Source organism: Enterococcus saigonensis, assembly GCF_011397115.1.
GTDB classification, from domain to species: Bacteria; Bacillota; Bacilli; order Lactobacillales; family Enterococcaceae; genus Enterococcus_C; species Enterococcus_C saigonensis.
This window is the reverse complement of sequence record NZ_AP022822.1, coordinates 1,653,530-1,711,200: the sequence shown is the minus strand read 5'-3', so window position 1 is coordinate 1,711,200 and position 57,671 is coordinate 1,653,530. Positions and strand designations below refer to the sequence as shown.

52 protein-coding genes and 1 tRNA gene (2 of these 53 running past the window's edge) are annotated in these 57,671 nt (G+C 35.6%); 41 read left to right on the top strand and 12 right to left on the bottom strand.

Translation table 11 applies throughout. From position 1 onward, the window contains the following. The 3 genes from EsVE80_RS08030 to EsVE80_RS08020 all read right to left on the bottom strand — a co-directional run. Positions 1-484, bottom strand: the 5' portion of a protein-coding gene (locus EsVE80_RS08030) for a hypothetical protein (RefSeq protein ID WP_173103261.1). The gene continues 215 nt to the left of window position 1, outside the view; only the first 484 of its 699 coding nucleotides appear in the window; its start codon is at positions 482-484; its stop codon lies off the left edge, out of view. Positions 485-622: 138 nt separating this feature from the next. Next, positions 623-880: a hypothetical protein gene (locus EsVE80_RS08025; RefSeq protein ID WP_232061155.1), complete on the bottom strand. Its 258-nt coding sequence runs from the start codon at positions 878-880 to the stop codon at positions 623-625. A gap of 1 nt (position 881) precedes the next feature. Further along, complete coding sequence (locus EsVE80_RS08020; protein WP_173103260.1) at positions 882-1,733, bottom strand: aldo/keto reductase; 852 nt, start codon at positions 1,731-1,733, stop codon at positions 882-884. A gap of 128 nt (positions 1,734-1,861) precedes the next feature. Here EsVE80_RS08020 and EsVE80_RS08015 point away from each other — a divergent pair, with 128 nt between their 5' ends. The 3 genes from EsVE80_RS08015 (at position 1,862) to tuf (ending at position 5,507) form a co-directional block, all read left to right on the top strand. Continuing rightward, complete coding sequence (locus EsVE80_RS08015; protein ID WP_173103259.1) at positions 1,862-2,968, top strand: serine hydrolase domain-containing protein; 1,107 nt, start codon at positions 1,862-1,864, stop codon at positions 2,966-2,968. 86 nt (positions 2,969-3,054) lie between these two features. Beyond that, entirely contained in the window at positions 3,055-4,059 is a 1,005-nt protein-coding gene (locus tag EsVE80_RS08010) for a nucleoid-associated protein (RefSeq protein ID WP_173103258.1), read from the top strand. Positions 4,060-4,319: 260 nt separating this feature from the next. Then, a complete protein-coding gene (gene tuf / locus EsVE80_RS08005) occupies positions 4,320-5,507 on the top strand; it encodes an elongation factor Tu (protein WP_173103257.1) in 1,188 nt (395 codons plus the stop codon). A gap of 89 nt (positions 5,508-5,596) precedes the next feature. Here tuf and EsVE80_RS08000 read toward each other — a convergent pair whose 3' ends face one another. Further along, positions 5,597-5,884: a DUF1905 domain-containing protein gene (locus EsVE80_RS08000; protein ID WP_173103256.1), complete on the bottom strand. Its 288-nt coding sequence runs from the start codon at positions 5,882-5,884 to the stop codon at positions 5,597-5,599. Positions 5,885-6,031: 147 nt separating this feature from the next. Between EsVE80_RS08000 and ylqF the strand changes: the two genes are divergently transcribed. The 10 genes from ylqF (at position 6,032) to EsVE80_RS07950 (ending at position 17,343) form a co-directional block, all read left to right on the top strand. Beyond that, on the top strand, positions 6,032-6,901 hold the full coding sequence (gene ylqF, locus EsVE80_RS07995; protein WP_173103255.1) for a ribosome biogenesis GTPase YlqF: 870 nt from the start codon (positions 6,032-6,034) through the stop codon (positions 6,899-6,901). Continuing rightward, on the top strand, positions 6,882-7,649 hold the full coding sequence (locus tag EsVE80_RS07990; protein WP_173103254.1) for a ribonuclease HII: 768 nt from the start codon (positions 6,882-6,884) through the stop codon (positions 7,647-7,649). Before ylqF ends, EsVE80_RS07990 begins: the two co-directional genes overlap by 20 nt. 60 nt (positions 7,650-7,709) lie before the next feature. Next, entirely contained in the window at positions 7,710-8,576 is an 867-nt protein-coding gene (gene dprA, locus EsVE80_RS07985; RefSeq protein WP_173103253.1) for a DNA-processing protein DprA, read from the top strand. Between the two features lie 117 nt (positions 8,577-8,693). Then, positions 8,694-10,772 carry a type I DNA topoisomerase gene (topA, locus tag EsVE80_RS07980; protein ID WP_173103252.1) on the top strand — a complete coding sequence of 693 codons (2,079 nt, stop codon included), beginning with the start codon at positions 8,694-8,696 and terminating at the stop codon, positions 10,770-10,772. Between the two features lie 126 nt (positions 10,773-10,898). Then, entirely contained in the window at positions 10,899-12,206 is a 1,308-nt protein-coding gene (trmFO, locus tag EsVE80_RS07975) for an FADH(2)-oxidizing methylenetetrahydrofolate--tRNA-(uracil(54)-C(5))-methyltransferase TrmFO (protein WP_173103251.1), read from the top strand. 511 nt (positions 12,207-12,717) lie between these two features. Beyond that, positions 12,718-13,617 carry a tyrosine recombinase XerC gene (xerC, locus tag EsVE80_RS07970; RefSeq protein WP_173103250.1) on the top strand — a complete coding sequence of 300 codons (900 nt, stop codon included), beginning with the start codon at positions 12,718-12,720 and terminating at the stop codon, positions 13,615-13,617. A gap of 27 nt (positions 13,618-13,644) precedes the next feature. Continuing rightward, positions 13,645-14,190: an ATP-dependent protease subunit HslV gene (gene hslV / locus EsVE80_RS07965; protein WP_173103249.1), complete on the top strand. Its 546-nt coding sequence runs from the start codon at positions 13,645-13,647 to the stop codon at positions 14,188-14,190. A gap of 12 nt (positions 14,191-14,202) precedes the next feature. Further along, entirely contained in the window at positions 14,203-15,594 is a 1,392-nt protein-coding gene (hslU, locus tag EsVE80_RS07960; protein WP_173103248.1) for an ATP-dependent protease ATPase subunit HslU, read from the top strand. A 23-nt stretch (positions 15,595-15,617) separates the two neighbouring features. Next, positions 15,618-16,409, top strand: coding sequence for a GTP-sensing pleiotropic transcriptional regulator CodY (gene codY, locus EsVE80_RS07955; protein WP_173104161.1), 792 nt, complete (start codon positions 15,618-15,620; stop codon positions 16,407-16,409). 58 nt (positions 16,410-16,467) lie between these two features. Next, the gene (locus tag EsVE80_RS07950) at positions 16,468-17,343 is read left to right on the top strand and encodes an aldose 1-epimerase family protein (RefSeq protein ID WP_173103247.1); all 876 of its coding nucleotides are present in this window, start codon (positions 16,468-16,470) and stop codon (positions 17,341-17,343) included. 76 nt (positions 17,344-17,419) lie between these two features. On the opposite strand, the gene plsY is transcribed toward EsVE80_RS07950, so the two are convergent. After that, positions 17,420-18,052 (bottom strand): glycerol-3-phosphate 1-O-acyltransferase PlsY, encoded by a 633-nt coding sequence (gene plsY, locus EsVE80_RS07945; RefSeq protein WP_173103246.1) that lies wholly within the window; start codon positions 18,050-18,052, stop codon positions 17,420-17,422. Between the two features lie 135 nt (positions 18,053-18,187). Here plsY and EsVE80_RS07940 point away from each other — a divergent pair, with 135 nt between their 5' ends. The 8 genes from EsVE80_RS07940 (at position 18,188) to EsVE80_RS07905 (ending at position 29,458) form a co-directional block, all read left to right on the top strand. Further along, on the top strand, positions 18,188-18,613 hold the full coding sequence (locus EsVE80_RS07940) for a CoA-binding protein (protein WP_173103245.1): 426 nt from the start codon (positions 18,188-18,190) through the stop codon (positions 18,611-18,613). Positions 18,614-18,975: 362 nt separating this feature from the next. After that, entirely contained in the window at positions 18,976-21,033 is a 2,058-nt protein-coding gene (parE, locus tag EsVE80_RS07935; RefSeq protein ID WP_173103244.1) for a DNA topoisomerase IV subunit B, read from the top strand. 11 nt (positions 21,034-21,044) lie between these two features. Next, on the top strand, positions 21,045-23,498 hold the full coding sequence (parC, locus tag EsVE80_RS07930; protein WP_173103243.1) for a DNA topoisomerase IV subunit A: 2,454 nt from the start codon (positions 21,045-21,047) through the stop codon (positions 23,496-23,498). A 281-nt stretch (positions 23,499-23,779) separates the two neighbouring features. Then, positions 23,780-26,008, top strand: coding sequence for a formate C-acetyltransferase (gene pflB, locus EsVE80_RS07925; RefSeq protein WP_173103242.1), 2,229 nt, complete (start codon positions 23,780-23,782; stop codon positions 26,006-26,008). Positions 26,009-26,125: 117 nt separating this feature from the next. Then, positions 26,126-26,881, top strand: a complete 756-nt coding sequence (gene pflA / locus EsVE80_RS07920) for a pyruvate formate-lyase-activating protein (protein WP_173104160.1) — start codon at positions 26,126-26,128, stop codon at positions 26,879-26,881. Positions 26,882-26,979: 98 nt separating this feature from the next. Continuing rightward, positions 26,980-27,909, top strand: a complete 930-nt coding sequence (locus EsVE80_RS07915) for a manganese-dependent inorganic pyrophosphatase (protein WP_173103241.1) — start codon at positions 26,980-26,982, stop codon at positions 27,907-27,909. A gap of 132 nt (positions 27,910-28,041) precedes the next feature. After that, a complete protein-coding gene (locus EsVE80_RS07910) occupies positions 28,042-28,863 on the top strand; it encodes a DUF1803 domain-containing protein (RefSeq protein WP_232061327.1) in 822 nt (273 codons plus the stop codon). Between the two features lie 151 nt (positions 28,864-29,014). Next, positions 29,015-29,458, top strand: coding sequence for a hypothetical protein (locus EsVE80_RS07905; protein WP_173103239.1), 444 nt, complete (start codon positions 29,015-29,017; stop codon positions 29,456-29,458). Positions 29,459-29,622: 164 nt separating this feature from the next. Here EsVE80_RS07905 and EsVE80_RS07900 read toward each other — a convergent pair whose 3' ends face one another. Both EsVE80_RS07900 and EsVE80_RS07895 read right to left on the bottom strand, forming a co-directional pair. Beyond that, a complete protein-coding gene (locus EsVE80_RS07900) occupies positions 29,623-30,216 on the bottom strand; it encodes a hypothetical protein (protein WP_173103238.1) in 594 nt (197 codons plus the stop codon). Between the two features lie 144 nt (positions 30,217-30,360). After that, entirely contained in the window at positions 30,361-30,903 is a 543-nt protein-coding gene (locus EsVE80_RS07895) for a DUF2179 domain-containing protein (RefSeq protein ID WP_269474233.1), read from the bottom strand. A 159-nt stretch (positions 30,904-31,062) separates the two neighbouring features. Here EsVE80_RS07895 and EsVE80_RS07890 point away from each other — a divergent pair, with 159 nt between their 5' ends. The 9 genes from EsVE80_RS07890 (at position 31,063) to EsVE80_RS07850 (ending at position 43,172) form a co-directional block, all read left to right on the top strand. Then, the gene (locus EsVE80_RS07890; RefSeq protein WP_173103237.1) at positions 31,063-31,452 is read left to right on the top strand and encodes a hypothetical protein; all 390 of its coding nucleotides are present in this window, start codon (positions 31,063-31,065) and stop codon (positions 31,450-31,452) included. Between the two features lie 454 nt (positions 31,453-31,906). Then, positions 31,907-33,841, top strand: a complete 1,935-nt coding sequence (gene glgB, locus EsVE80_RS07885; protein WP_173103236.1) for a 1,4-alpha-glucan branching protein GlgB — start codon at positions 31,907-31,909, stop codon at positions 33,839-33,841. A 31-nt stretch (positions 33,842-33,872) separates the two neighbouring features. After that, positions 33,873-35,015: a glucose-1-phosphate adenylyltransferase gene (locus tag EsVE80_RS07880; RefSeq protein ID WP_173103235.1), complete on the top strand. Its 1,143-nt coding sequence runs from the start codon at positions 33,873-33,875 to the stop codon at positions 35,013-35,015. Then, positions 35,005-36,150 carry a glucose-1-phosphate adenylyltransferase subunit GlgD gene (glgD, locus tag EsVE80_RS07875; RefSeq protein ID WP_173103234.1) on the top strand — a complete coding sequence of 382 codons (1,146 nt, stop codon included), beginning with the start codon at positions 35,005-35,007 and terminating at the stop codon, positions 36,148-36,150. The genes EsVE80_RS07880 and glgD overlap by 11 nt, the downstream gene beginning before the upstream one ends. A 1-nt stretch (position 36,151) precedes the next feature. Next, positions 36,152-37,588 (top strand): glycogen synthase GlgA, encoded by a 1,437-nt coding sequence (gene glgA, locus EsVE80_RS07870; RefSeq protein WP_173103233.1) that lies wholly within the window; start codon positions 36,152-36,154, stop codon positions 37,586-37,588. Between the two features lie 144 nt (positions 37,589-37,732). After that, the gene (locus tag EsVE80_RS07865) at positions 37,733-40,144 is read left to right on the top strand and encodes a glycogen/starch/alpha-glucan phosphorylase (RefSeq protein ID WP_408639876.1); all 2,412 of its coding nucleotides are present in this window, start codon (positions 37,733-37,735) and stop codon (positions 40,142-40,144) included. A 6-nt stretch (positions 40,145-40,150) separates the two neighbouring features. Beyond that, positions 40,151-41,980 carry a glycoside hydrolase family 13 protein gene (locus tag EsVE80_RS07860; RefSeq protein ID WP_173103231.1) on the top strand — a complete coding sequence of 610 codons (1,830 nt, stop codon included), beginning with the start codon at positions 40,151-40,153 and terminating at the stop codon, positions 41,978-41,980. Between the two features lie 207 nt (positions 41,981-42,187). Beyond that, positions 42,188-42,973 (top strand): hypothetical protein, encoded by a 786-nt coding sequence (locus tag EsVE80_RS07855; RefSeq protein ID WP_173103230.1) that lies wholly within the window; start codon positions 42,188-42,190, stop codon positions 42,971-42,973. 13 nt (positions 42,974-42,986) lie between these two features. After that, positions 42,987-43,172 (top strand): hypothetical protein, encoded by a 186-nt coding sequence (locus tag EsVE80_RS07850; protein WP_173103229.1) that lies wholly within the window; start codon positions 42,987-42,989, stop codon positions 43,170-43,172. 111 nt (positions 43,173-43,283) lie between these two features. Here EsVE80_RS07850 and EsVE80_RS07845 read toward each other — a convergent pair whose 3' ends face one another. Further along, positions 43,284-44,015: an SDR family oxidoreductase gene (locus tag EsVE80_RS07845; protein WP_173103228.1), complete on the bottom strand. Its 732-nt coding sequence runs from the start codon at positions 44,013-44,015 to the stop codon at positions 43,284-43,286. A 95-nt stretch (positions 44,016-44,110) separates the two neighbouring features. On the opposite strand from EsVE80_RS07845, the gene EsVE80_RS07840 reads away from it, so the two are divergent. Then, a complete protein-coding gene (locus tag EsVE80_RS07840) occupies positions 44,111-44,572 on the top strand; it encodes a MerR family transcriptional regulator (RefSeq protein WP_173103227.1) in 462 nt (153 codons plus the stop codon). 85 nt (positions 44,573-44,657) lie between these two features. Here EsVE80_RS07840 and EsVE80_RS07835 read toward each other — a convergent pair. Next, positions 44,658-44,741, bottom strand: a tRNA-Leu gene (locus EsVE80_RS07835). Positions 44,742-44,810: 69 nt separating this feature from the next. Here EsVE80_RS07835 and EsVE80_RS07830 point away from each other — a divergent pair. Both EsVE80_RS07830 and EsVE80_RS07825 read left to right on the top strand, forming a co-directional pair. After that, positions 44,811-44,966 carry a hypothetical protein gene (locus EsVE80_RS07830; protein ID WP_173103226.1) on the top strand — a complete coding sequence of 52 codons (156 nt, stop codon included), beginning with the start codon at positions 44,811-44,813 and terminating at the stop codon, positions 44,964-44,966. A 90-nt stretch (positions 44,967-45,056) separates the two neighbouring features. Then, the gene (locus EsVE80_RS07825) at positions 45,057-46,274 is read left to right on the top strand and encodes a pyridoxal phosphate-dependent aminotransferase (RefSeq protein ID WP_173104158.1); all 1,218 of its coding nucleotides are present in this window, start codon (positions 45,057-45,059) and stop codon (positions 46,272-46,274) included. 141 nt (positions 46,275-46,415) lie between these two features. On the opposite strand, the gene EsVE80_RS07820 is transcribed toward EsVE80_RS07825, so the two are convergent. Next, on the bottom strand, positions 46,416-46,592 hold the full coding sequence (locus tag EsVE80_RS07820) for a DUF2187 domain-containing protein (protein ID WP_173103225.1): 177 nt from the start codon (positions 46,590-46,592) through the stop codon (positions 46,416-46,418). A gap of 133 nt (positions 46,593-46,725) precedes the next feature. Between EsVE80_RS07820 and EsVE80_RS07815 the strand changes: the two genes are divergently transcribed. The 6 genes from EsVE80_RS07815 to EsVE80_RS07790 all read left to right on the top strand — a co-directional run bounded on the left by EsVE80_RS07815 (position 46,726) and on the right by EsVE80_RS07790 (position 54,433). Then, entirely contained in the window at positions 46,726-47,559 is an 834-nt protein-coding gene (locus tag EsVE80_RS07815; protein ID WP_173103224.1) for a helix-turn-helix domain-containing protein, read from the top strand. Between the two features lie 75 nt (positions 47,560-47,634). Then, complete coding sequence (gene nagA / locus EsVE80_RS07810) at positions 47,635-48,783, top strand: N-acetylglucosamine-6-phosphate deacetylase (RefSeq protein ID WP_173103223.1); 1,149 nt, start codon at positions 47,635-47,637, stop codon at positions 48,781-48,783. Positions 48,784-48,969: 186 nt separating this feature from the next. Then, the gene (locus tag EsVE80_RS07805; protein WP_173103222.1) at positions 48,970-49,671 is read left to right on the top strand and encodes an ABC transporter ATP-binding protein; all 702 of its coding nucleotides are present in this window, start codon (positions 48,970-48,972) and stop codon (positions 49,669-49,671) included. Positions 49,672-49,678: 7 nt separating this feature from the next. Then, a complete protein-coding gene (locus EsVE80_RS07800) occupies positions 49,679-53,044 on the top strand; it encodes an FtsX-like permease family protein (protein WP_232061153.1) in 3,366 nt (1,121 codons plus the stop codon). Positions 53,045-53,184: 140 nt separating this feature from the next. After that, the gene (locus EsVE80_RS07795) at positions 53,185-53,310 is read left to right on the top strand and encodes an OadG family transporter subunit (protein ID WP_173103220.1); all 126 of its coding nucleotides are present in this window, start codon (positions 53,185-53,187) and stop codon (positions 53,308-53,310) included. Then, positions 53,303-54,433, top strand: coding sequence for a sodium ion-translocating decarboxylase subunit beta (locus EsVE80_RS07790; protein WP_173103219.1), 1,131 nt, complete (start codon positions 53,303-53,305; stop codon positions 54,431-54,433). The genes EsVE80_RS07795 and EsVE80_RS07790 overlap by 8 nt, the downstream gene beginning before the upstream one ends. 15 nt (positions 54,434-54,448) lie before the next feature. Here EsVE80_RS07790 and EsVE80_RS07785 read toward each other — a convergent pair whose 3' ends face one another. Further along, positions 54,449-55,054, bottom strand: a complete 606-nt coding sequence (locus EsVE80_RS07785) for an FUSC family protein (protein WP_173103218.1) — start codon at positions 55,052-55,054, stop codon at positions 54,449-54,451. Positions 55,055-55,201: 147 nt separating this feature from the next. Here EsVE80_RS07785 and EsVE80_RS07780 point away from each other — a divergent pair, with 147 nt between their 5' ends. Next, positions 55,202-56,158 (top strand): aromatic acid exporter family protein, encoded by a 957-nt coding sequence (locus EsVE80_RS07780; protein WP_173103217.1) that lies wholly within the window; start codon positions 55,202-55,204, stop codon positions 56,156-56,158. A gap of 64 nt (positions 56,159-56,222) precedes the next feature. Here EsVE80_RS07780 and EsVE80_RS07775 read toward each other — a convergent pair whose 3' ends face one another. Next, positions 56,223-57,170 carry a Gfo/Idh/MocA family protein gene (locus EsVE80_RS07775; RefSeq protein ID WP_173103216.1) on the bottom strand — a complete coding sequence of 316 codons (948 nt, stop codon included), beginning with the start codon at positions 57,168-57,170 and terminating at the stop codon, positions 56,223-56,225. 114 nt (positions 57,171-57,284) lie between these two features. Between EsVE80_RS07775 and EsVE80_RS07770 the strand changes: the two genes are divergently transcribed. Further along, positions 57,285-57,671: the 5' portion of a hypothetical protein gene (locus tag EsVE80_RS07770; protein ID WP_173103215.1), read on the top strand. The gene runs 126 nt beyond the window's last position; the window shows 387 of its 513 coding nt (coding positions 1-387); the start codon lies at positions 57,285-57,287; its stop codon lies beyond the right edge, outside the window.

Sequence of the window (57,671 nt, the reverse complement as noted above, 5' to 3'; positions counted from 1 at the left end):
CTTCAGTAAAGTTGTCGAAAGTCATTGACTTAGCACTAGTTTTATTCGAGTCATTTTCCGTAGTCTTTGTTTCAAGTTCTTCTAAAGCTGCGGTTTCTTTTTTTACTTCTTTTTCTTCTGCTGCCTTATCTTCTTTAGCAGTAGTGCTTGATAGGCCTTGTGGTAAGTTTGGTTGTAAATAAGAGGCGATACTGTCAGCTAAGTTTGTACTAAAACGTTCCAATAAGCCTTTTTCTTGTTTTTGGATTCGTTTAACAACGGTATTAAAATTTTCATCCATTGGAACGGTAAATTGTTGTACTTGTGCACCATTGTTAAAAGCAACAGTCATATCTTCTTTTTTCTTAGGATCAATAAAAATATCCAACATCAAGTTATAGTCTTTTTTGGCTTTCAAAACGATCTCGTTAAACAGTTCTAAACGCACTTGTTCAAAGTTGGGACGAAATTGTTTTAATAATTTTTGTTTTTGTTTCTTCTTCATAAATATCTCCTTTTCTGAGTTGAGTCCTTTATGATTATAAAAAAAGTTCGGGTAAATGAAAAGCACTATTGTAAAAAAAATGAAAATAAAGGCATCAATCGTCGTTTTTTACTAAATACGACAATCAATGCCTCATTTTTATTGCTTCATACCAGGTAAAATCAAAATCAATTCATGATTTTGTTCATAGACGACGGAATAATTGTTAAAAATCGTATACTGTGGAGTTGAAAAATATTTTGAAATAGTTTTCTGATAGTGTTTCATTTCCCAATTTCTGGCAGGAAAGTGCTGGACTTTGTCGGGCCACACCAAGAAAATAAAATCGCTGTTAATGGCAGTGAGTATGTCTTGGGGTAGATCACCTAAACGTTTTTGAATTATTTTTTCTATCATCTTAAAAGTTCGTCGTATCAGGATTTTTTGCTTTTCCAACTACGCCATCTAATTTGTCAATTGTGGCCATATCTTCTTTTGATAACTCAAAATCAAAAATTTCGCTGTTTTCTTTGATTCGATTATCGTGAACAGATTTTGGTAATGGTAAGAAACCGTGTTGCAGCGACCAGCGTAAAGCAACCTGAGCAATAGATTTATTATGTTTTGCAGCAATTTCTTGCATTTCTGGTACACTAAAAATTTTGCCTGTTCCTAATGGGCTGTATGCTTCTAATAAAATATTGTTTTCTTGTGCATATTTCACAACTTCAGGCTGTAATTCACCAGGTGCCAAGAAAATTTGATTTACTTGTGGCATAATTTTTGCCGTTTTTTTAAGTTCATCTAGGTGATGAGGTAAAAAGTTGCTGACACCAATTGCTTTAATTTTACCAGCCTCATATAATTCTTCCATAGCTTTCCACGTTTGTGCGTTAGCTTCTTGCCAATTTTCGCGGAAAGTTACTGGATTTGGCCAGTGAATTAAAAACAAATCAACGTAATCTGTACCTAATTCCTGTAAAGATTGAGCAAAACTTTCCATCACTAAGTCATAGCTGTGATTTTCATTCCATAATTTTGTGGTTAAAAAAATATCAGAACGAGGAATTCCGCTTTCTTTAATGCCCTTACCGACACTTTTTTCGTTATGATAACCTTGAGCAGTATCAATATGACGGTAACCTGCCTTCAAAGCAGCTTTAACTGATGCAACGGCTACGTCGCCATCTGGCGTTTGCCAAGTGCCAAAGCCCACCTTAGGAATTTTTACGCCATTTGCCAATGTGTATGTTGATGTAAGATTTTCCATCTGAAATACCTCCAATTCTTTTTACTAGTTCTAGTTTAGCGTACTTAGCATTTTTTTTCTTTCATTTTGTTTTGGTAAACAAATCTCAAACTTTGCAGTATAATCAGCAACAGGAAAGAGGCATTCAAATGAAAAAAAAATATTGGTTTTTAGGCGGTCTAGCTACACTTTTTTTAATTATTTTTGGCTTTAGTTGGCAGCTGTCACAAAAATCTGCTACAAAAGTACCCATAAAAAAAACATCTGTCTCCCGGATTTTAGCTCAGAGTAATCCACTTTTTAAAGCAGATATTACTCAAATGGTGCGGAAAGAACATTTTAAAGGCGTGATACTTGTTGTAAAAAATGGAGAAATCATTAATCGTAGTGCTTATGGATATGCAGATTTTGGTCGTTTGAAAAAAAATAGTGTTCGGATTGCTTATCCAATTGCATCTTTACAAAAGTTTATAACCGGAAGCTTGATTGCCCAACTAGTAGCTGCTGGAAAGATTTCTTATGAAAGTAGTTTAGCCGCTTTTTATCCTGCTCATCCAGAATTAGCAAATATTAAAATTCGGCAACTTTTAGATCACACTTCAGGGATTCAGATGGCAGAAAGTAATCCTGGCAAGCTTTTGGGTTTGGAAGAAGACCAGCTTAATTATGTTTTATCAGAAATGACAGTTACCCCAGATAAAAATTTTTCGTACACTAATGCTAACTATACCTTATTATCCGGCATAATTAGCCAAGTTACCGGGGAAAAATATGAAACAGTATTGGAAAATAATATTATTAAACCGTTACATCTGAAACGCACTTTTTCTTGGGAGAAACGGCCACCTAAGATGACATTACCAATTGCATATCGTTATGAAAATGAATCAGATTATCAAGATGATGAGTTTCATGCTGATAAAGAATTATTCTCAAGTTTACTGGGAGCTGGTAATTTATTTATGAGCATTGACGATATGCTAAAAGTTCAAAGAGGTTTAACAAACGGACAAATCTTAACGGCAAAAGAATATAAGGAACTAGCACAAATTGAAGATGCTGGCTATGCTGGCGGAATTTGGCATGAAGAAGGAATGAAAAGTATTCACGGTTCTTTGGGAGGTTATGATACGTTTGTTTATGGTGACGAAAGTAACGAAAATTTAGTATTGCTTTTTGCTAATCAGCCAGCTATTCATGGTGATGATGCGTTAGCAACGGCTATTTATAATTTTACAACTTCTTTGCTAGATTGAAATAAAGCAGTGAAAAGACTTGTCTTTTCACTGCTTTTTTCTGTACACTAAATCAGAACTTTAAAATAAGAAAAGAGCGAAATAAAATGGACATTTATTTAAAAAAAGCAATTTTACACATTATTGATCGTCAAAGCGGCGATCCTGTCTATTCACAAATGGAATTGGATTTAACAACAGCATATATCCGTGATTATTTGACTAAAAAAATTCAAAAGTTAGCTAGTGCGCAAACCAAAACAGGTAGTCTAGTAGCAGGTTCTGCTTTTGAAGCATTAGCCGGTCAAGCACAAAATGATTTTATTCAAGTTTCAGAACAATTAGTTGCACGTTGGTATGACGTGTATAGTCAAAGTGAAGATGCGCCCAGTGCCGATGTATTTGTAGTGTTATACGAATTAGATACAAAAATGCAACTAGCTTTTTTAAAGGTTAATTACAACGATGGTTTTACCCATTTTGTAGATTCATCAGAAGCAGGGCTTAACAATCAATTGATTATTAATCGGGCTATTTTGGCAGGGAAAACGCAAAAAGCCGATGAAGGTATTACGATTGATTTAACTGATATGGTTTATGAACTGATTGAAAAAAAGTATACATTTTCTGGCGAAAAGGGCTTTTATTTTTCAACTCGTGTGATCGAAAGTCAACCCATTCCTTCATTAGAAGAAAATGTTAAAGTCATCAAAAAAGTAGCGGAAAAAATTGGTAAAAAATTTGAAGCTGCTAGTCATGATGTGGTAGCAGATGTGAAAGACGCCGTTTATGAAGCTATTGAAGAAAATGGTCAACTTGAAGTAAAAGAAGTCGCCCAAAAAGTTTTTAAAGATAATATTACTGCCCAAATGGCTTTTGAAGAAGAAGTAGTAGAAAAAGGTTTTATAAATCAAGCACCACTATTAAGGGAAGTAAAAGAAATTACGGAAAAAAAATACAGTAAGCAAAAACTAAAACTTTCCAATGGCATCGAACTAATCGTTCCTTTGGATGTCTATCGAGATCCCAATTTAATTGAATTTACTAATAATCCAGATGGGACAATTTCGGTAATGATTAAAAATGTAGAAGATGTGATTAATCGCTTGTAGGGTGTATTTGTAAAGTTATTGTGATAGACGCTAGCTTTTTTGCTTACTACTTTTTAGTTGTATTTTGAATATATTGGTGAATAAGACAAATTCTTTGACTTTGACTAAAATTGACCTATAATAAGTGACAGATAGAAACTTATAAAAAGTAAGTGATTTGCAAGCGTAAATTTTTTACAATTGTAAGGAAAAGTCTATAATAGGTGTCAGAGAGTCAGCAATGTATGGCCCGCTGATAATAATTATTGGAGGTTTTATTAATGGCAAAAGAACATTACGACAGAAGTAAACCACACGTTAATATTGGTACCATCGGACACGTCGACCATGGTAAAACGACATTGACTGCCGCTATCACAACAGTTTTAGGTAAAAAAGGATTAGCAAATCCACAAGACTATGCAAGTATCGACGCCGCACCCGAAGAACGTGAACGTGGTATTACGATTAATACTGCTCACGTAGAATATGAAACTGAAAAACGGCATTATGCCCATATTGATGCTCCAGGACACGCGGATTATGTTAAAAACATGATTACTGGTGCTGCGCAAATGGATGGTGCGATTTTAGTTGTATCTGCAACAGATGGCCCAATGCCTCAAACTCGTGAACATATTTTGTTAGCTCGTCAAGTTGGGGTTAAACATTTAATCGTATTCTTAAACAAAACAGACTTGGTTGATGATGAAGAATTATTAGAACTAGTTGAAATGGAAGTTCGCGAATTATTAAACGAATACAATTTCCCTGGTGATGATATTCCCGTTATCCGAGGTTCTGCTCTAAAAGCTTTAGAAGGCGATCCAGAACAAGAAGAAGTTATCATGCATTTGATGGATACAGTAGATGAATACATTCCAACACCAGAACGTGACAACGACAAGCCATTCTTGTTACCAGTTGAAGATGTCTTCACAATCACAGGTCGTGGTACTGTTGCTTCCGGTCGTATTGACCGTGGTAAAGTCAACGTTGGTGATGAAATTGAAATTATCGGGATTAAACCAGAAACACAAAAAGCTGTTGTAACTGGTTTGGAAATGTTCCGTAAAACGTTAGATTATGGTGAAGCCGGCGATAACGTTGGAGTATTGTTGCGTGGGATTACGCGTGATGAAGTGGAACGTGGTCAAGTATTAGCAAAACCAGGTTCAATTACACCACATACTAAATTCAAAGGTGAAGTTTATATCTTAACCAAAGAAGAAGGTGGACGTCATACACCATTCTTTAACAACTACCGTCCACAATTTTACTTCCGTACAACTGACGTAACAGGAAACATTGCATTACCTGAGGGTACTGAAATGGTAATGCCTGGTGATAACGTTACGATTGAAGTTGAATTGATTCATCCAATCGCCGTTGAAAAAGGAACTACTTTTTCAATTCGTGAAGGCGGACGAACTGTCGGTTCAGGTATGGTTACTGAAATCGAAAACTAATTTTAAAATAAGCAAAAGACACGTTGCAAATTTAGCAGCGTGTCTTTTTTATTAAAGTTACAGTTACTAATAAGCTTTACTGAAATATGCTAATCGCGTAGTCGAATCGTAACTGTTACATAATCACCAATTGATTTGTTAATTTTTTGGCGAATATCTTTTCTAATTCCAAGAATGTAACAAATATTTCCAACGGAATCTTTCAATCCCATGTTGACGATACTACCGGCATAAAAAATACCATCAAAAGTAGCATTTACTTTAACACGTCCCATGCCAAATTCTTTGCGTATATCATAGGGGAAAATGACATATGCGCCTCCTTTGCCAACTTCTGATGACATAATTTCTGCGGTAAAGGTATATTTTTGACTCATTATTTCACCTGCTTTGTTTTATTATCTTTTACTATATTACACAATAGAGAGATTATCGCTAATCGAAAAGAAAAAAACACATTTAAAATTACTACTATTCATGTTAAAATGCGGAGATGTAGTTTAAATGAGAGGAGTTGTCTAAAGATGACAATTCAATGGTTCCCTGGACATATGGCAAAAGCCAAACGGGAAGTTAGCGAAAAGTTAAAGTTTGTCGATATTGTTTTTGAATTAGTAGATGCCAGACTCCCACTTTCTTCACGTAATCCTTTATTAGACCAAATTTTACAGCAAAAACCACGATTAGTGATATTAAATAAAGCTGACTTGGCTGATCCAGAACAAACTCAAAAATGGCAGAGTTATTTTGAAGGAAAAGGATTTGCTGCTTTAGCAATGAATGCATTGGAAAATCAAGGTACTAAAAAAATTGTGAATAAAGCTAAAACCGTCTTGTCAGATAAATTTGCTAGAGATCAAGCGCGGGGAATTAAGCCACGAGCAATTCGTGCAATGGTCATTGGTATACCAAATGTAGGAAAATCGACTTTAATGAATCGTTTAGTTGGTAAAAAAATTGCTCAAACTGGTAACAAACCGGGCGTAACAAAGGGACAACAATGGTTACGTTCTGGCAGCGAGTTGGAACTTTTAGATACCCCAGGAATCTTATGGCCAAAATTTGAAGATCCTGAGATTGGTAAAAAATTAGCATTAACGGGTGCAATCAAGGACAAACTTTTACACTTGGATGATATTGCGTTATTTGGTTTGGATTTTTTCACACGTTTTTATCCAGGTCGCATAGCCAAGCGTTATCACTTGAACTTGGCTGACGAGCAATTACCTTTACCAGAATTATTAATGTTAATTACTGAAAAAAGAGGATTTCGTGATGACTATGATCGTGGTAGTGAATTGATTGTAGTTGAGATTCGACAAAGTAAGTTAGGGCCTTTTACACTAGATCGTTACGAAGAAGCAGGAGTTTTTAATGAAATCAGAAGCAATTAAAGACATTAAAATAAAACTAGCTACACTAACAAATCCCAATGATCCTTGTCTGATAGCTTTAAGAGCGGACCAACGAATAGGCGTCCAAAAATTATTGCAACAATTTTATCGTCGCTTAGAAAAAGAACAAGCATTAAAAGATCAATATTTTGAGATGACCGGTTTTGAACGAGCTTTATACCAAAAAGGTCATCGTTTTGTCGCTGGGATTGACGAAGTAGGTAGAGGGCCGCTAGCAGGCCCAGTAGTGGCTGCAGCAGTTATTTTACCAGCAGATGTTGAAATTTTAGGATTAAATGATTCCAAACAATTATCAGCTAAAAAAAGAGCACAATTGTATTGTGAAATTCAAGAAAAAGCTGTGGCGGTAGGAATTGGAGTAGTCGACCATGAAGAAATTGACCGCATTAACATTTTACAAGCTAGCAAAAAAGCAATGCTATTAGCTTTAGCTGATTTATCTGTCGTACCGACGCATTTGTTAGTAGATGCAGTCAAATTGGATTGCGATATTCCTCAAGATAATCTCATTAAAGGAGATGCACGTTGTGTTTCGATTGCTGCTGCTAGCATTATTGCAAAAGAAATGCGGGATAATCTAATGAAAGAATACCATCAAATTTTTCCTTTTTATGGTTTTGATAAAAATGCTGGCTACGGAACAAAAGATCATTTGCAAGGTATAGCAAATCATGGTATTTGCGCGATTCACCGGAAAACTTTTGCACCAATTAAAAATTATTTATAAATATTTTTCCTTCTTTTTTGCGTATCTTTGTTTAAAGATAAATAGAAAGAAGGTTTTTTTATGGAACGAGAATTTTTTTTACTAAAGTTAGCTTTAATCAAAGGTGCTGGGATTATTACCAAATGGCGTATTTTTGAGTATGCGCAAACGCATCAGTGCTTTAACTTTACAGCAAGTGAGTTACGACCACTTTTATCGAAAAGATGTGATCCTTTTGTTTTTTGCAATGACTGGAATTTTTTAACAAAAGAAGTATTACAGCAAAAACTAGATGGTCAAAAGTACATTACATTAGATTCACCATTGTATCCTAAAAGGTTAAAGGAAATTCCACAGCCTCCATTTGTATTATTTTATGAAGGGAATATTCGCTTACTACAAGAAGAAAAAATCATTGCCTTTGTGGGCTCTCGAAATGTTTCGTCATATGGTCGAGAAGTTGTAAAAAAATTTGTACCACCGTTAGCAGCTCGAGGTTTCACGATTGTAAGTGGTCTTGCAAAAGGGGTTGATAGTTGCAGCCACTTAACTGCAATGCAAGCTTTTGGACAGACAATTGGTGTAGTGGGCTGTGGATTAGATATTTGTTATCCCAAAGAGGTTTTTACGATTTATTGGGAAATGCTAAAAAAACAATTGGTCATTAGTGAATATCCTTATGGGACACCAGTACGAAAGTATCATTTTCCTATGCGTAATCGGATTATTGCCGGTCTATCCCAAGCGGTATGTGTAGTGGAAGCCCGTGCGAGAAGTGGTTCTTTGACTACAGCACAATTAACGTTAGATTCTGGAAAAGAAGTTTTTGCTTTTCCAGGTGATATTTTAAATGGACGTTCGACAGGTTGCTTGCAGTTAATTCAAGATGGCGCTAAATGTGTCATTTCCATAAAAGATATTTTAGAAGAGTTACCAAATTTTGAGTAAGATTAATTGCCTTCCTTGACAAACATTTTTTTAATGGATATGATTACCTACGATTTAATTACCAAAATTCAGGTATACTATAGTAGTAAATTGTTAGGAAGGAGCCATCAATTATATATGGCATATAAATATTTAGTAATTGTTGAGTCACCGGCAAAAGCCAAGACAATCGAAAAGTACTTAGGTCGCAACTATAAAGTTGTTGCCAGTGTTGGCCATATTCGTGATTTACCAAAGAGTAAAATGGGAATTGATGTTGAAAATAACTATGAGCCACATTATATTTCGATTCGTGGTAAGGGCGATGTTATCAAAAGTTTAAGAAGTGCAGCGAAAAAAGCACAAAAAGTTTATCTTGCAAGTGACCCGGACCGCGAAGGTGAAGCTATTGCGTGGCATTTAGCTCATTTGTTAAATCTTAATTTAGAAGATGAGAATCGCGTAGTCTTTAATGAAATTACAAAAGATGCGGTTAAAGCCGCTTTTAAAGAACCTAGAACAATTGATTTAGACTTGGTCGATGCTCAACAAGCTCGTCGCGTCTTAGATAGACTAGTTGGTTATTCTATCAGTCCAATTTTATGGCGTAAAGTAAAAAAAGGGTTGAGTGCAGGTCGTGTACAATCGATTGCGTTAAAAATGATTATCGACCGGGAAAAAGAAATTCGGCAATTTATTCCAGAAGAATACTGGTCCATTGATGGGAATTTCCAAAAAGAACGAAAAAAATTCAAAGCCAACTTTTGGGGCATTGATGGTAAAAAGAAAAAATTACCGAATGCAGAAAGCATTAAAGAAGTTACTAGTCGGTTAGATGGTAAAGATTACGACGTAACAAAGGTTGAGAAGAAAGAACGGAAGCGTAATCCAGCAGCACCCTTTACAACAAGTAGTATGCAACAAGAAGCTGCGCGCAAATTGAATTTTAGAACACGTAAAACAATGATGGTTGCCCAACAGCTTTATGAAGGAATTGCTTTAGGTAAGCAAGGAACTGTTGGTTTAATTACGTATATGCGTACTGACTCAAAACGAATTGCAGACTCCGCAAAAGCAGAAGCAGCTGAATTTATCGAAACAACTTATGGCAAAGAATATTCTTCTCATAGCCACAAAAAAGTAAAAAATGCGCAAGGTGCCCAAGATGCGCATGAAGCAGTTCGTCCAACCAGTGTGACGCGGACCCCTGAGGAAATGAAGAAATATTTGGATAAAGATCAATTAAAACTTTACACTTTGATTTGGTCACGTTTTGTTGCAAGTCAAATGACGCCTGCTATTTTAGATACGATGAAAGTAACTTTAGCGCAAAACGGTGTTATTTTTATTGCTAACGGTTCAAAGATTAAATTTAAAGGCTTTATGCAGGTTTATGTCGAAGGTACCGACGATGGTAAAGAAGAAAAAGAAAATATCTTGCCAGAATTAGTAGTAGGCGATATTGTGAAAGCAATTAATATTGAACCCAAACAACACTTTACGCAACCACCTGCACGTTTTAGTGAAGCAACCTTAATTAGAACTTTGGAAGAAAAAGGTGTGGGGCGTCCTTCAACCTATGCACCAACGATTGAGACGATTCAACGTCGTTATTATGTTAAATTACAGCAAAAACGTTTTGAACCAACAGAATTAGGTGAGATTGTTAATTCTTTAATTGAGGATTTCTTCCCCCAAATAGTTGATGTTAACTTTACAGCAGAAATGGAAACGGATTTGGATAAAGTAGAAGAGGGCAAAGAAAACTGGGTTAAGGTTGTTGATCGTTTTTACAAGCCATTTGAAACTGAGTTAACTAATGCAGAAGAAAAAATTGAGAAAATTCAAATCAAAGATGAGCCTGCTGGCTTTGATTGTGACGTTTGTGGACATCCAATGGTAATTAAATTAGGGCGATATGGTAAGTTTTATGCGTGTAGCAATTTCCCTGATTGTCGCAACACCAAACCAATAGTTAAAGAAATTGGTGTCATTTGCCCAGTCTGTCATAAAGGGCAAGTTATCGAAAGAAAGTCTAAGAAAAATCGTTTATTTTACGGATGTTCCCGTTACCCAGATTGTGACTTTACTTCTTGGGATAAACCAGTCGGGCGAGATTGTCCAAAATGTGGACAATACTTGGTTGAGAAAAAGGTTAAAGGTGGTAAACAAGTCGTTTGTATCAATGGCGACTACGAAGAAGATATTCAAAAATAATAACTATAAATAAGTAGTACAAAAAGGTGTGAAACAGTTTTTCTAACTATTATTCAATCTGCTGAGAAAAAGCTAGGATAAATGTTGCACACTTTTTTGTTAAAAATATAGGAATGGAAGAAGAAAATGACTGAATTTGTAAATGTAATTGGTGCCGGATTAGCCGGTAGTGAGGCTGCTTGGCAAATCGCTGAGGCAGGCGTTTTAGTACGTCTTTATGAAATGCGTCCAAAAAAATCAACAGAAGCACATCATACTTCGGATTTTGCAGAATTAGTATGTTCTAACTCATTAAGAGGAAATAGTCTAGCTAACGCAGTGGGAGTTTTAAAAGAAGAGATGCGTCGGTTGAATTCAGTAATTATTCAATCTGCTGACGAAACTGCAGTTCCAGCCGGTGGTGCCTTGGCAGTGGATCGCGATTCTTTTTCTGCGACGGTTACTAAAAAAGTTAGAACCCATCCGAATGTGACGGTTGTTTCAGAAGAAATAACCGAGATTCCAAGTGGGATTACCGTGATTGCAACAGGACCTCTGACATCTTCTAAATTAGCAGAAGCAATTAAAGAATTTAATGGTTCGGATGGTTTTTATTTTTATGACGCAGCAGCACCGATTATTGATAAAAGTACAATTAATATGGATAAAGTGTATCTAAAATCGCGTTATGATAAAGGAGAAGCAGCTTACTTAAATTGTCCGATGACAAAAGAAGAATTTAATGCTTTTCGAGAAGCGCTAATTACAGCAGAAGTTGCCCCTTTAAAAACATTTGAAAAGGAAAAATATTTTGAAGGTTGTATGCCAATTGAAGTGATGGCGGCGCGCGGTGAGAAAACTATGCTTTTTGGCCCGATGAAACCAGTAGGATTGGAAGATCCAAATACTGGTAAACGACCATATGCGGTGATCCAATTACGTCAAGATAATGCGGCAGCTTCGTTATACAATATTGTTGGTTTTCAAACCCATCTAAAATGGGGGGAGCAAAAACGGGTTTTCCAAATGATTCCAGGTTTAGAAAACGCTGAATTTGTTCGCTATGGTGTTATGCACCGCAATAGCTTTATGAACTCACCAGAATTATTACGTCCAACTTATCAGTCTGTTAAACGTGACGACTTGTTTTTTGCAGGTCAAATGACTGGAGTGGAAGGTTATGTAGAAAGTGCTGCTAGTGGATTATTGGCTGGGCGTAACGCTGCTCGTTTAGCTTTAGGGCAAAAGGTGCAGACTATGCCAAAAGAGACGGTTATCGGTTCAATGGCCTATTATATTACCCACGCAGAAGGCAAACACTTTCAACCTATGAATGCTAATTTTGGCCTACTACCAGAATTACCTGAACGTATTCGCGACAAGAAATTACGGTACCAAACATTGGCAGAGCGTGCACTAAGCCAATTAACATCAGAATTTGTAGTTTCAAATTAAATAGTTATAATTTTAATTCCTTAAAGAAGACCGCCAGTGACCGCTGAGCGGTTTTTTGGTGGGATTTCATGATATTTTAGGCGACTTGCATATCCAGATGAAAAGTCATAATTTTTATAGGCTAATACATGAATACAACAGTAAGTTTAGCTTCCAAAAAACAAATAGAAAGTTATTAACTTTGATGATGACGGCTGCAAAAATATTGTAAATACTCTTGTAACGTGATGATGTAGCCAGATTAGAATTAAAATAAGATTGAAAAGACAGAGAAATTTTGATAATTTGTACTGTGTCAATCTGACATCAAATTGTTAAATGAATAAATTTTGATAGTATATAAAACTTTTGATAGATAGCCAATTTAACTTGATTGTATCTTGAAAAAAGTATGACAATATTGTGTAAATTGTGACGAAAGAAGGAAATATTGTTTAAATTCTGACAATTTGTTTGTTTTTTAATTCGTTGTATGCTACATTAATTGCGGACAGAAACGAGGTGCAAAACGATGGCATTGGACTGGACACAAGAATTTTTACGCTACTTGCAGTTTGAACGGGGGTATTCGCAATTAACGACGGCGGCCTACCAGGAAGATTTGCAAGATTTTAGTGAGTTCTTAAAAGAAAGTGGCGATAGTGATTTCATTAAGATTGACCATCGCGATGTACGGGTTTATCTGAGTTTTTTGAATGAACAAAAATACAGTCGCAATTCTATCAGCCGCAAAATTGCTAGCCTGCGTTCTTTTTATCAGTATCTACTAAAACAAGAAGTTATAGAAGAAAACCCTTTTTCATATATTCATTTGAAAAAACAAAATAGTAAATTGCCTCGTTTTTTTTATGAAAAGGAAATGGCAGCGCTCTTTCAAGCAGCTAAAGGGGATAAACCGTTAGAACTTCGTAATCGTGCTCTATTGGAAACCATCTATGGATCAGGGTTGCGAGTTAGCGAGTGTGCTGGTTTAACGTTGGATGCTATTGATTGGCAAGGGGAAGTTTTACTAATTCATGGGAAAGGTGGTAAAGATCGCTATGTTCCTTTTGGTTCTTATGCGCAAATTGCATTACAGGAATATTTGACTCTTGCTAGACCACTTTTAGTAAAAAAAGTGCCAGAACATCCTTTTGTCTTTGTAAATCAAAGAGGCAGTGCTATAACAAGCCGAGGCATTGAGTATGTTTTTACTCAACTCATCAAAAAAAGTAGTTTAGACAGTAAAATTCATCCTCATATGTTGCGCCATACATTTGCTACTCATCTGTTAAATAATGGAGCGGATATGCGAACTGTCCAAGAATTACTCGGACACGCTAATTTATCGTCAACACAAATATATGCTCATGTTACAAAGGAGAGTTTACAAAATAATTATCGTAAATTTCATCCGCGGGCGCATGAATAGGTTAATTCAGAGTTTAGGAGGAAGACAATGGAATCACAATTTCATTCCACCACAATTTGTGCAGTGGAAAAAGATGGCAAGTTTGCTATGGCTGGAGACGGTCAAGTTACAATGGGAGAACAAGTGGTTATGAAAGGTACAGCCCGCAAAGTTCGACGTATTTATAATGGTGAAGTAGTGGTTGGCTTTGCTGGGAGTGTAGCAGATGCATTTACTTTGGAAGAAAAATTTGAAGCAAAACTAAATGAATATAATGGTAATTTACAACGTGCTGCCGTTGAACTGGCCCAAGAATGGCGAACACAACAATCTATGCAAAAATTAGAAGCAATGTTAATTGTGATGAACAAAGAAGAGATGTTATTAGTTTCTGGAACAGGTGAAGTTATTACGCCTGATGATGGTATTTTGGCAATTGGTTCAGGTGGAAATTATGCTTTGGCTGCAGCGCGGGCAATGAAAAAGTACAATACAACTGAAATGACAGCAAAAGAAATCGCAGAAAATGCATTGAACATTGCAGCAGATATTTGCATATTTACCAATCACAATATTATTGTGGAAGAAATGTAGTGAGGGATTTTTATGAATGAAATGACAAAATCACCACGTCAAATCGTGGCAGAATTAGATCAATATATCGTAGGACAACAAGAAGCAAAAAAATCAGTTGCAGTTGCATTGCGTAATCGCTATCGTAGATTGCAATTAGATGAAGACATGCAACAAGATGTGACACCCAAGAATATTTTATTAATAGGTCCAACTGGTGTTGGGAAAACAGAAATTGCGCGGCGTTTGGCCAAAATTGTTCAGGCACCTTTTGTTAAAGTAGAGGCAACCAAGTTTACGGAAGTTGGCTATGTGGGTCGTGACGTGGAATCGATGGTTCGTGACTTGGTAGAAAATGCGATTCAGATTGTCAAAAAAGAGCAATACAGCCGCGTGTATACGCGTGCAGTCAAAAAAGCTAATCGTCGTTTGGTTAAGGTTTTGGTCCCTGGTATAAAAAAAGAACAGAAAAAATCAACTAATCCTTACGAACAAATGATGAATATTTTTAATACACAACAAGAAGAGCCAAAAGAAGAATTAACCGAAGAAATTAAGACCAATCGACAAGCAATTTTCGATCAATTGGAACGTGGCGTTTTAGATAATCGTGAAGTTACAATTGAAATTGATGAACCTAAAACAAAAGGTCCAATGATGAATAACGGGTTAGAGCAGATGGGAATTGATTTGAACGAAACTTTAGATGCTTTGAAGCCGCAAAAAAAAGTTGAACGGACCGTCACCGTTAAAGAAGCACGCGAACTTTTGGTACAAGAAGAATCGGCTAAATTAGTTAATGATGCGGATATTCACAGCGAAGCTATCAGACTGGCACAAGCAAACGGAATCATTTTTATTGATGAATTTGATAAGATTACTTCTCGCTCACAGCAATCGGGGGAAGTTTCAAGAGAAGGTGTCCAACGGGATATTTTACCGATTGTAGAAGGTTCTCAAGTAAATACTAAATATGGAACTATTCAGACTGATCATATTTTATTTATCGCTTCTGGGGCTTTTCATGTTGCAAAACCAAGCGATCTTATTCCAGAACTACAAGGACGCTTTCCTATTCGAGTAGAGTTGGATGATTTAACTGCAGCTGACTTTATCAAAATTTTAACAGAACCAAATAATTCTTTGATCAAGCAATATATCGCATTGCTAGGTACGGAAAATATTAAAGTAATCTTTACTAAAGAGGCAATTGAAAAAATTGCGCAAATTGCTTTTGATGTGAACCGTGACACTGATAATATCGGAGCTAGACGCTTGCACACGATTTTGGAAAAGTTGTTGGAAGATTTGTTGTTTGAAGCTCCTGATATGCAAATGGGCGAGATAACAATTACTGCCGCTTATGTGGAAGAAAAACTGGATGCAATTGTTGAAAATCAAGATTTAAGTCGCTACATTTTGTAAACATAGGAAGGAAAATGAAAAAGATGACAACTTTATTAGACAAAACTCGCCGTATCAATCAATTATTACAGCAAAAGAATACTTTTGATATGACTTTGGATCTGCCTTATAACAATATGGCGTTGATTTTAGGGGATATTTTAGACAGTAACGCCTATATTATTAGTAGTGAAGGTGTCTTGTTGGGTTTCAATGAAAAACATGATGTTAATAATGATCGTGTGAAAAATATGTTTGAAGAAAAACAATTTCCGCAAATTTATACTGAAATGGTGGATCATCTGACTAAAACAGAAGCCAACATTCCAATTTCTTCTGATATGACAGCATTTCCTGTGGAACAACGAGGAAAATATCCGAATGGTTTAACGACGGTAGTCCCAATTTTTGGTGCTGGTGAACGTTTGGGCACTATTATTTTAGCTCGGATGGATGCGGCTTTTAATGAGGATGATTTAGTTTTAGCCGAATATGGTGCAACGGTAGTTGGGATGCAGTTCTTGTATCAAAAATCTCGTGACATTGAAGCAGATGTTAGAAGTGCAACTGCTGTTCAAATGGCAATTAGTACCCTTTCTTACAGTGAGTTAAAAGCAGTACAAGCTATTTTTGCTGCTTTAGAAGGAGACGAAGGGCGATTAACTGCCTCGAGTATTGCTGATGAAATTGGAATCACACGTTCAGTGATTGTAAATGCGCTACGAAAGCTAGAATCAGCTGGAATTATTGAATCCCGTTCTTTAGGGATGAAGGGCACGTATTTACGTGTTTTAAATAAACGTTTCAAAGAAGAGTTGGATAAACATAATCACTAAGCAATTATGGAGTATGGTGTGCAGCAAAAAGGAAATGATAAACTAGGAGGTGCCGTAAATGACGGTTACAATTGAAAATGATCAGCTAAAAGCTCAGATTTCCTTACATGGAGCCGAGCTACAAAGTTTAGTTAGTAAAGCCAATAGTTTGGAATATATTTGGCAAGCAGATCCTAAGTACTGGGGAAAACATGCACCTGTTTTATTTCCTATTGTAGGTGCTTTAAAAGAAGATAGCTACCGCTATAAAGGCCAAACGTATCACTTACCTAAACATGGTTTTGCTCGCAATATGGATTTTGAACTTTTAGAAGAATCCGGTGATACTGCTAGTTTTATTTTGTCCGCAACGCCTGAAACTAAAGCAGTTTTTCCTTTTAACTTTGAACTAATTATTCGCTATGAACTAGGCGGTGATGGTTTGACGGTGAAATATGAAGTGGAAAATTTGGATGAAGAAGAAATGTTCTTTTCAATTGGAGGGCACCCAGCCTTCAATGTTCCTTTAGCAGAAGGATTGAGTTTTGAAGACTATTATTTAGCTTTTTCTCCACGTAAATCGCGGTTAAATTTGCCTCTTGATGGGAACTATATCAATTTAGAACAGCGTACACTTGGACAGACCAATACAAATTTAGCGTTAACACATGATATGTTTAAAAATGATGCGGTTATCTTTGAAACAAAAGGGTTAAATGCAATTTCTATTTGTAGTGAAAAATCCCCGCATAGTGTCACGTTAAGTTATAAAGATATGCCGTATGTTGGGATTTGGTCACCTTATCCAACGGAGTCGCCTTTTGTTTGTATTGAACCATGGTGCGGTATCGCGGATACAACGGAGTCTACCGGAGAACTTATTGAGAAATTAGGAATTCAACAACTTGCTGGTCGAGAAAAATTTAGTACAAAATATGCAATTACTGTAAAATAAAATTAAAAGACCACTAAAAGACTTTAGTCTTTTAGTGGTCTTTTTGAAATTGACAATAAGATTAATGAGGTTGGACTTATTTTTTTTGGCGATTTAAGCCAAATGGAATTCGACTTTCTGTGCCATTTTTTATGCGTTTGATGTTGTCACGGTGACGATAAAAAATAAATAGTGTAAGACCAGTTGCAATGATTGTTAAAAGCCAGTTGTGCTCAGGTAAAACTGATGGCCAAACTGTTGGTAAAATAACTGTAGACAACGTAATTAAAACTGCCGCAATCATACTTGTTAAACTCACCATACTGGTGATAAAAAGACAAATAACAAAAATTGTTGCAGAGTAAATAAAGAAGATAGGACTATAGCCTAGTAACATTCCGGCACTTGTCGCCACGGCTTTTCCACCTTTAAAACCGGCAAAAATCGGGAAAGTATGACCTAAAATGGCACAAACGCCAAACCATAGCGGGTTAATATTTGTAATATGAAATATGGCTGGCAACAATGTGGCGAATGTTCCTTTCAAAATATCCATTAATAAAACAATAGTTCCAGCCGGTTTTCCTAAAACACGAAATGTATTGGTAGTACCAGTATTGCCACTTCCAAATTGTCGGATATCTTTGTGGTAGAAAATTTTTCCAATCCAGACACCAGAAGGAATAGATCCTAATAAGTAGGCGATTATCATTAAAATAATTACTTTCATAAATAACCTCAATTCTTCAAACTAGCGTAATTTTAGCATGAAAAAAAAACAGGAACAACTCTTTGCTAATATTTCTTTAATAGGATATAGTCTAGATGGTCAATAATCAAACTTGATAAGTTAAGGAGTGGTAGTATGTTTCAAAATCCTAGCCAAGAAAAAATATTTCAATTTTTAAAAGAAGCAAAAACGATTGCGGTAGTTGGATTGAGTCCAAAGGAAGATCGTACAAGTTTTCAAATCGCACGACTATTACAAAACCATGGCTATCGGATTATTCCAGTAAATCCACAATATGCAGGAAGTGAAATTCTAGGCGAGACAGTTTATTCAGACTTAGTGAGTGTTCCAGAAAAAATTGACATCGTGGATATCTTCCGTCGCAGCGAGTTTTTACCGGAAGTAGCAGCAGACTTTTTAAAAACTGATGCTAAAGTTTACTGGGCCCAATTGGGTTTAGAAAGTGAACAAGCTTTTGAAATGTTACAGGCAGCAAATCGGGGTAATGTGATTATGAATCGTTGTATCAAAATTGAGTTAAACAAAATGGAAGCATACTAAATTTAATAAAAGTTCACTAAGCAAACTTGAAAGCTACTTGAGCAACATAAGAGTTTGCTTATTTTTTTGTCTTAAGGGTAGATTTAATCTACGTAAATAACTAGTGTTTATGAAAATAATCCTTAGGTAAAAGTGTTTTTATTATTAGTTGGGATTGCATTTACAAGTTTTTTTCTTTAAAATAATCAAGAACGTATGTTTGTTTTTTCTTTTCAGTTTGAAGGGTGTCTTTGTTCTTACTTATTTAATACTTTTTTTCACAGGTTTTTTAGAGTAAGATAGAAGGAGCGCTTTTGAATTGCGTTAAAATAGTGTAGTATAACAGGGCTTGTCCCATTACTTTTATCAAAGGAGCGTTTGCTTTGGCAAAAAAAACAACTGAGTATAATGACGCCTCCATTCAAGTCTTGGAAGGACTTGAGGCTGTCAGAAAACGACCAGGAATGTATATCGGCTCGACGGATAGTCGTGGATTACATCATTTAGTTTACGAAATTGTCGATAATTCTGTCGATGAGGCTTTATCTGGTTTTGGTAATGAAATAGATGTCACAATTAGTCAAGATAACAGTATTACAGTTAGTGATAACGGTCGCGGTATGCCTGTTGGGATGCATGCTTCTGGCATTCCAACTGTGGAAGTTATTTTTACTGTCCTTCACGCGGGTGGGAAATTTGGACAAGGAGGGTATAAAACTTCTGGAGGCCTTCATGGTGTAGGAGCAAGTGTGGTAAATGCTTTATCAAAATGGCTTACTGTAACGATTGTCCGTGATGGAATTGCTTATGAAGAAAAATTTAAAGACGGCGGCAAACCGCAAGGAACATTGAAAAAAATTGGAAAAACGAAAAAGAAGAACGGTACTACTGTCACTTTTTTACCGGATGATACCATTTTTTCAACAATTAAGTTTTCTTATGAAACATTAGCTGAGCGCCTGCGGGAATCTGCCTTTTTATTACGTGGCGTCAAAATTACATTGACGGACTTACGTGGTGAAGAGCCAGTATCAGAAGTTTTTCATTTTGAAGAAGGTATCAAAGAATTTGTTGCTTACCTTAACGAGGAAAAAGACACCCTAACACCAGTGATTTACTTTAATGGGGAAAAAGATGGCATTGAAGTAGAAATTGCGATGCAATATAACGATGGCTATTCAGAAAATATTTTATCTTTTGTTAATAATGTCCGCACAAAAGATGGCGGCACACATGAAGCTGGTATGAAAGCTTCCTTAACAAAAGCTTTTAATGAATATGCGCGTAAAGTAAATCTATTAAAAGAAAAAGATCGTAATCTGGAAGGAAGCGATTTTCGTGAGGGATTAGCTGCCGTACTTTCAATTCGAGTTCCAGAAAACTTATTACAGTTTGAAGGACAAACAAAAGAAAAACTAGGGACTCCAAGTGCAAGAAATGCAGTTGATGGTGTTTTAGGCGAGCAGCTTGGTTTTTATTTGCAAGAAAATAGCGAAATGAGCCAAATGTTAGTTCGTAAAGCTATTAAAGCTCGTGAGGCTCGCGAAGCAGCCCGTAAAGCTCGCGAAGAGAGTCGTACCGGTAAAAAACGTAAAAAAGGTGAATCATTACTTTCAGGGAAATTAACACCAGCTCAATCACGAAACCCTCAGAAAAATGAATTATATTTGGTCGAAGGGGATTCTGCCGGTGGTTCTGCCAAGCAAGGACGCGATCGCAAGTTCCAAGCAATCTTGCCACTGCGAGGAAAAGTAATTAATACCGAAAAAGCCAAACTACAAGATATTTTGAAAAATGAAGAAATTAACACCATGATTTACACGATTGGTGCGGGTGTGGGGCCAGAATTTGCTATTGAAGATTGTAATTACGACAAAGTGATTATTATGACAGATGCGGATACGGATGGTGCCCATATCCAAGTGTTGCTTTTAACTTTCTTTTATCGTTATATGAAACCATTAATTGAAGCTGGAAAAGTCTATATTGCGTTACCTCCTCTTTATAAAGTTTCAAAAGGTATCGGTAAAAAAGCGGTGACTGAATACGCTTGGACCGATGAAGAATTACAACAAGTTATTCAAAAAGTTGGAAAAGGTTATATGTTGCAACGTTACAAAGGGTTAGGAGAAATGAATGCCGAACAATTGTGGGAAACCACCATGGATCCTGAAACTCGTACGTTAATTCGCGTGCGAATTGACGATGCGGCCCAAGCAGAACGACGTGTTACGACATTAATGGGCGATAAAGTTGAACCAAGGCGTAAGTGGATTGAAAGTCACGTTCAATTTTCATTAGAAGAAGATGGCAGCATTTTAGAAAAAAAAGCGGATGAAGAAGTATCTAGCAGTGAAATTTTTGAGGAAGAAAAAGCACACGCAAAAAATGCCGATGGTAGCAAAGATAACTTTGCAGAAATCAGCTTATTTGAAGAATAGGAGGTGGCAAAGTGGAACACAATCATAATATTCAAGAATTAACACTTGAGGAAGTCATGGGCGACCGCTTTGGCCGCTATTCAAAATATATTATTCAAGAACGCGCTTTGCCAGATATAAGAGACGGTTTAAAACCGGTACAACGTCGAATCTTATATGCGATGAATAAAGATGGTAATACTTATGAAAAAGCATTTCGTAAGTCAGCAAAGTCTGTGGGGAATATTATGGGAAATTACCATCCTCACGGAGACAGCAGTATTTATGAAGCTATGGTTCGGATGAGTCAAGATTGGAAATTACGAGCTATTTTAATTGAGATGCATGGAAATAACGGAAGTATGGATGGAGATCCTCCTGCAGCAATGCGTTATACAGAAGCTCGTTTATCACAGTTGAGCGGTGAGTTGCTAAAAGATATTGAAAAAGAAACAGTGGATATGGTTTGGAATTTTGATGACACGGAAAAGGAACCGACTGTTTTACCAGCAAAATTCCCCAATCTTTTAGTAAATGGCTCAACTGGAATTTCTGCTGGTTATGCAACAGAAATTCCAACTCATAATCTAGCTGAAGTAATTAATGGTACGATTTATTTAATTGATCATCCTCATGCAAGCTTAGACAAATTAATGGAATTTATTCCAGGTCCGGATTTCCCAACTGGCGGAATTTTACAAGGAAAAGCCGAGCTAAAGAAGGCCTATGAAACTGGTAAGGGAAAAGTAATCCTCCGTTCCCAAACTGAGATTGAAAAAATCAAAGGCAATAAAGAGCAGATTGTGGTAACTGAAATTCCTTATGAAGTAAATAAAGCTACTTTAGTAAAGAAAATCGACGAAATTCGTTTGGCAAAAAAAATCGACGGGATTGCTGAAGTTCGAGATGAAACAGATAGAACTGGGCTGCGAATCGTAGTAGAGTTGAAAAAAGATGCCAATGCTGAGGGTATTTTGAATTATTTATTTAAGAATACGGAATTGCAGATTAATTACAATTTTAATATGGTAGCCATTGATGAAATGCGGCCCAAGCAGGTTGGGTTAGTCACAATTTTACAAAGTTATGTCAAACATCGGAGAGATGTTGTAATAAAACGTAGTCGCTTTGAATTGGATAAAGCACAAAAACGCCAGCATATCGTTGATGGCTTAATGAAGGCATTATCAATTTTAGATGAAGTTATTGCTACAATTCGTGGTAGTAAAGATAAAAAAGATGCCAAAAATAATTTAATTGTGGTGCATGGTTTTACTGAAGCGCAGGCAGAAGCAATTGTCAATTTACAATTGTATCGTTTAACCAATACAGATATTACGCAATTACAACAAGAAGCGAAAGAATTAGCTGCTTATATTGCTGAATTAGAAAGAATTTTGAATGATGAAGCAGAGCTTTTGAAGGTGATAAAAAATGAGTTGAAAGAAGTTAAAAAGCAATACGGACAGTCCCGGTTGACGCAAATCGAAGCTGAAATTGAAGAGTTGAAAATTGAAACAGAAGTTTTAGTTGCACAAGAAGATGTTATCGTTTCTGTTACCCATGATGGGTATATTAAACGTAGTAGTTTGCGTTCTTATGCTGCCTCTAAGCCAGAGGAGATAGGAATGAAAGATGGTGATTTTGTATTATACACAGGTGAAGTCAATACACTAGATCACCTACTCTTAATTACCAATAAAGGAAATGTCATTTATCGTCCTGTTCACGAATTACCAGATTTACGTTGGAAAGAAATCGGTGAACATATTTCACAAACTATGTTGAATATGGCCGTAGATGAAGCGATTATCGCTGTTTACTCCTATAAACAACTTGATCCTGCTAAAAACTTTGTAGTGATAACGAAAAATGGTTTCATTAAGCAAACAAAAATGACAGAATTTGAACCGTGGCGAACTTATAAGAGCCGTCCATTAGCTATTGTTAAATTTAAAGATCCTGATGATGTTGTAACAGATATCTTTTTAGTAGATGAAGCAGACATGTTAGATGTTTTTCTAGTAAGTCACCGAGGTTTTGGTTTGCGTTATCCACTAAGTGAGGTCCCTGTGGTTGGACCAAAAGCAGCCGGAGTAAAATCAATTAACTTAAAAGCTGATGACTATGTGGTTAATGGGCTATTAGTGTATCCAAATGGCGATAATCCGGTTGTTATTGTTACTCAAAGAGGAGCTGTCAAACGAATGTTGGCTCAAGAATTAAATCAATTAGGACGAGCAAAGCGAGGATTAATGGTCTTAAGAGAACTAAAAAATAATCCGCATCGAATTGTTTATATGGGAGATGGACTAGACCAGACGTTATTATTAACCAATCAAAAGGGTCAACAAACTGAAGTAAATGTTAATACTTTTAATATTTCTGATCGGACCTCAAATGGATCTTTTGTTATAGACGAAAAAAATGGGGGTCAAGTGATTGATGTACAGGTAATTAAACAGCCGATTATTGTCAAAAACTAAACTGTTATAATAGTTGTGTTTTAAAAGCATTTCTGTATTAATACAGAAATGCTTTTTTGTGAGCATGAAGTATAATGAAAGGGCTTGTTTATCAAAAAAATAAGATAATTTTGAAAGAGCAAAATGCTAATATAGTAAGCTTTTTAAGCGGTTTTATAAGATAACAGTGTAAATAGTTCACCTACACACAAGAAAATGCTTGCAAAGTCAAAGTGATGTGTTATACTGTGTTCGTAAAGCTGTTACATAAGCATAGCTAATTTTTAAGGAGGGTCCATTCAATGGAACAATGGAACGGATTTAAAGGCAAAGCTTGGCAAAATGAAGTAAACGTACGTGATTTTATCCAAGCAAACTACACACAATTTGACGGCACTGATGAATTTCTAGCAGGTCCTACAGAAGCTACCACTAAACTTTGGGATCAAGTAATGGAATTAAACAAACAAGAACGCGACAACGGTGGCGTTTTAGACATGGACACAAAAGTGGTTTCTACAATCACTTCTCATGGCCCAGGTTATTTAAATAAAGACTTAGAAACAGTAGTTGGTTTCCAAACAGATAAACCATTCAAGCGGGGTTTACAACCTTTTGGTGGAATCCGGATGTCAGAACAAGCCGCTGAAGAATACGGTTTTGAAATTGATCCTGAAATTTCACATATCTTCCGTGACTATCGTAAAACCCATAACCAAGGTGTATTTGACGCTTATACGCCTGAAATGCGTGCTGCCCGTCGTTCTGGTGTCATCACAGGTTTACCAGATGCATACGGTCGTGGACGTATCATCGGTGACTACCGTCGTGTAGCATTATACGGGGTAGACTTCTTAATTAAAGAAAAACAAAAAGATTTAGCGAATTGTGGCAACGGTACAATGTCAGAAGACATTATCCGTCAACGAGAAGAATTAAGTGAACAAATTCGTGCTTTAGCAGAATTAAAAGAACTAGGCAACATTTACGGTTTTGATATTTCACAACCTGCGACAAACGCAAAAGAAGCTTTCCAATGGTTATACCTTGGTTACTTAGCAGCTATTAAAGAACAAAATGGTGCGGCAATGTCACTTGGCCGGACATCTACTTTCTTAGATATTTATGTGGAACGCGATTTACAAAACGGCGTTTTGACAGAAGAAGAAGCACAAGAAATTGTCGATCATTTCGTAATGAAATTGCGTCTTGTAAAATTTGCTCGAACACCTGAATACAACGCGCTATTTTCTGGTGACCCAACTTGGGTAACCGAATCAATTGGTGGTGTAGGAGAAGATGGTCGCCATATGGTAACTAAAAACAGCTTCCGTTTCTTACACACATTATCAAACTTAGGGCCTGCGCCAGAACCAAACTTGACTGTTTTATGGTCTACTCGTTTACCACACAATTTTAAAACTTTCTGTGCGAAAATGAGTATCCAAACATCAGCGATTCAATATGAAAACGATGATGTTATGCGTCCACATTGGGGCGATGACTACGGAATTGCTTGTTGTGTATCTGCTATGCGGATTGGGAAACAAATGCAATTCTTCGGTGCCCGTGCAAACTTGGCTAAAACATTGTTATACGCAATCAACGGTGGGGTAGACGAAAAATCAAAAGCCCAAGTTGGACCAAAATATCAACCGATTACATCTGAATACTTGGAATATGACGAAGTATTGACAAAATATGATGCCATGATGGATTGGATTACAGAATTGTATCTAAATACATTAAACATCATTCACTACATGCATGATAAATATTCCTACGAGCGAATTGAAATGGCCTTACAAGATACTGATATCTTACGGACAATGGCAACAGGGATCGCTGGGTTCTCAGTAGCTGTGGACTCTTTATCAGCTATTAAATATGCCAAAGTAAAAACAGTTCGTGATGAAAATGGGATCGTAGAAGATTACGTTATTGAAGGCGACTATCCAAAATATGGAAACAACGATGATCGGGTAGATGAAATCGCTGTGAACTTATTGAAGACCTTCATGACAAAAGTGAAACGTAACAAAACATACCGTGATGCAAAACATACAACTTCTATTCTTACCATTACATCAAACGTGGTTTATGGGAAGAAAACAGGGAATACACCAGACGGTCGTCGTGCTGGCCAACCATTTGCGCCAGGTGCAAACCCAATGCACGGTCGCGACACGCATGGTGCGCTAGCAAGCTTATCTTCTGTAGCGAAAATTCCTTACGACTATTCATTAGATGGTATTTCAAATACATTCTCTATTGTGCCAAAAGCATTAGGTCGTGACGAAGCAACGCAAGAAGAAAACTTGGCAACAATGTTAGACGGTTATGCAACAAAAGGTGGTCACCACTTAAATATTAACGTCTTCAATCGCGATACATTATTAGATGCACAAGCACATCCAGAAAAATACCCACAATTAACTATTCGGGTATCTGGTTATGCCGTAAACTTCATCAAGTTAACGAAAGAACAACAAGATGACGTAATTGCGCGGACAATGCACGAATCTATGTAAGGTTAAATTCAAAAGCAATACCAGGTGGCGGATGGGAAACTATCCGCTGCTTTTGTTTTAGAGTATTTTTTCCAAAAAACATTTCAAGGATTTCATTTACGAAAGGAAGTCATCGACATGACTGTGACAGGTCGTATTCATTCAACTGAAAGTTTTGGTTCCGTTGATGGACCAGGCATTCGTTTTATTGTTTTTACCCAAGGCTGTAGAATGCGGTGTGAATTTTGCCATAATCCCGATACTTGGAAAATAGGAAGTGGGACAGAGCGTACAGCAGACGATGTTTTAGAAGAAGCATTAAAGTATCAAGAATTTTGGGGTGAAAAAGGCGGGATCACTGTAAGCGGTGGGGAACCGTTGTTGCAAATTGATTTTCTTATTGATTTATTCAAAAAAGCAAAAGCTGCAGGGGTGCATACAACAATTGATACCTGTGGCCAACCGTTTACAAGAGAAGAACCTTTCTTTTCAAAATTCAATACCTTAATGACATACACCGATTTATTACTGTTTGATATTAAACATATCGACAATGATGCCCATAAAAAACTAACGAAACAAGCCAATACGCCTATTTTAGAGATGGCTAAGTATTTATCGGAAATACAAAAACCCGTATGGATTCGTCATGTTTTGGTTCCGCATCGTAGCGATTACGACGAATATCTGATACGCTTGGATAGTTTTATTAAGACCTTGGAAAATGTCGATAAGGTTGAAATTCTACCTTATCACACCATGGGCAAATACAAGTGGCAAGAATTGGGCTTAAAATATCCGCTGGAAGGAATTGAGCCCCCAACTGAGACCCGAGTCAAAAATGCAAAAGAATTGTTGCATACTGATGAATACACGAAGTACTTAACACGTTAAAAATTGACAGGAAAGATGCGTTTATGATTGAATCTTTCCTGTTTTTTGCTATCATAAAGAGGAATGTAAAACCTATGTTTATTAAAGGAGTGTCACATATGTCGAAAATTTTAGTTTTTGGTCATCAAAATCCAGATACTGATGCAATTGGTGCAGCAATTGCTTTTGCTTACTTGCAAAATACATTACGGGAGGAAGATGTTGAAGCAGTTGCGTTAGGTACACCAAGTGAAGAAACTCAGTATGCTTTGGATCATTTTGGTTTAAAAGCTCCTCGTGTCATTTCAACTGTAAAAGATGAAACAACAAATGTAATGTTGGTTGATCACAATGAATTCCAACAAAGTGCGGCAGATATCGCAGAAGCAAATATATTAGCTGTTGTCGATCATCATCGTATTGCCAACTTTGAAACGGCCAATCCATTGTACTATCGGGCAGAACCGGTTGGATGTACTAGTACAATTATTTTGAAACTATATAAAGAAGAACAAGTAGCAATCCCCGAACCAATTGCTGGAATTATGCTTTCTGCAATTATTTCGGATACATTGCTATTCAAATCACCAACTTGTACGCCAGCTGATATTGTTGCAGCTAAAGAACTTGCAGAAATTTGTGAAACAGATTATCAAGCATACGGATTGGAAATGTTAAAAGCTGGTACAAATTTAAGTGATAAACCTGCCAGTGTTTTGTTGGACCTTGATGCGAAAAGTTTTCCAATGGGAGAGAAAAATATCCGTATTGGACAAATTAACACCGTTGATTTAAAAGAAGTTTTTGATCGACAAGCAGAATTAGAAGCAGCAATGGTAGTTGAAAATGAAAAACATGGTTATGATTTATTTGTCTTAATTGTTACAAATATTTTGGATAGTGATTCTGAGCTATTGGTTGTAGGCGAATCCAAAGAAAAGGTAGAAGCAGCTTTTAATATTTCGCTGGAAAATAATCGTGCATTACTAAAAGGTGTGGTTTCCCGTAAGAAACAAGTTGTGCCACAGTTGACAGCAGCTTTTTCTTAAAATAGTAAATTATTAGAAATGATACTCGAACAATAGTGACCTCATCGTTATCTTAGGGGATAAAACGATGAGATACTAGTTCGAGTATTTCTCTTTATAGATGATTTTTATAAGATTGGAATAGTGAAAAATATGAGATTTTATTATGGCGGCAATAACAAAAAGGCATATCAAAATTTGGTGAATAAAGCTACATTCCATAGTCTTTGTCACTATCTTTATCAACATGAAGCAGCTACTTTACGTGATTTAAAAAAAGAGATTTCCAATCGTGATTTAGAAAAAACGATAGAGATAGCAATCAAGTTACGATTATTAGAAAGAGTAGATAGGCGATATTATTTAAGATTTCCTATTTTTTCTCAAAAAATGGTTACGGATCTGGAAAAAGAAGAAACCTTTCAAGAAGCGTTGGAAATATTGAAGAAAGAGGACAGTCAAAATTTATTCGCTGAATTGAATTATTTTAATAGACTTTTACAAACAACATATTTCTATGCAGTTCATGAAGAAATCCAATTAGCAGATATTTCGGAATTAAAAAATGATGAAATCACTTTGATAAGCTGTCAATTGCAAGGAGACTATACGACACTTCCGTACTATTTTACTGCTTTAAGAGAAGATAATACCATAACTGAAGAATTTGCTCTATACGATGTCTTAGGAGATGTCGATCAGGATTATGCGCTAAACCAGTTTTCTTATATCATTCAAAGAATTCATCGAGGTAAAAAAGTTAGACCCTCTATTTTTAGCCAAGCGTTGTTAATCACTAAAATATTGAGTGTTGATACTGAGGGAGTTTGGCAATTGCGTACGCCGCTTTTAAAACATTATGAAGATAATTCGATTAACTTAGCCGGAGATACTTTAAAATGGCGTTTGTTATTTACTAAATTTTTAGAATGGAAAGGAAATGACTCTTTACAATATATTCTTCTCAAAGATTGATAGTAGAATAGGCAATTCTGGTAATGATTTTGATAACCAGCTAGAAAACCCGATTATTTTAAAAATAAATTAAAAAATGATAATAAAAATCGTTGAGTTTATAACAAAATAATGATATTATTATTATAGAATGAATCAGGGGGGCTTCTGGATGGAGAAGATTAAAAAAGAATATGTAAAAAATAGACCGATAACAAAGGGTTCGATGATTCAGTTTATTTCGACGACAGAAGTAGAGAATGCACGAGCTGAATTAAAAGCTAATAAAATTGATGAGCGTCGTTTTTCAGATGGAGAAATTATTTTAGCAATTCAGCAAAAAAAAGAGGTTGGGGCACAAACTATTGTTCCGATAGTAGTCGATTGGTTAGTAGAAAATAATTTTATTGTGACAGGGGCACAAGCTGTTAAATATCTATTGGATAATACGAAGTATGATAGTAAACCTTGCCTATACAAAGTTGTTGGAGAGCTGGATTTTGACACTAATGGAAAGTTTTATTTAATTGTTGCGACGAGTCCAAAAAGTAAAATAGAATCTTTGTTTAAAGTTTATACCAATGGTGTGATTAAAGAATTGTGGGTAGAACATTAGGATAGCTAAGAAGTGATCAATCCCTTCTTTTTTCGCAATCTATTCCACTTGCATTAAACAATGATAGATGAATAAGAGTAAGTATTCATTTAATGTCAAATTTTTTGAATATAAATAGAAAAAGGGCAAACCCACAAAGTCTGGGTTTGCCCTTTTTTGCTAAATTATACATGCTTTTTTATCGGCATGTTTAAAAAGAAAAAACTAAAAAATGTAATGTTAATCGTTGCTGCAACGATACTTCCAAAATTAGGTAGCGAAAAATCAGTTAATAAAACACTGTAAAGAACGCTTCCTAAATAAATAAGGATATCAATACCCATTAAAATAGCAAAAAAGACAGGATACTTACGATTTAAAAAGGCGATTAAAAAGAAAAATAAAGCCATTAAGGTTGTTAATATCTGAATACCTACTGATAAAAGATAAAAAAAGGAATGGATATTCTCCGAAGGTAAAAAAGTTCGGAGAAATAAAATTGAAAAGGCGATAAAATAAAAGCTGGTTGCTTCTTTGAATTCAATTTTTCCTGTTTGTTTGCAGTAGTAATAAAGCAAGCCACTAAAGATAACTGTGAATAAAATAAAAAGATGATTAAAAAGGGTGCCAAGATTACTATTTTCACCAAAGGCATTTAAGGACAGTTTGGTTGCAAGGGTATCAAATAAGTAATCGCTACAAAAAGTCGACACAAAAAGAATCGTAGCGGTGAAACCACAAGCTACGGTAATATATTTTAATAGTTTCAAATTTGTCATATATTTTCTCCAAACGATTTTTCAGCATAATAATAACAAAATAATAAGTAAATGTCGACTATTTCTCATAAAATAATACTTTTATTAATTTAATATGAAAAATAAAGAAAACGTCAATTTACTAGCAAATTGACGTTTTCTTTATTATTGTCGGAGTTGTCTTTTTCGAACTTTTTTGGTCCAAAATCCGCCCGAAATATATTTTGGTTCATAGGAGATAATAAAAGCACGTTCTTCAACACTTTTAATTAATTGGTAAAGTTGGCGTTCGTTTTTTCGCGGCGATAAAATTTCGAGTACGACACGATCGCCTTCTAAGCCTTGTGCATTACTCTGAGTAACACCGTAACCATTATCGCGTAATACTTTAGGTAGATGATTTTCTTCGCTGGTATTAGAAGGGAGGATAGCAGTAACCATAATATAGCCAAGGGCAAGTTTATCCTCTATTTTAATTCCAACACTAATTCCAACTGCGTAACCAAGCGCATAAACAAATAAGTTGATAGGATCATCTAGACGATCTAAGACCATCGAAAGCCCTAAAATATAAATCGTAATTTCGACCATACTCACTAGTGGTGCGATGACACGATAACCTTTCATTGTTAACATGAAGCGGAGTGTATTCAAGGTGATGTAGGCAAAATTAATAGCGAAAATCATAAATAATAGCTTGAAATCCAATTAAAAACCCCCTTATTGCTCCAAAATACACTACAAATTCAGAAATTACAATTGAAAGACTAACCAAAATAGAATTTTTTTGCAAAAATATTAAAAAAAGATTACAATTGTTATATAGAACGATTGTTATAATATAAAAAATGTGTGAGGGGTGAGGAAATGAGTCGACGTCTTTTACTAGTTAGTCATGGTATAATGATGGTTTTTGGTCTTTATTATTCAGTATACTTACTATTAGTTAATCCGGAAACATTTTTTTCGATTGAGCAAGCTTTGAGTTATCATCCAACCTTTGATCATATGTTGTTTGTCTTTTTTAAATTTCTATTAATTTTTGTCAGTAGTCTTTTTGCTTTTGTAACTTTGCACTTTTTTTTACCATTTTGTCATTCCTATTCGTTTATTCAGGGGATGATTTTGTTAGCCCTAGCGTTAATCGTTGTCTATTTACCTTTTATTGTTCGAATATTTCTAGGCACGATGGGTATTTTTCAGTGTGGTACAGTTATTTATCAAAAGTTTTTTCAGGATAATATAGTTAATTGGTAAATGTCGAAATGATAAATTATTTTTTAAGTACTTGATTTTTTAGTCAAGTACTTTTTTATTTACAAAAAAATCGCAACATTTCTAAACAATAATGCTCATTATTGTCTCATAAAAAGATGTGTCATCTTTTTTAATGTTCAGAATTAGTTATATAATTTTCATTTTTTATTTTCGTAATATTCTTTATTTTTAAGTATTGTGTAATAGCAATGTTGTTATCGTATTCAGCAAAAATGTTGTAAACGCTTTAACAAAAGACATTTTTCGTTGTTACAAAATGAATTAAATTTATTTTGTGGAAAACGAGTTATTTTTACCACAAAATGCTTTTCAAAGATTAGAAGTATGTTATTATTATATTAGAAAAAGTTAGTGATTTAACTGGATTCGTTCTTATCCTTTAGTCTAAAAAAATTGCCTGATCAAAAATAGTCATTATAGAAAGGAAACTGGTATGGTTGAAAAAAAGCAAGAAATTAAAGCGCTAGCAGCAGAAGAACGGTTTTTAACAGGAGAGAACTTTTATAGCCAGCACTTTTTGGGTGCACATAAGTTAACGAATGGCAATTTTGTATTCCGGGTCTGGGCTCCTAATGCACAACAAGTTTGGTTGGTGGGCGATTTTAATGATTGGGAAGATACAATACCGTTAGTAAAACGAGAATCGGGTATTTGGGAAGTCAAGACAGCTAAACCCCACGAGGGCGATCTTTATAAATTTAAAATACGGCAAGCAAATGGTCGTGAAATTTTTAAAATTGATCCTTTTGCTATTCGATTTGAAAAACGTCCCGGAAGTGCAGCGGTTTTACATACTTTACAGGAAAAAAAATGGAAAGATGGCTTATGGCAGGGCCGGAAAAAACGAACAAATTATTTTAAGCGACCATTGAATATTTATGAAGTTCATGCCAGTTCTTGGAAACATCATGAAGATAATACACCTTATACCTTTTCTGATTTAACCAAAGAACTCATTCCCTATGTTAAAGAAATGGGCTATACCCATATTGAATTTATGCCATTAATGGAGCACCCACTAGGAAAGTCTTGGGGATATCAACTAGTTGGCTATTTTGCATTAAGTTCTTATTACGGTACACCGGAGGAATTTCAAGATTTTGTTGAAGCTTGTCATAAAGAAAATATCGGAGTTTTAGTTGATTGGGTACCTGGTCATTTTTGTATTAACGAAGATACGCTACCTTATTATGATGGGACACCAACGTTTGAATATGAAGATCTGGATCGTGCTAGAAATATTCGCTGGGGATCAATTAATTTTGATTTAGGAAAACCACAAGTTCAAAGTTTTTTAATTTCTAGTGCACTGTTTTGGTTAGAATTTTATCATTTAGATGGTATTCGGGTGGATGCTGTTTCCAATATGCTCTACCGTGACTATGATGAAGGACCTTGGACGCCAAACCATGAAGGCGGTAATCGAAACTTTGAAGGCTATTACTTTTTACAAAAATTGAACGCTGTAGTGAAATTAGCACATCCTGAAGTGTTAATGATAGCTGAAGAAAGTTCCTCTGATACAAAAATTACCGGTATGATTGAAAGTGGTGCGTTAGGCTTTGACTATAAGTGGAATATGGGTTGGATGAATGATGTGTTACGGTTTTACGAGATGGACCCAATTTATCGACGCCATAATTTTAATCTACTAACATTTTCGTTCATGTATATGATGAGTGAAAACTATATTTTACCTTTATCTCATGATGAAGTTGTTCATGGTAAAAAAAGTCTGATGCATAAAATGTGGGGAGATCGCTACAAGCAGTTTTCTCAACTACGTAATCTGTATACGTATATGATTACCCACCCTGGTAAAAAGTTACTCTTTATGGGTAGTGAATGGGGACAGTTTTTGGAGTGGAAATACGATCATGGTTTAGAATGGGTCGATTTAAATGATGATATGAACCATAGTATGCAACATTTTACCAAGACATTAAATGAACTTTATAGAACTGAAAAAGCACTTTGGGAATTAGAAGGTAGCTATGACACGATTGAAATTATTGATGCGGACAACAACGAGGAAACGATTTTGAGTTTCATTAGACGAGGAAAGACAAAAAAAGATTTTATCATTGTTGTTTTAAATCTAACGCCAGTAGAGCGAAAAGACTTTGTCGTGGGCGTGCCATATAAAGGCACGTATAAAGAAATTTTAAATACAGAGATGAAAGAATTTGGCGGAACTTGGGTTAAATCAAATGATGTAAAAGAGTCAATTGCTGTTCCGTTTAAAGATTATCCATATCAAATTCAAACTATTGTGCCAGCTTTAGGGGCATTGTTGATTAAACCGGCTGAAGTTAATACGCGGGGAAGATCAAGTAGTAAAAGTAAAAAGGCAAAAGCTGAAAATTAAAAGGGGGGAATGGTGAAATTTCACCGCAAAAATGAAAACAGAAATGTTAGCAATGATTTTAGCCGGCGGTCAAGGAACCCGGTTAGGAAAATTAACTAAAAATATTGCCAAGCCAGCAGTACCGTTTGGTGGACGTTATCGTATTATTGACTTTACCTTAAGTAATTGCGCCAACTCTGGAATTCGCAATGTTGGGGTTGTCACGCAATATCAGCCATTGGCATTAAATAATCATATCGGAAATGGCGCTAGTTGGGGATTAGATGGTATTAATTCAGGTGTCACTATTTTACAACCTTTCTCCAGTTCTGAAGGAAGCAAGTGGTTTGAAGGAACAGCACATGCAATTTATCAAAATATTGCCTACATTGATCAAATGGATCCGCAATATGTACTGGTTTTATCTGGTGACCATATTTATAAAATGGATTATGAAGATATGCTGGAAACTCATAAAGCTAACAATGCCTCATTATCTGTGGCTGTTATTGAAGTGCCAATTAAAGAAGCTTCACGCTTTGGAATTATGAATACAGATGAAAATGACCGAATTATTGAGTTTGAAGAAAAACCAGAAGAGCCCAAAAACAACTTGGCTTCGATGGGAATTTACATTTTTAACTGGGGACGCTTACGTAATGTTTTAATGAATAGCTACTCAAAAGATGGGCAAATGATTGACTTTGGTAAACATGTTATTCCAAACTATCTTGAATCTGGTGAAAATGTATTTGCTTATCGTTTTTCTGGCTATTGGAAAGATGTGGGAACAATCGATTCCTTATGGGAAGCTAATATGGAATTTATTGAACCGGATATGGAATTGGACATTCGTGACAAATCATGGCGCGTATTTTCAAAAAATACGATTTCGCCACCTCATTTCTTAACACAAACAGCAGCAGTGAAAAATTCATTAATTGTAGATGGCTGTTATGTTTCTGGTGAAATTAATCATTCTATCTTATCAGACGATGTTCAAGTGAAAGAAGGTACTGTGATTAGCGATAGTGTAGTAATGCCGGGAGCAACGATTGGGAAAAACGTTAAAATTCATCGCGCGATTATTGGTGAAAATGCCATTGTAGGTGATGATGCAGTTATTGACGGCAGCGAGGAAATTGCTGTAGTCGGCTATTCCGAAGTGATTGGAGTGACTCTTGATGAGAACTAATAAAATGTGCGCAATTCTGGGTAATTTACATCGTTACAATGAGTTATTGCCATTAACAGAAAATCGTCCGTTGGCAACATTGCCTTTTGATTGCAAATATCGTCTAATTGATTTTAATTTGTCTAGTATTGTGAATGCCAATATTAATACTGTATTTATGGTATTCAACGAAGGAGAAACACAATCGGTTTTTGATCATATCGGTGGTGGAAAAGAATGGAATTTAGATAGTGTTCGCAACCGCTTCTTTATTCATGTTTATCAAGATTTTTTAAAACAAAAGGCAGAAAATAAGCATTACTATGATACAGTAATTGATTATTTACGTAAATCAAAATCAGAATACACTGTCTTTATGGGCAGTAAAATGCTTTGCAATATTGATTTACGCGCTGTATTAAAAATTCATCAAATGCAAGAAAATGATATGACAGTCGTTTATAAACGGATGCCAAAATCACAAGTTTACCCCACAGATATTATTTTAGAAGTAGAAGATCATGGTAAGATTATTGGGGCAACACAAGCAAAAGAACGTAATTTGGATGATATGGTGAATTTGTCTGCAGATATTTACATCGTTCAAACTGACCGATTAATTGAAGCCTTATCACAAGGGCAAAACAAAGGAGTTTCTGTTAATTTAGAAAGCTTCCTACGTTCAAATATTACCAACGTAAAAAGTTCAGCTTATGAATATACGGGTTATTTAAATAATATTTTTGACATTAATTCTTATTATCAAGCCAATATGGACATGCTAGATCCACAAAAATTTAGTTCACTCTTATATTCAAGTAAAAAGATTTATACCAAGTTAAAAAATGAAGTACCGACCTACTATGCTCCGACGTCACAAGTGGAAAATTCGCAATTTGCAACAGGTTCCATTATTGAAGGAACAGTAAAAAATTCTTTAGTTTCTCGCCATACAGTAATTCGTGAAGAGGCAATAGTAGAAAATTCTATCGTAATGGCAAACAATAAAATCGGTGCAAAAGCTATAGTAAAATATGCGATTTTAGATAAAGAAGTTCAAGTAGCACCAGGAGTCAAAATTATCGGCACTAAAGAGGAGCCTTTAGTAATAAAAAAACAAAGTCATGTGATTTCCGATGTTTACGGAGGCGAATAAAATGAAAGTATTATTTGCTGCCACTGAATGTGCTCCTTTTTTCAAATCAGGAGGACTTGGTGATGTTGCTGGAGCTTTGCCAAAAGAGCTAGTAAGAAAAGGAATTGATTGTCAGGTTGTATTGCCCTATTTTGCCAAAAAAATTCCTAAACAATATGCTGATCAATGCGAAGATTTGTTTTCTTTTTATGTGAATGTTGGTTGGCGCCGACAATATTGTGGTATAAAAAAAATGATCTTAAATGATGTCACTTACTATTTTTTAGATAATTTATATTATTTTGGTGGCAGGGACGACTTGTATGGTTATTATGACGACGGTGAACGATTTGCTTTTTTCCAATTAGCATTAATTGAAATGTTGGAACGAATTAATTTTATTCCTGATATTTTGCATGTTAACGACTATCATACTGCAATGATTCCTTTCTTATTAAAAGAAAAATACCGTTGGATTAACGCGTATAATGGTATTAAAACAGTTTTAACCATTCATAATATCGAATTTCAAGGTCAATATGAGGGAAGTGTCTTATCTGATTTATTTGGTGTTGGTATGGAGCGTTATGAAGACGGCACTGTGCGGATGAATGACTGTTTGAATTTTATGAAAGCAGGAATTTTATATGCTGATCGTATCAATACAGTGAGTCCTTCTTACGCCGAGGAAATAAAAACGCCACAGTTTGGCTCTGGGTTAGATGTTATCTTGCGGATGGAAGCTGGTAAACTAAGCGGAATTTTAAATGGGATCGATTACGAATTAAACAATCCCAAAATTGATCCGGCTTTGCCTTTTCACTACGACTCTACAGATTTAACCGGAAAAGCGCAAAATAAGGCAGTGTTGCAAGAAAAAATGGGACTGCCGCAAAGAGCAGATGTATCCCTTTTAGCAGTGGTCAGTCGGCTGACTTACCAAAAAGGGTTTAATCTTTTGCTAGATGAATTACACAATATTTTACAAAATGATGTTCAGTTAGTATTACTTGGAACTGGGGATAAAAATTTTGAAAATGGCTTCCGCTATTTTGCAAAGACTTATCCAGAAAAATGTTCAGTTAGTATTTCTTTTGATGTAAAATTGGCACAGCAAATGTATGCCGGATCTGATATCTTTTTAATGCCTTCTGCTTTTGAGCCTTGCGGTTTATCACAAATGATTTCGATGCGTTATGGGACATTACCGATTGTTCACGAAATTGGAGGGCTAAAAGATACTGTCACACCATTTAATATTGTGACAGGTGAAGGAACTGGATTTGGTTTTGCTGAATTTAGTTCTTATCAACTCTTAAAAGCAATTGAAAGAGCATTAACAGTATATGCAGATGATTTCGTAACTTGGCACAGCTTGATTCACCAGGCGATGAATCAAGACTTTAGTTGGACAACGTCTTCAAAAGAATATGTGACGTTATATGAAACGTTAATTTAACCAGTAAGCAGAAGAAACCGAGAAACAGCTGGCTGTTTTTCGGTTTCTTATCTGTAGCGTTTAAAAAAGGAACTCACTAAAAATATTTAGCTGAAGAAGGAAACTTCTTCAACTTTTTAATATCTGGGAGGAAAAGAGATGAAGATTACTAAGAAGGTTTTTAAAGAAGAAATGATTCAACGGCTCAAAGAAAAATACGCGATGGATATCAGTGATGCAACACCACAAGAACTTTTTCATGTTTTAGGGAGTGTTGTTAAAACGTATTATGCTGATGATTGGGTGCAAACATGGAAAGATTATCTGACCGAAGAAACAAAGCAAGTTTACTACTTTTCCATTGAATTTTTACCCGGAAAAATGTTAAAAAGCAATTTATTAAATTTGGGTATTTTGGATACTGTTCGGGATGGTTTAACCGAATTGGGCTTTTCATTAGATGACATTGTAGACCAAGAAAAAGATATGGCCTTAGGGAACGGTGGGTTAGGCCGCTTAGCTTCTTGTTTTATGGACTCAATTGCTTCTTGCGGATTGCCAGGCAATGGTAATGGCATTCGCTATGACTACGGTTTGTTTAAACAGCGTTTTGTGGATGGTTATCAAGTTGAATTGCCAGATGAATGGTTAAATAATGGCAATGTATGGGAAGTGCGTAAGGAGAGTAAGGCTATTGATGTGCGCTTTGGAGGAGATGTTTACATGATGCCACTAGCGGATGGGCGTCTAAAACCAGTCTATGAAAATAGCCGTCTTATTAAAGCCGTCCCGTACGATACAGCAATGGTGGGTTATCAAAATGATGTAGTAAATACATTAAGACTATGGTCTGTTGAAATTCCCGCCTCAGAAGAAAGCAAATATCGCAGCTTAGAAGATCGTCGTGAATTAGAGGATTTAACTGCTGTTTTATATCCCGATGATTCAAATGAAAGAGGGCGAAGAATTAGACTTTTACAAGAGTATTTCTTTGTCTCAGCAGGAGTTCAAAGTATTGTCCGTTACTTTAAAAAGTTAAATAAACCGCTAACTACTATGAGTCAATCTATTGCTATCCATATTAACGATACTCATCCGGCATTATGTGTTCCAGAAATGATGCGCATTTTGTTAGATGAGTGTGATCTATCCTGGGAGCAGGCGTGGGAAATAACAGTGAAAGTCATGAGTTATACCAACCACACCATTATGTCGGAAGCTTTGGAGAAGTGGCCAATTGAACTAATGCAAGATCTGTTACCGCGTATGTATCAAATCATTGAGGAAATTGATCGACGTTTTGTCAATCAATATCGCAAATACTATGAAGCCGATTTAATCGAGCGGACACGCATTATCCGAAACGGTCAAGTTCATATGGCGAATCTAGCAATTATTGGCAGCCACAGCACGAACGGTGTTGCTAAACTGCATACAGATTTATTAAAAAATGTTGTTTTGCATGACTTCTATGTAATCTTTCCTGGAAGATTCAATAATAAAACAAATGGTATTGCTGAAAGACGATGGCTACAACTTTCCAATGAACCGCTAGCCAAACTTTTAGATAAAACAATTAAGACGTCATGGCGCCAAAAACCAAATGACTTACACTTATTACAAAATTTCGTTGAAGACGATGCTGTCTTATCTGCCATAGAAGAAGCGAAATACAAAAATAAAGTTGCTTTAGCTCAATATATTAAAGAGACAACTGATATCGTTGTTTCTCCTAATGCAATTTTTGATGTGCAAATAAAAAGGCTACACGCATACAAACGACAGTTGCTAAATCTTTTGCATATTTTGAAATTGTACTTTGATATTAAAGCAAAACCAGACTTGCAGATGGAGCCGCGAGTGTTCATTTTTGGAGCAAAAGCTGCACCAAGTTATTCCTATGCTAAAGCTATTATTAAAACAATCAATGAAACAGCACAATTAATTAATAATGATCCGGATGTGAAAGATCGACTAAAAATTGTCTTCTTAGAAAATTATAATGTCACATTAGCCGAACGCATTATTCCGGCTGCGGATGTTAGTGAACAAATTTCCTTGGCTTCAAAAGAGGCTTCTGGTACGAGCAACATGAAGTTGATGTTAAATGGAGCAGTTACTTTAGCCACCTTGGATGGTGCTAACATTGAGATACGAGATGCAGTTGGCAAAGAGAACATTGTAATTTTTGGTTTAACTGAAGAAGAGGTTTACGCATATTATCATGCTCAAAACTATAATGCACTGGGAATTTATGAGGATTCACCAACCATCCAAAAAGTTTTAAATGCTTTTATTGATGGTACAATTCCGAACATTCAATTTGAAGGACAAGAAATTTTTGATTCTTTGATTAAGTATAATGATGAATTTTTTGTCTTAAGAGATTTTGATTCATATTGTTTGGCCCAAAAGCGGATTGAAGAACTTTATCAAGATAAACGACGTTGGCAACAAATCAGCTTAATTAATATCGCAAACGCCGGTAAGTTTTCTGCCGACCACACTGTCGAACGCTACGCTGAAGACATCTGGCAAATCGAGCCTGTTTTTGCTCACAAGGAACTAACGAGGTAAGAAATTATGACGAATGTGTATTTTAATTCATGGCTAGAAGAGTATAAAAAGCCTTTTGGCGCTGTTTTAGTCAATGAATTTATTTCTTTTAAAATTCGAGCTGCAGACCCCAATGTCACAGGGGTAACGTTAGTTGTCACAAATGATGGTGGGGAAAGTCATACTATTCCAATGGAAAATTATGGGACGACTACTTATCATTTTGATTATTTTTGTAACGAAGGTAAAGGAATCTATTTTTACTATTTTAAGCTGCATTACTTAGATGCAAATCATGCTGAGTATACGCGTTACTATGGTGCAAAAGAAGGTGGTGGACCAGGTAGATTAGTCGATCACTTAGAAGAAATAAATGCTTATCAACTAACTTGTTATGAACAGGCGGAAGTAGCACCAAGTTGGTATCGAGAAGGGATATTCTATCAAATATTCCCAGATCGTTTTTATAATGGAAATGCGCAACAAGTAGTAAATAACCCTAAAGAAAATACGTTTATTTATGGCAGTAAAGAAGATAAACCGATGTATATTCGAGATGAAAATGGTGATATTGCTCGTTGGGACTTTTTTGGTGGGAATTTTAAAGGGATTAAAGATAAAATTCCCTATTTAAAGAAACTGGGGATTACAGGCATTTATTTGAATCCTATTTTTGAAGCACGCAGTAATCACCGGTATGATACGAGTAATTATTTAAATATTGATCCAGTTTTGGGCACAGAAGAAGAATTTGCCGAATTGTTACACGCACTTCATCAAAATAATATTCACGTCATTTTAGATGGTGTGTTTAGTCATGTTGGGCGTAACAGTCTTTATTTTAATTATGATGGTGCTTATGGTGAAAATGAAGGTGCTTATCGCAATATTCATAGCCGGTATTATCCGTGGTTTACTTTTAACCGCTATCCGGATGACTACCGTTCTTGGTGGGGAGTAAAAGATTTACCGGAGATTAATAAAGAAAACAAAGCATTTCAAGAATTTATTTTTGGTTCTGCAGGAGTCTTACAAAAGTGGAATGAATTTGGTGTTGATGGTTGGCGTTTAGACGTAGCCGATGAATTGCCAGATGAATTTATTGCCGGGGTTCGTCGAAATTTAGATCAGTTTAATAATAAAGTTTTATTAGGAGAAGTCTGGGAAGACGCCTCAAACAAAATTTCTTATGGCAAACGACGGCAATATATATTAGGAAAACACCTCCAAGGAGTAATGAATTATCCCCTGCGAGAACAAGCACTGGCTTTTCTTATAGCAGATTGTCGTCCTGAAACAATTGCCAGACATTTTACAACATTGCAAGAAAATTATCCCCACGACATCTTTTACAACAGTTTCAATAATATTGGAACCCATGATACTGAGCGGATTTTAACACAATTAAATGGTGATAGAAGAAAATTAGCGTTAGCATTTGGTTTGTTGCATCTTTTTCCAGGTGTGCCGTGCATCTATTATGGTGATGAAGCGGGATTAACCGGTAAAAAAGACCCAGATAACCGCAAATTTTTTCCATGGGATAATATTGATGAGACTTGTGATGAGGCTTGTCACAAATGGATTGCTTTGCGAGAGGATAATCCCGTCATTTTTCGAGGCGATTTTTTATTATTGTATACACAACGAGTTTTAGGTGTACTTCGGTATGATGCGGAGGACTTTGTCTTAGTTTTCTTTAATCCTAGTAATGGTATCCAAGTTTTAAATGTAGAAGAAATTCAATCTTTGCGCCCATTGCCAATCTCAAAGGAACGTTTGCAAGCAATTATTGGTCGTAATACTACTATGCAAGAAACAGGCACAGTAGTATTTAGTGGAAAGCTATACGAATAAATTTTGTTGTTATAACATTAAAAACCGGAACAAAAGTAGGCTAATTTCTAAAATTTCTGCGCAATACAGTAGGAGTATTAGGATTAACTATTTTTGTTCGGGTATTTTTTGTATAATTTTTTAAAATAATTGTTACCCATGGTGAATTCCAGTAGAATTTGATACTTTATGGTATGATGAAACAAAGTAGATAAAGGATGAATTAAAATGGGAAAATACACGGATATTAATCGTAAACATTATCGTTTTCCAGCTTATGATGACAAGGAAAATGTCAAAATTCAAAAAGAAAAACGTAATCTCTTTGCCAAAGACCGCAGTTGGCTTTTGACAGATGAGCCTGAAGACAAGGGAACTTCTTTTTATACGCCACCGAAAAAAAATGTCCTAAAAAATAATCACATGCAAGAAGAACGTGCACTACGTCGCTCTCGCAAAGCAACGGCTGCCAAACAAGGGCATACATTGGCACAACAAGAAGAGCTAAAAAAACATCGTGAAAATCTACCGGATTATAGTAAAAAAGTTAAACCGGAAACAGATTTAGCAGGGAGAACTTCACTTTTTGGTAAAGACTACAAACGCTCTACTTATAAAGTGAAAAATAAACCTAAAATAACGCCAGAAGAAAATACCATGAAACGTTATTCGGCAGGTCGCACTTATTTTGTCCCTAAATATATACCCGCTTCTTTAATTCCAGAGAAAAAAAAGAACGTGGTGGATGAAACAGAATTAATGGATTCATTACACAAAAATAAGGAACAATATTTATTATTTGATCATGAACCGGCAGCTTTTCAAGAAAAAAAAGCTGATGATCCTGCGGTTGAAAAATTTTATCATGAAAAAAATGTACCTGCAGAATTGGCAGATTCTAAAATAGAAATAAAACCAGAAAAAAAGAGTAAAGTTTTAGAGCGTGATTTAAAAGGTTTAATTGAAGAAGGACAATCGGAAAGTCGACGCGGTTCTGGCTATTTTGAAGAGTAGAGGTTTTGATTAAATGGAAAGTTATGAAGTGCAATTAGAAAAATTGAAAAATGGTGAAATTGAAAAAATTGAAGTAAGTCGGGAAAACTTTTTCCTTTTTCGTAAAGCTTGGGTTAATCGAGATGATAAAAAGTATTTTGTTGGTGAAGCGCATCATAATGGTGATATAACCTATCATTATGATCCAACTGTTTTGTAAAGACTTAAGCATCAATATGGATCCAAAATTGGTCAAAACAAACAGCTCTAATCCCATTTGGATATTTAGAGCTGTTTTTATATTAATTTGAAATTAAAGTTTTTCTCAAATTTAACTATCTTGCGCAGTTGCAGCAAGATCTATTTCGCGAATTGTCACTTCCTGTGGCATTTCATAAATAAACTGCACTGTCTGTGCTACTACTTTTGGATCTAAAGTTATACCGCCCATTGTCTCTTTCCAAGCAGTATAATCTTTTTGTGATTGGCGATCAGTTGTGTGGCTCAAAAGTTCGGTTTCAGCAGCTCCGGGAGCAACAAGGCAGATCCGAACATTTTTATCGGACACTTCTTCACGAATTGTTTCAGTCAGGCCATGAACACCAAATTTTGAGGCCACATAAGCAACATGATTTCGAAATGTTTTTTTACCGGCAAGTGAAGAGATATTGATAATTGTGCCATGTCTTTGGTCAATCATCTTATTTAAAACAATTTGTATCCCGTTTAAAACACCCATGATATTGACATCTAACATTTGTTGCCATTGGGTAGCGTCTTGGCTTGTCACATTGCCAAGAAGCATCACCCCCGCATTGTTAACTAACAAATCAACGGGACCAAATTTTGCAACAGCTTTTTCAATTGCCTGCTGAAAGGCGAGTTTGTCTGTGACATCAACTTTTTCAATCATCACATTTTGAAAATTAAGTGGAAGTGACAAAATACATTCGGTGCGACGTGCTAGTAAAAGTAAAGGATAACCTTGTTGATTAAATATTTCTGCCATCTGGGCACCAAATCCCGATGAAGCACCAGTAATAACGACAAGTGGTTTTGACATAATAAATCTCCTTTTCTGGCATTTTTTGTACCAGGATTATTTTTAACTATAAGCAGTATAAATACTCAAGTATACTTGAGGGCAAGGAGAAATGAATGAAAAATTATTCGATTGGTGAAATTGCCCAAAAATACCAACTTAGTGTGGCGACACTACGCTATTACGATGAAAAGGGCCTGTTGCCTTTTGTAAAGCGCAATGAATACGGTCAAAGAATTTTTACAGCAGACGACTTGGGCTACCTTGAAGTTATAGCTTGTTTAAAAAAATCAGCAATTCCATTAAAAGACATTAAAGTTTTTATGCAATGGTGTATTCAAGGAGACAGTACGCTGCCTAAACGTTATGAATTTATGGTGAGTCAAGAAGAAATATTAGAGCAAAAGATAAACGTTTTGCAAGCTAACCTTGAATTTTTAAGATGGAAAAAATGGTATTATGCTCAGGCAAAAACGGCAGGAAGCGAAAAAATGTTTTTTAAAACTGGAACGACGCAAGTAGATTCTAAATGGCGACAGAAATATTTATTAGAAGCCAGTGAAAATAGTTCAAAGTAGTTATCAAAAAATGGAGACAAATTACGGAAAAAAAGATACCAAGCAGGTTTCTACCTACTTGGTATCTTTTAAAAAAAACTATTCATGCAGAAGACGGGACTTGAACCCGCACGAGCATCCGCTCACAAGACCCTCAATCTTGCTTGTCTGCCAATTCCAACACTTCTGCTAAACAACAACTTATGATACCTTATAAAAAAAAACTTTGTCAAGATTAAGATTAGAAATAGGTGTTTGTTTGAAAAAATCAGATGGAACGTTTCTTTTACCAGCGGTATTGCTGGGGATATTAATTGGAATAATAATGGAGAATATTTTACTTGGTATTTTTATGGGGCTTATAGCAAGCATAGCAATTGATATTGGAATTAATTTTTGGCAAGCAAAAAAATAAAACTTTTGCGAAAAATTACAGGAGGGATTGCTTTTTAAAAGATAAAAAAGTAAAGTAATTAAAAGAATTCAATAAAAAGGGGCGACGATGATGAAACATTTTGAGAAATCAAATAAATTAGAAGGTGTTAGCTATGACGTGCGCGGCCCAGTGTTAGAAGAGGCCGATCGAATGCAAGAAGAAGGCGTTAGTATTTTAAAATTAAATACTGGTAATCCGGCACCTTTTGGCTTTGAAGCCCCTGATGAAATTGTGCGTGACTTAATTATGAATGTTCGTTCATCAGAAGGATATTCTGATTCCAAAGGGATTTTTTCAGCGCGAAAAGCCATTGAGCAGTATTGTCAATTAAAGGGATTTCCTAACGTAACAATAAATGATATTTATACAGGTAATGGAGTTAGTGAGCTTATCACTATGTGTATGCAAGGCTTATGTAATGATGGAGACGAGGTGTTAGTACCCTCACCTGACTATCCTTTATGGACGGCATCCGTTTCTTTAGCTGGTGGCAAACCCGTTCATTATATTTGTGATGAAGCAAGTGAGTGGTATCCAGATCTTCAAGATATGCGTGCTAAAATTACCAGTAAAACTAAAGCAATTGTAGTAATTAATCCTAATAATCCCACTGGAGCACTTTATCCCCAAGAGATATTAGAAGGTATCGTGGACTTAGCACGAGAATTTGATTTGATTATTTTTTCTGATGAAATCTATGATCGCTTGGTGATGGATGGACTGACCCATGTTCCAATCGCCACATTAGCTCCAGACCGCTTCATCGTGACCTTAAATGGATTATCAAAATCTCACCGTGTAGCAGGTTTTCGTGTAGGTTGGATGGTTCTAAGTGGAGATAAAAAAGGGGTGAAAGATTACATTGAGGGTTTAAATATGTTGTCTTCCATGCGTTTATGCTCCAATGTATTGTCTCAACAAATTATTCAAACTGCTCTTGGGGGATACCAAAGCAGTGATGAATTATTATTGCCAGGTGGTCGAATCTACGAACAACGTGAATTCATTTATAACGCATTAAATGATATTCCAGGTCTTTCAGCTGTAAAACCAAAAGCAGCTTTTTATATTTTTCCTAAAATTGACATTAAGCGGTTTAATATTACCAATGATGAACAATTTGTTTTGGATTTTTTGCATGAACACAAGATTTTGCTAGTCCATGGTGGCGGGTTTAATTGGCAAGAACCCGATCATTTTCGGATTGTTTATTTGCCTAAAATGGATGATTTGAAATTTACAGCAGAAAAATTGCGCGCGTTTTTGGCAACCTATCAACAAAAATAAATAAAAAAGAGAATGACTGGCTTTTGATCTTTAACAAACTGGATTGTTTGAAGACCATCAGCTCCATCATTCTCTTTTTTTGTACCTATGTGAAAGTTGTATATAAAGTTATTAGATTATATGTAAAGCGCTTGATCATTCTTATGAGAGCCGTTGGCAGGCTTTTTTACTGATGATAATTCGCTTGGCATACTTCGTCTCTAATTCCTCATTCGGGTTTGTCACATTGATTAAAAACGAATTTTGATACTCCTTTTCAATCCAGCCTGAAAATTGTTCATCTTGCCACTTAAAAATAACATTTGCTTGTTGTTTCATTCCAAAATCCTCCTAAATTTTTCCACATAATGATAAAAAGTTGCTTGTTTTCGGTAGCGCCTTTGCGGGTATTATGTGATAAAATATACAAAAAGGGTAATGCTAATTCGCATAATTGGAGGCAGATCGCGTAATGACAGCAGAAAATGTTTCTTTTGGGCAAGCATTAAAACAGATTCGCAAAGATCGTAAATTAACACAAAAAATGTTGTCGCAAAATATTTGTTCTCAAAGCGTTTTGAGTCGCATCGAAAATGACGAAGAGTTGCCAAATGTCTTGGTGATGCAGAATTTGTGCGAACGACTAGGCGTAACTATTGATCAAATTATGACGCTTCACTCTAAGGAGATTCGAAAGGTAAATTTATTGCTTGATCAAATGGCCTATCACTTTTTCCATAAAGAATATACAAAATTAAACGCATTGTTAAATCAGCCAGATGTTTTAGATCAATTGTATTTGGATACAGACTTACAATTATACTATTATTATTTAGGCAGTTGCGAATATTTTCTAGGAAAAGACCTCGAATCGTCTTTGCAGCATTTGAAACATGGACTTTCTTATACATTTCAAGTGGACAAACATTTTATTTCTTCTAATGAAATTCAATTAATTTCTTGTATTGGAAGAGTACAAGTGGATTTAGGTCAAAAAAAAGAAGGAGAGTTTAATCTAGCTTATAGTATGGAGCTTTTTTATACATTACCTAATGAGCGTATTGATTGCCGCCTTGCAAAAGTTTTTTATAATTACGGTTTGTTTTTATACCGAGAAAAGCGGTATGACGAAGCATTGGTTATCGTGAAAAATGGTGCAGAAATGGTGCGAAAACAAAAAAGTTATTATTATTTAGAAGAGCTTTTCCGGTTAGAAGGTTTGATTTATGAAGCGCAAGGTAAAAATGAACAAGGAGAGAAATACTTTAAAATATCTAGCTCTGTGAAACGGATTACAAATCTTTAAAATGGTTTAGACCTTTCTTGACTTCTGTTAAAAGAAGGAGTAATTTTAAGATAGTAAATCAAAGGAGCGATTTAAATGCGGACATTTATTTATGCTGACAAGTTTTTCTTAAATTCTGATACTAAATCTGCAGGCTATTTAGAAATTATTGATGGAAAATTTGGTAGCTATTATGCTGAATTACCTGAAAAAGATGCAGATGTTATCGACCACAGTGGCAAATGGATTGCCCCAGGTTTAGTGGACACACATATTCACGGCTATAAAAACCAAGATGTTATGGACAATAATGCTGAAGGTTTGAAGATTATGTCTGAAGGGTTGTTAGAATGTGGTGTGACTTCTTACCTACCAACGACTTTAACTTCTACAAAAGAATTATTAAAAGACGTTGCTAAAACGATTGGCGATACGTATCAAGAAGTAAAAGGTGCAAAAATTCAAGGGATCTATTTTGAAGGACCATATTTTACAGAAGAACACAAGGGTGCGCAAAACCCATCTTACTTTGGTGATCCAGATATTGATACTTTCCATGAATGGCAAGAGGCATCTGGTGGTTTAATTAAAAAAATTGCTTTAGCACCTGAACGTCAAGGCGTTAAAGAGTTTGTTAATCAAGTGACGAGAGAAGGTGTCGTAGTAGCTTTAGGGCATAGTAATGCGACATTAGAAGAAGCAACAGAAGCAGTTGAAGCTGGAGCAAATGTATTTGTACACGCTTATAATGGGATGCGTGGATTGAATCATCGCGAACCAGGTATGGTAGGTGCGCTACTTAGTTTACAACATGTCTTTTCTGAATTGATTTGTGACGGACACCATGTTCATCCACAAGCTGCTGAAATTTTAATGGAAAAAGCTGGCCATGACCATGTAGCATTAATTACAGATTGCATGATGGCAGGTGGCATGCCAGATGGCGACTATATTTTGGGTGAGTTCCCTGTTGTAGTAAAAGAGGGAACAGCTCGAATGAAAGAAGGCAATTTGGCTGGTAGTATTTTGAAATTAAAAGAAGCTATTAAGAATGTCGTAGATTGGGAAATTGCTACTCCAGAAGAAGCAATTATGATGGCAACTTGGGTTCCCGCTGTTAGTTGTAAGATTGATGACAAGTGTGGTTTGATTAAAAATGGACGGGATGCTGACTTTATTGTCTTAAATCCAGACATGACCTTAGTAGCTACTTATTTAGATGGTGTAAAACGTTACGAAGCTTAATTTAAATAGTATTTTTTTAACGACAGCCAAAATTTTGGTTGTCGTTTTTTTATTTTGGTAAATATCTTTTTAGTTATTTTATTTTCTGCCAAATAAAAGTGTGTTTTTCTAAGTTGAATTTTCATTAAAAAAATATCTTGTGGTAAACTTAATTTAACGAGAATTTTTTTATAAGGGGCTAATTTTATGAGTTATATTGAAGTTTTTAACGAAGTGAAAAAGTATCAGATGGGAGATACGGAAATCATTGCTAACGATAATGTTACCTTTAGTGTTGAAAAAGGTGAGATAGCTGTTATTTTAGGGCCAAGTGGTGCTGGAAAGTCGACTGTTTTAAACATACTAGGTGGCATGGACACCTGTGATAGTGGACAAGTTACAGTAGATGGAACAGATATCGCACGTTTTGATGCGAAACAATTGACAGGATATAGAAGAAACGATGTCGGTTTTGTCTTCCAATTTTATAATTTAGTTCCTAATTTAACTGCAAAAGAAAATGTGGAATTAGCCTCACAAATTGTAGAAGACGCAATGGATGCTGAGGAGGTCTTGTTAAAAGTTGGATTAGGTAAGCGCATGAATAATTTTCCTGCACAATTGTCTGGAGGAGAACAACAGCGCGTGACGATTGCTCGTGCTTTGGCTAAAAAACCTAAAATTTTACTTTGTGATGAACCAACAGGAGCACTGGATTATGAAACAGGAAAACAAATTTTAGAAATTTTGAAAGATACAGCAACAGAATTTGAAACGACAGTCATAATTATTACCCATAATTCAGCAATTGCTCCTATGGCCGATCGTGTCATTAAAATTAATGATGCCAAGGTCAGAAGTATTACTTTAAATGAAAATCCACTTCCGATTGAAGAGATTGCGTGGTGATAGTAGCATGAAAAACGCATTACTCAAAACTAGTCTGCGAGAGATCAGAAATTCTCCGGCACGATTTTTATCGATTCTTGGAATAATCTTTTTAGGAACTGCTTTTTTTGTCGGTATCGGTGCAACCGGGCCTGATATGATCACATCCAGTGATAATTATTACGATCAGCAAAAATTGGCAGATGCAACAGTGATCTCAACGCTTGGCTTATCCACGACAGACCTTGATTTAATCAAAGAAGATAATCATGTGGCAAAAGCGATGCCTGAATATTCAGTTGATTTAAATTTAAGCGATAAAAATCAAGTCTTGCGCTTTTTTGGCTACACCGCGCAGCAAGATATCAACGACTATTACGTAGTTAAAGGACGTTTACCAAAAAATTCAGGAGAAATTGCACTAGATAATTTAGCTGATTACAATAAAGATTATCGTATTGGCGATAAATTTATCGTAGCAATAGATGACGATCCAAAACAACAACTAAAAAAACGTGAGTTTAAAGTTGTTGGTTTCGTGAATAGTCCAGAATATATTGAAAACATTAAACGCGGCAGTACAAACGTTGGCAGTGGCACAATAGATTATTTTGCAGTAGTCCATGAAAATGACTTAAATTTGCCAAGTTATAGTCGCATTTTGGTTCAGTTTAAAGAAAGTAAAAAGCACACAGCATATTCCAAAACTTATGAAAAGATAACAGATGAAGGAATCAAAAGTTTACGTAGAAAACTACGTCAAAGACCACAACAACGTCTAAAGGAAGTAAAAGAACAAGCTCAAGAACAGTTAAAAATAGTTCAAGCTGAAATCACACAAGGGGAAAAAACGTTAGATGATGGCGAAAACAAATTAAAAAGAGCAAAAGAAAAAATTGAAAATGCGAAAAAAGAGTTAGCAGCTAAAATAGAATCAGGCAAGAAAGAACAAGAAAACATAGCCAATAAGTTGGAGGAGCAAGAAAAAGAACTCCAGCAACAAAACGAAGATTTAAATCAGCAGGGACAATTGTTGGCACAAGAACAAGCAGAAGTGGCTGCACAGCGTAAAGCAGCTACGACAACATCAACTGCTAATCCTAATGATCTGGCCATCCAGCAAACTCAAGAAAAAATTGATAATGGCAATAATTTGAAAGACAAATTAGAACAATTGTCTTCTGACGAAGAAACCCTCAAAAAAGAAATTAGTGAGGAAAAAAGTTCGCTTTTAGCGTTGGCAGAATTAATAGGAGACGCGCAATTAAACGAAAGTATTGAGAAGTGGGATGAAGAAAATATCACACTTGCAGATGTCGTAGCCGTACAAAAAGAAATTATCAACCGTATAGATACTTTAAAAAGACAATTGACACAGTTGACAAATACCGAAACAACATCCACGTTGGATTTAAGTGAAATTGAAGAAAAAGAGCGGAGTTTGGCACAAGCAGAAGTAAAATTAGACCAAGCTAAAAAAACGCTACAAGATAAAGCCGCTGAACTTAAAGAAGCAAAAGCAAAATTGATAGAAACAAAAGAAAAAGCTGACGTAACAACAAAAAAAGCTGAGACTGAAATTGCTGGCAGTGAAAAAGTGTATCAGCAGCAATTAATCGAATTTCAGAAACAAACAAGCACCAACATGCCAAAACTTTTGGATGCTGAGCTACAATTAAAAAATGAAAAAAAACGGTTAGAAAACTTGAAGCCGGCAGAGTATATTTTTAGTGATCGTAATGATAATCCAGGCTATACCGAATACAAACAAAATGCTGATCGCATTACATCGTTAGCCACTGTTTTTCCACTAATTTTTTACTTGATTGCTGCCTTAGTCAGCTTGACTACCATGACGAGAATGGTGGAAGAAAAAAGAGGAGAAATCGGAACCTTCAAAGCTTTAGGTTATCGAAATGCTGAAATAGCTTTAAAATTCTTTATTTATTCTTTCTTAGCGGGAATTATCGGTTCACTATTAGGGTTGCTGGTTGGCTTTAACCTATTTCCAAGTATTATTATCGATGCCTATGGTCAATTGTATAATTTACCTTCTTTTGTCACACCGTGGTATTTGAATTACACAATCATTGGTATTATGGTTGGGTTGATTTGTACAGTAGGTGTAGCTATGTTGACAGTGCGATTGGATTTAATTGTCCCTCCTGCAACTTTATTGCGTCCTAAAGCACCAAAGGCAGGAAAAAGAGTGTGGCTAGAAAATATTAAACCATTGTGGAAACGACTAAATTTTAATCAAAAAGTAACCTTGCGTAATTTATTCCGGTATAAATTACGAATGTTGATGACGGTGGTTGGAATTGCGGGATGTACAGCGATGATCGTCACTGGATTTGGCTTGCGGGATTCTATTACAGATATTATTCCACTGCAATTTGAGAAATTGTGGCATTACCAAGCTGTTGTTTCATTTAGTGATACCAATAAGAATAATGAAACACGTTACGAAAGAGAAGTTAAACAATTAAATCGCTACAAAGATAGTTTGGCCGTTAGCATAGAGACCTTTACAATTTCAGGACACGATAAAACACCGCAAGATGTCAGTGTGTATGTACCACAAAAAGCTCAAAATTTAAATGAATTCATTTTATTAAATAACCGTCAAAGCACGCGAGAATACCAACTGCAAAATAAAGGTGCAGTTATTAATGAGAAATTGGCACAACTATTTAATATAAAAATTGGAGATACAATTCATTTAAAAGATACAGATAAACAAAGTTATCCAATTAAAGTCGCTGGAATTGCGGAAAATTATACCGGTCATTTTGCTTATTTAAGTCCATCTTATTATGAACAAGTTTTTCAGAGAAAACCTGAATATAATGCTGCTTTTTTACTTTTTAAAAAGGATTTGAGTAGCAGTCAAGAAAAAGATGTCGCTGAGAAATTAATGGAAAATCCTGAAGTTGTGAATGTGAGCTTTTTATCAGATTCCTTACATGCACTAGATGACACAACACAAGCTTTAACAATTGTTGTATGGGTTTTGATTATATCAGCCGGGCTTTTAGCTTTTATCGTTTTATATAATTTAAATAATATTAATATCTCAGAACGAATTCGCGAACTTTCAACTATTAAGGTGTTGGGATTTTATGATAATGAATTAACCATGTACATTTATCGAGAAAATATTATTTTAACTATTTTTGGTATTTTATTCGGCCTAGTTTTAGGTAAAATCGAACATGATTTTGTCTTGAAGACAGTTGAGTTGGACATGGTGATGTTTTCGCCAGTTATTCAGCCTTTGAGTTATCTCTATGCGAGTCTTATTACAATTTTCTTTACAATACTTGTTGGGATTTTTATATATATTAAGTTAAAAAATGTGGATATGATAGAGGCGTTAAAATCAAATGAATAAGAAAAAAGCCAAGTCTTAAGTGCCTTAAAACGTGCACGTTATAAAAGGTGCCAGACTTGGCTTTTTTTTGAACTCGTTTTCATTTTGTGTCTTATGGGCATTTTGTTACAATTAAAGTAATAAGAATAAAGGAGGAGAAAATGACTTTAATAGAAGCGGGAATGATTACACTAGTGGCTATGTTATTGGTCTTTTTCGTTTTAGCAGCACTAGGAGGAGCATTAGTTTTGTTTAAAAAAATTTTTAAGGAGATGAAAGATGACTGAGATTATCAAAAATATGATCGAAACGTCTGGTTTTGCTGGCATGACAGGAAAACAGTTTATTATGATTTTAATTGCTATTATCTTTTTATTTTTAGCCATTTTCAAAGAATATGAACCTTATTTACTTTTGCCCATTTCATTTGGTATTTTATTAGTAAATTTACCGTTAACAGGAATTTTTGCTAGTCCGACAGAAGTTGAACCAGGGGGGCTTTTGTATTATTTGTATCAAGGAACGAACCTGGGAATTTATCCACCATTAATCTTTTTGTGTTTAGGTGCATCGACTGACTTTGGTCCTTTGATTGCAAATCCTAAAACATTGCTTTTAGGGGCGGCAGCACAATTTGGAATTTTTGCGGCTTTTTTTGGTGCTATTTTTTTAGGAATGACAGGACCAGAAGCAGCAGCTACGGGAATTATTGGTGGAGCAGATGGCCCAACAGCTATTTATTTAACGACTCGGTTAGCCCCCCACTTATTATCTGTGATAGCCATTGCTGCGTATTCTTATATGGCTTTGGTACCATTAATTCAACCGCCAATTATTAATGTTTTGACTACAAAAGAAGAACGAAAAATTAAAATGCAAATGCAACGGACCGTCACAAAAGTGGAAAGAATTATTTTTCCGATTTTTACGACAATTTTTGTAGCATTGGTAGTTCCGGCAGCAACAACGTTAATTGGATGTTTAATGTTGGGAAATTTAATTCGCGAATCACAAGTAGTTCCTAAATTAGCAGAGACTTTGCAAAATGCTATGATGTATAGTATCACTATTTTATTGGGCATAACTGTTGGGGCAAAAGCAGAAGCTGATATTTTCTTATCTCTGGAAACCATTAAGATTATTATTTTGGGATTATTTGCTTTTGCAATTGGAACTGCAGCAGGCGTTTTGTTTGGCAAATTGATGTGTAAATTAACAAAAGGAGAAGTAAATCCTATGATTGGTGCGGCAGGTGTTTCTGCTGTACCAATGGCTGCCCGCGTAGTGCATAAAGAAGGTTTGAAAAATGATCCGACCAATTATTTATTAATGCATGCAATGGGACCAAATGTAGCAGGCATTATTGGTTCTGCTGTTGCAGCGGGTACATTGTTAGCCTATTTTGGGTAAAAAAGGAGATGGCAATTAACGGCCATCTCCTTCTTCGTTCTTTTTCTTGATTTCATTTTGAACTTCAGCCAACATAAAATGTAGTTTTTCTTCTTTTTGCTTTAACTCAACTAAGTCTTCGGTAATTTCTTTTTCCTTTTCATCGGTAGGCGGGCGTAAAATAAAGTTAATTACTAGGGCGATAAATGTCCCGATAAATGTATCTAACACGCGATCAATAGCAAAATAAACAGATTGGCTTTCGGTTACGCTTAGTGTAATTAAAAGCATCGTAGCAATTGCTGAAATAATACCTGAATTATTATTAATACCATCTGAGATGATAATTACCAAGGCGACAAAAATTGGTAAGGCAATGAGCTCCACTAGGAAATCATGATGAAAATATTGTTTGATAAAAAAATAAAGAATGGCGGCAATCCCACCAATTGAGTTGCCTAAGACCCGGGATTTGCCAAAAGATACAGTTGTAGTTAGATCTTGTCGTAGTGAAAAGACAGCAGCTAGTGCCGCAATCAAGGGTTGACCACGATCGATAAAGTGAAAAAGCAAGATACAAAGCATTACTGCTAATGCAGTCTTCATGGTTCTCATTCCGATTCGAAAACGTCCTAATCGCATTTTTTAGCTCCTGTTCTATAAAATTAGCTTGAATAAATAGCTGTTTAAGATTTACTTTAGTAGTTGCTCTATAAATATGATAACGAAAATCCATTAAGATTGCCAGTTTACGGTGAAATCGGTAAACTAAAAATAAAGGAGGGGCTTATGAAAATTGGATTACGTACGGTTAAAACCGTTATTGCTGCGAGTTTAGCTATGTTTTTAGCACAATTTCTAAATTTATTATATGCTCCAGCAGCTGGCATTATTGCCGTTTTAAGTGTCGGAAATACAAAAAAAGCCACATTATTAACGGCCTTTTATCGCGTGGTATCTTTAATTATTGCTACCATTATTGCTTTTTTTTGCTTTAATTTATTAGGATTTAATCCTTTTTCATTTGGTGTCTACTTATTAATCTTTATACCAGTTTCTGTATATTTCAAACTTGATGATGGAATCGTCGTCAATTCAGTCTTGGTTACCCATTATTTAACAGAAAATTCTTTTGCTTGGCAAATTATTACCAATGAATTTTTATTAATGAGTTTAGGTGTAGGCCTAGCTTTAATAGCCAACTTGTATATGCCAGATATTGCTAAAACTTTAAAAGAAGAACAGATGATAATTGAAGTAATGTTCAAAAAACTTTTGGGTCAGTTGGCAAGTGGTTTAAATACGCCCATTGCAGCTAAAAAAGCGCAACAAACTTGTGGCCAACTGACAGCGTATTTACATGAATCGCAAATTAAAGCAAAGCGTCATCAGCAAAATCGCTGGTTTCAAGAAGATTTAACTTTTGCATCTTACTTTACTATGCGCCGCGGACAAGTATTGATTTTAAGAGATATGATAAATTTATTGGATCAAATTGAAGTTGAAGAAGAATATGTGGCTGATATGCGCTACTTGTTGCAAACAACTGCAAAAACTTTTGGCTATAATAATGATGGTCGTGAACTTTTACAATTAATTGAAGCAATTAGTCGAAATTATGAAAAAAGTCCGTTGCCAAAAAATCGTTTTGAATTTGAAAATCGTGCACGTTTATTCCAGTTTCTCCAATTATTTACTAGTTTTATTGAGACCAAAGTAGAGTTTAGTAACAGGCTTGAAGAATAAAAAGCGGTGAAACATTATATAATGTTTCACCACAGGAAATCGTTGCTTCAACAGGGCTAAATCGTTACTGTGCCCATTCTTTTTGCATTTGATCCAAGATACCAATAACAGCATGGGTGAGAAAAAGAGACCTATTGGGCTTGCCCTCAATTGTTGCAACGAAATTGTCAATTTCATAACCAAAGGCATTCGCACTTGTTCCGCTAATGATTGTCTCTTTGCTACCGTCAGTATAGGTCAAAGTAGCTTTATCGGCACGAGGATAATCACTAATTTCCAAATAACCATTTTCAAAGGCCACGATTCCGATTTTAGGCATTTTAGCTTGAAAAGATAAACTGACTGTCGCAAGCTCATTTTCTTTCGTGCGCAAAATAGTTACGGATTGTTCATCTACGCCGGTTTCAAAAGGGACCATAGTAGTAGCGATAATCTCTGGTGTACTTGATAAAAAGTAACGGGCAAATGAAACGGCATAGGTACCAATATCGAGCAAGGCACCACCTGCTAAGTCTGGATTAAAGAAACGGTTTGTAGGATCAGGTTCTTTGTAACTACCAAAAGGAGCTTGGATCATTTTCAACTTACCAAGTTTGTTTTGATCAATTAAACGAGTCAACTCGTCGTATAACGGCATGTTAAAAATGGTCATCGCTTCTTGTAATACTAAGTTTTTTTCTGTTGCAATTTTCATAACACTATCTAACTCAGCTAAATTCATAGTGATTGCCTTTTCGCACAGAACGTGTTTGCCAGCTATTAAAGCTTTTTCAATATAAGTATAGTGCGCAACATTTGGTACAGCGATATAGACAATATCAATATCGCTTGCCAGCATATCTTCATAGGTGGCATAACTATTTTCAATTTGATATTTTGCGGCGAACTCCTCAGCGGTTTCCTTTTTACGTGAAGAAACAGCAGCAAGTGTACTTTGTTTACCGGTAAAATTTTCAGCAAATTCGTGAGCAATGCCGCCAGTGCCGGCAATGCCCCATTTATAGTTTTTCATCAAAATCAGCTCCTTTGCTTTTAGTTTAGCAATCTTTTAAAAAATAGGAAAGTTCGGAAGCTACAACTATCTTATCCAATTAATTTAAGTAAAATAAACAAGAGGAGGATTCATATGCACGAAGTATATATCGCAATTTTATTACAGACAATTAAAGAACAATACGCCAAAGAAACAACATTTTATCAAAATGTATTAAACATTGATGCGCACACTTGGGAGCAGTGGAAGAGCGCTAGTGGAACATTATCTCCTGAGCAAAATCAAAAAATTAAAAATCTTTTTAGTGATTACGAATGGATGTTAGTGCAAAAAATCATACGACAGACCATTATTTTTCCCGAAAAAAGAACGCAGGCAGTTAGCGAGTATCGCCGCTTAAAAACTAAAATTGCCCAAAGTTGGTTACAAAAAAAATTAGCTGATGTTGAAGTCGTCTCTCATTCTAAGGAAAAGGATAATAAGCAGTTACTTGATTTACGTGTCTTTATTACGTATGAT

Coding starts and splice junctions, on each gene's coding strand:
- EsVE80_RS08025 (WP_232061155.1), bottom strand. CDS start 880: ATGATAGAAAAAATAATTCAAAAACGTTTAGGTGATCTACCCCAAGAC.
- EsVE80_RS08020 (WP_173103260.1), bottom strand. CDS start 1,733: ATGGAAAATCTTACATCAACATACACATTGGCAAATGGCGTAAAAATT.
- EsVE80_RS08015 (WP_173103259.1), top strand. CDS start 1,862: ATGAAAAAAAAATATTGGTTTTTAGGCGGTCTAGCTACACTTTTTTTA.
- EsVE80_RS08010 (WP_173103258.1), top strand. CDS start 3,055: ATGGACATTTATTTAAAAAAAGCAATTTTACACATTATTGATCGTCAA.
- tuf (WP_173103257.1), top strand. CDS start 4,320: ATGGCAAAAGAACATTACGACAGAAGTAAACCACACGTTAATATTGGT.
- EsVE80_RS08000 (WP_173103256.1), bottom strand. CDS start 5,884: ATGAGTCAAAAATATACCTTTACCGCAGAAATTATGTCATCAGAAGTT.
- ylqF (WP_173103255.1), top strand. CDS start 6,032: ATGACAATTCAATGGTTCCCTGGACATATGGCAAAAGCCAAACGGGAA.
- EsVE80_RS07990 (WP_173103254.1), top strand. CDS start 6,882: ATGAAATCAGAAGCAATTAAAGACATTAAAATAAAACTAGCTACACTA.
- dprA (WP_173103253.1), top strand. CDS start 7,710: ATGGAACGAGAATTTTTTTTACTAAAGTTAGCTTTAATCAAAGGTGCT.
- topA (WP_173103252.1), top strand. CDS start 8,694: ATGGCATATAAATATTTAGTAATTGTTGAGTCACCGGCAAAAGCCAAG.
- trmFO (WP_173103251.1), top strand. CDS start 10,899: ATGACTGAATTTGTAAATGTAATTGGTGCCGGATTAGCCGGTAGTGAG.
- xerC (WP_173103250.1), top strand. CDS start 12,718: ATGGCATTGGACTGGACACAAGAATTTTTACGCTACTTGCAGTTTGAA.
- hslV (WP_173103249.1), top strand. CDS start 13,645: ATGGAATCACAATTTCATTCCACCACAATTTGTGCAGTGGAAAAAGAT.
- hslU (WP_173103248.1), top strand. CDS start 14,203: ATGAATGAAATGACAAAATCACCACGTCAAATCGTGGCAGAATTAGAT.
- codY (WP_173104161.1), top strand. CDS start 15,618: ATGACAACTTTATTAGACAAAACTCGCCGTATCAATCAATTATTACAG.
- EsVE80_RS07950 (WP_173103247.1), top strand. CDS start 16,468: ATGACGGTTACAATTGAAAATGATCAGCTAAAAGCTCAGATTTCCTTA.
- plsY (WP_173103246.1), bottom strand. CDS start 18,052: ATGAAAGTAATTATTTTAATGATAATCGCCTACTTATTAGGATCTATT.
- EsVE80_RS07940 (WP_173103245.1), top strand. CDS start 18,188: ATGTTTCAAAATCCTAGCCAAGAAAAAATATTTCAATTTTTAAAAGAA.
- pflB (WP_173103242.1), top strand. CDS start 23,780: ATGGAACAATGGAACGGATTTAAAGGCAAAGCTTGGCAAAATGAAGTA.
- pflA (WP_173104160.1), top strand. CDS start 26,126: ATGACTGTGACAGGTCGTATTCATTCAACTGAAAGTTTTGGTTCCGTT.
- EsVE80_RS07915 (WP_173103241.1), top strand. CDS start 26,980: ATGTCGAAAATTTTAGTTTTTGGTCATCAAAATCCAGATACTGATGCA.
- EsVE80_RS07910 (WP_232061327.1), top strand. CDS start 28,042: ATGAGATTTTATTATGGCGGCAATAACAAAAAGGCATATCAAAATTTG.
- EsVE80_RS07905 (WP_173103239.1), top strand. CDS start 29,015: ATGGAGAAGATTAAAAAAGAATATGTAAAAAATAGACCGATAACAAAG.
- EsVE80_RS07900 (WP_173103238.1), bottom strand. CDS start 30,216: ATGACAAATTTGAAACTATTAAAATATATTACCGTAGCTTGTGGTTTC.
- EsVE80_RS07890 (WP_173103237.1), top strand. CDS start 31,063: ATGAGTCGACGTCTTTTACTAGTTAGTCATGGTATAATGATGGTTTTT.
- glgB (WP_173103236.1), top strand. CDS start 31,907: ATGGTTGAAAAAAAGCAAGAAATTAAAGCGCTAGCAGCAGAAGAACGG.
- EsVE80_RS07880 (WP_173103235.1), top strand. CDS start 33,873: ATGAAAACAGAAATGTTAGCAATGATTTTAGCCGGCGGTCAAGGAACC.
- glgD (WP_173103234.1), top strand. CDS start 35,005: ATGAGAACTAATAAAATGTGCGCAATTCTGGGTAATTTACATCGTTAC.
- glgA (WP_173103233.1), top strand. CDS start 36,152: ATGAAAGTATTATTTGCTGCCACTGAATGTGCTCCTTTTTTCAAATCA.
- EsVE80_RS07860 (WP_173103231.1), top strand. CDS start 40,151: ATGACGAATGTGTATTTTAATTCATGGCTAGAAGAGTATAAAAAGCCT.
- EsVE80_RS07855 (WP_173103230.1), top strand. CDS start 42,188: ATGGGAAAATACACGGATATTAATCGTAAACATTATCGTTTTCCAGCT.
- EsVE80_RS07850 (WP_173103229.1), top strand. CDS start 42,987: ATGGAAAGTTATGAAGTGCAATTAGAAAAATTGAAAAATGGTGAAATT.
- EsVE80_RS07845 (WP_173103228.1), bottom strand. CDS start 44,015: ATGTCAAAACCACTTGTCGTTATTACTGGTGCTTCATCGGGATTTGGT.
- EsVE80_RS07840 (WP_173103227.1), top strand. CDS start 44,111: ATGAAAAATTATTCGATTGGTGAAATTGCCCAAAAATACCAACTTAGT.
- EsVE80_RS07825 (WP_173104158.1), top strand. CDS start 45,057: ATGAAACATTTTGAGAAATCAAATAAATTAGAAGGTGTTAGCTATGAC.
- EsVE80_RS07820 (WP_173103225.1), bottom strand. CDS start 46,592: ATGAAACAACAAGCAAATGTTATTTTTAAGTGGCAAGATGAACAATTT.
- EsVE80_RS07815 (WP_173103224.1), top strand. CDS start 46,726: ATGACAGCAGAAAATGTTTCTTTTGGGCAAGCATTAAAACAGATTCGC.
- nagA (WP_173103223.1), top strand. CDS start 47,635: ATGCGGACATTTATTTATGCTGACAAGTTTTTCTTAAATTCTGATACT.
- EsVE80_RS07805 (WP_173103222.1), top strand. CDS start 48,970: ATGAGTTATATTGAAGTTTTTAACGAAGTGAAAAAGTATCAGATGGGA.
- EsVE80_RS07800 (WP_232061153.1), top strand. CDS start 49,679: ATGAAAAACGCATTACTCAAAACTAGTCTGCGAGAGATCAGAAATTCT.
- EsVE80_RS07795 (WP_173103220.1), top strand. CDS start 53,185: ATGACTTTAATAGAAGCGGGAATGATTACACTAGTGGCTATGTTATTG.
- EsVE80_RS07790 (WP_173103219.1), top strand. CDS start 53,303: ATGACTGAGATTATCAAAAATATGATCGAAACGTCTGGTTTTGCTGGC.
- EsVE80_RS07785 (WP_173103218.1), bottom strand. CDS start 55,054: ATGCGATTAGGACGTTTTCGAATCGGAATGAGAACCATGAAGACTGCA.
- EsVE80_RS07780 (WP_173103217.1), top strand. CDS start 55,202: ATGAAAATTGGATTACGTACGGTTAAAACCGTTATTGCTGCGAGTTTA.
- EsVE80_RS07775 (WP_173103216.1), bottom strand. CDS start 57,170: ATGAAAAACTATAAATGGGGCATTGCCGGCACTGGCGGCATTGCTCAC.